The 57,671-nt window shown below is 32.5% G+C and carries 43 protein-coding genes and 1 tRNA gene (2 of these 44 cut by a window edge); 40 read left to right on the forward strand and 4 right to left on the reverse strand.

All coding sequences use genetic code 11. The features are described 5' to 3' along the window. Positions 1-381, reverse strand: the start of a protein-coding gene (locus tag QYS47_RS05795) for an aldo/keto reductase (protein WP_322348016.1). The gene continues 570 nt to the left of window position 1, outside the view; the window shows 381 of its 951 coding nt (coding positions 1-381); it begins with the start codon at positions 379-381; the stop codon falls past the left edge of the window. Positions 382-942: 561 nt separating this feature from the next. Between QYS47_RS05795 and QYS47_RS05800 the strand changes: the two genes are divergently transcribed. The 18 genes from QYS47_RS05800 (at position 943) to QYS47_RS05885 (ending at position 24,686) form a co-directional block, all read left to right on the forward strand. Next, positions 943-2,214 (forward strand): c-type cytochrome, encoded by a 1,272-nt coding sequence (locus QYS47_RS05800; protein ID WP_302103859.1) that lies wholly within the window; start codon positions 943-945, stop codon positions 2,212-2,214. Between the two features lie 35 nt (positions 2,215-2,249). Further along, positions 2,250-5,354: a TAT-variant-translocated molybdopterin oxidoreductase gene (locus tag QYS47_RS05805; RefSeq protein WP_322348017.1), complete on the forward strand. Its 3,105-nt coding sequence runs from the start codon at positions 2,250-2,252 to the stop codon at positions 5,352-5,354. Between the two features lie 17 nt (positions 5,355-5,371). Beyond that, the gene (nrfD, locus tag QYS47_RS05810) at positions 5,372-6,745 is read left to right on the forward strand and encodes an NrfD/PsrC family molybdoenzyme membrane anchor subunit (RefSeq protein WP_308357385.1); all 1,374 of its coding nucleotides are present in this window, start codon (positions 5,372-5,374) and stop codon (positions 6,743-6,745) included. Between the two features lie 2 nt (positions 6,746-6,747). Then, positions 6,748-7,272, forward strand: coding sequence for a DUF3341 domain-containing protein (locus QYS47_RS05815; protein ID WP_302103860.1), 525 nt, complete (start codon positions 6,748-6,750; stop codon positions 7,270-7,272). 13 nt (positions 7,273-7,285) lie between these two features. After that, the gene (locus QYS47_RS05820; protein ID WP_302103861.1) at positions 7,286-7,930 is read left to right on the forward strand and encodes a c-type cytochrome; all 645 of its coding nucleotides are present in this window, start codon (positions 7,286-7,288) and stop codon (positions 7,928-7,930) included. 25 nt (positions 7,931-7,955) lie between these two features. After that, complete coding sequence (locus QYS47_RS05825) at positions 7,956-9,287, forward strand: quinol:cytochrome C oxidoreductase (protein WP_308357384.1); 1,332 nt, start codon at positions 7,956-7,958, stop codon at positions 9,285-9,287. A 24-nt stretch (positions 9,288-9,311) separates the two neighbouring features. Continuing rightward, complete coding sequence (locus QYS47_RS05830; protein WP_308357383.1) at positions 9,312-10,358, forward strand: cytochrome c oxidase subunit II; 1,047 nt, start codon at positions 9,312-9,314, stop codon at positions 10,356-10,358. Between the two features lie 19 nt (positions 10,359-10,377). After that, positions 10,378-12,246: a cytochrome c oxidase subunit I gene (locus QYS47_RS05835; RefSeq protein ID WP_308357382.1), complete on the forward strand. Its 1,869-nt coding sequence runs from the start codon at positions 10,378-10,380 to the stop codon at positions 12,244-12,246. Continuing rightward, positions 12,227-13,330 carry a COX15/CtaA family protein gene (locus QYS47_RS05840; RefSeq protein ID WP_322348018.1) on the forward strand — a complete coding sequence of 368 codons (1,104 nt, stop codon included), beginning with the start codon at positions 12,227-12,229 and terminating at the stop codon, positions 13,328-13,330. The genes QYS47_RS05835 and QYS47_RS05840 overlap by 20 nt, the downstream gene beginning before the upstream one ends. After that, a complete protein-coding gene (gene cyoE, locus QYS47_RS05845) occupies positions 13,317-14,219 on the forward strand; it encodes a heme o synthase (protein WP_322348019.1) in 903 nt (300 codons plus the stop codon). The genes QYS47_RS05840 and cyoE overlap by 14 nt, the downstream gene beginning before the upstream one ends. Before the next feature lie 2 nt (positions 14,220-14,221). Next, on the forward strand, positions 14,222-14,812 hold the full coding sequence (locus QYS47_RS05850) for a cytochrome c oxidase subunit 3 (protein ID WP_322348020.1): 591 nt from the start codon (positions 14,222-14,224) through the stop codon (positions 14,810-14,812). Between the two features lie 23 nt (positions 14,813-14,835). Further along, a complete protein-coding gene (locus tag QYS47_RS05855; protein ID WP_308357378.1) occupies positions 14,836-15,582 on the forward strand; it encodes a cytochrome c oxidase subunit 3 in 747 nt (248 codons plus the stop codon). Between the two features lie 13 nt (positions 15,583-15,595). After that, positions 15,596-15,922: a cytochrome C oxidase subunit IV family protein gene (locus QYS47_RS05860; protein WP_308357377.1), complete on the forward strand. Its 327-nt coding sequence runs from the start codon at positions 15,596-15,598 to the stop codon at positions 15,920-15,922. Between the two features lie 60 nt (positions 15,923-15,982). Further along, on the forward strand, positions 15,983-16,612 hold the full coding sequence (locus QYS47_RS05865) for a hypothetical protein (protein ID WP_322348021.1): 630 nt from the start codon (positions 15,983-15,985) through the stop codon (positions 16,610-16,612). Further along, the gene (locus tag QYS47_RS05870; protein ID WP_322348022.1) at positions 16,612-17,199 is read left to right on the forward strand and encodes a DUF420 domain-containing protein; all 588 of its coding nucleotides are present in this window, start codon (positions 16,612-16,614) and stop codon (positions 17,197-17,199) included. The genes QYS47_RS05865 and QYS47_RS05870 overlap by 1 nt, the downstream gene beginning before the upstream one ends. A 44-nt stretch (positions 17,200-17,243) precedes the next feature. After that, positions 17,244-17,513: a hypothetical protein gene (locus QYS47_RS05875; protein ID WP_302103868.1), complete on the forward strand. Its 270-nt coding sequence runs from the start codon at positions 17,244-17,246 to the stop codon at positions 17,511-17,513. 97 nt (positions 17,514-17,610) lie between these two features. Then, a complete protein-coding gene (locus QYS47_RS05880; RefSeq protein ID WP_322348023.1) occupies positions 17,611-21,255 on the forward strand; it encodes an ATP-binding protein in 3,645 nt (1,214 codons plus the stop codon). A gap of 2 nt (positions 21,256-21,257) precedes the next feature. Beyond that, complete coding sequence (locus QYS47_RS05885; protein ID WP_322348024.1) at positions 21,258-24,686, forward strand: hypothetical protein; 3,429 nt, start codon at positions 21,258-21,260, stop codon at positions 24,684-24,686. Here QYS47_RS05885 and QYS47_RS05890 read toward each other — a convergent pair. Both QYS47_RS05890 and QYS47_RS05895 read right to left on the reverse strand, forming a co-directional pair. Next, on the reverse strand, positions 24,683-25,435 hold the full coding sequence (locus QYS47_RS05890) for an ABC transporter ATP-binding protein (RefSeq protein WP_302103878.1): 753 nt from the start codon (positions 25,433-25,435) through the stop codon (positions 24,683-24,685). The genes QYS47_RS05885 and QYS47_RS05890 overlap by 4 nt on opposite strands. A 3-nt stretch (positions 25,436-25,438) precedes the next feature. After that, complete coding sequence (locus QYS47_RS05895) at positions 25,439-26,170, reverse strand: MlaE family ABC transporter permease (protein WP_302127318.1); 732 nt, start codon at positions 26,168-26,170, stop codon at positions 25,439-25,441. A 201-nt stretch (positions 26,171-26,371) separates the two neighbouring features. Here QYS47_RS05895 and QYS47_RS05900 point away from each other — a divergent pair, with 201 nt between their 5' ends. The 19 genes from QYS47_RS05900 to QYS47_RS05990 all read left to right on the forward strand — a co-directional run bounded on the left by QYS47_RS05900 (position 26,372) and on the right by QYS47_RS05990 (position 53,918). Then, a complete protein-coding gene (locus QYS47_RS05900) occupies positions 26,372-27,076 on the forward strand; it encodes an SDR family oxidoreductase (protein WP_302127317.1) in 705 nt (234 codons plus the stop codon). Between the two features lie 2 nt (positions 27,077-27,078). Beyond that, positions 27,079-28,200, forward strand: coding sequence for an aminotransferase class I/II-fold pyridoxal phosphate-dependent enzyme (locus QYS47_RS05905; protein ID WP_322348025.1), 1,122 nt, complete (start codon positions 27,079-27,081; stop codon positions 28,198-28,200). A 50-nt stretch (positions 28,201-28,250) separates the two neighbouring features. Then, positions 28,251-30,197, forward strand: coding sequence for a polysaccharide biosynthesis protein (locus tag QYS47_RS05910; protein WP_322348026.1), 1,947 nt, complete (start codon positions 28,251-28,253; stop codon positions 30,195-30,197). A gap of 278 nt (positions 30,198-30,475) precedes the next feature. Then, positions 30,476-32,914 carry a TonB-dependent receptor domain-containing protein gene (locus tag QYS47_RS05915; protein ID WP_322348027.1) on the forward strand — a complete coding sequence of 813 codons (2,439 nt, stop codon included), beginning with the start codon at positions 30,476-30,478 and terminating at the stop codon, positions 32,912-32,914. A gap of 24 nt (positions 32,915-32,938) precedes the next feature. Next, on the forward strand, positions 32,939-33,898 hold the full coding sequence (locus tag QYS47_RS05920; RefSeq protein ID WP_322348028.1) for a hypothetical protein: 960 nt from the start codon (positions 32,939-32,941) through the stop codon (positions 33,896-33,898). A gap of 115 nt (positions 33,899-34,013) precedes the next feature. Then, positions 34,014-35,234, forward strand: coding sequence for a lanthionine synthetase LanC family protein (locus tag QYS47_RS05925; RefSeq protein ID WP_322348029.1), 1,221 nt, complete (start codon positions 34,014-34,016; stop codon positions 35,232-35,234). A gap of 16 nt (positions 35,235-35,250) precedes the next feature. Further along, a complete protein-coding gene (locus QYS47_RS05930) occupies positions 35,251-36,405 on the forward strand; it encodes a lanthionine synthetase LanC family protein (RefSeq protein WP_322348030.1) in 1,155 nt (384 codons plus the stop codon). An 11-nt stretch (positions 36,406-36,416) separates the two neighbouring features. Further along, positions 36,417-37,325: an LLM class flavin-dependent oxidoreductase gene (locus QYS47_RS05935; protein WP_322348031.1), complete on the forward strand. Its 909-nt coding sequence runs from the start codon at positions 36,417-36,419 to the stop codon at positions 37,323-37,325. 256 nt (positions 37,326-37,581) lie between these two features. After that, entirely contained in the window at positions 37,582-38,751 is a 1,170-nt protein-coding gene (locus QYS47_RS05940) for a lanthionine synthetase LanC family protein (RefSeq protein WP_322348032.1), read from the forward strand. Between the two features lie 801 nt (positions 38,752-39,552). Beyond that, positions 39,553-39,777 carry a class I lanthipeptide gene (locus QYS47_RS05945; RefSeq protein WP_302127303.1) on the forward strand — a complete coding sequence of 75 codons (225 nt, stop codon included), beginning with the start codon at positions 39,553-39,555 and terminating at the stop codon, positions 39,775-39,777. Positions 39,778-39,849: 72 nt separating this feature from the next. After that, complete coding sequence (locus QYS47_RS05950) at positions 39,850-43,050, forward strand: lantibiotic dehydratase (protein ID WP_322348033.1); 3,201 nt, start codon at positions 39,850-39,852, stop codon at positions 43,048-43,050. After that, positions 43,047-45,494, forward strand: coding sequence for a S9 family peptidase (locus tag QYS47_RS05955; RefSeq protein WP_322348034.1), 2,448 nt, complete (start codon positions 43,047-43,049; stop codon positions 45,492-45,494). Before QYS47_RS05950 ends, QYS47_RS05955 begins: the two co-directional genes overlap by 4 nt. A 90-nt stretch (positions 45,495-45,584) precedes the next feature. Beyond that, positions 45,585-45,779 carry a hypothetical protein gene (locus QYS47_RS05960; protein WP_322348035.1) on the forward strand — a complete coding sequence of 65 codons (195 nt, stop codon included), beginning with the start codon at positions 45,585-45,587 and terminating at the stop codon, positions 45,777-45,779. Between the two features lie 11 nt (positions 45,780-45,790). After that, a complete protein-coding gene (locus QYS47_RS05965) occupies positions 45,791-45,964 on the forward strand; it encodes a hypothetical protein (RefSeq protein WP_322348036.1) in 174 nt (57 codons plus the stop codon). A gap of 8 nt (positions 45,965-45,972) precedes the next feature. Further along, a complete protein-coding gene (locus QYS47_RS05970) occupies positions 45,973-48,258 on the forward strand; it encodes a peptidase domain-containing ABC transporter (protein ID WP_322348037.1) in 2,286 nt (761 codons plus the stop codon). A 9-nt stretch (positions 48,259-48,267) separates the two neighbouring features. Continuing rightward, positions 48,268-48,999 (forward strand): HlyD family efflux transporter periplasmic adaptor subunit, encoded by a 732-nt coding sequence (locus QYS47_RS05975; protein ID WP_322348038.1) that lies wholly within the window; start codon positions 48,268-48,270, stop codon positions 48,997-48,999. Between the two features lie 70 nt (positions 49,000-49,069). Next, positions 49,070-52,111, forward strand: a complete 3,042-nt coding sequence (locus QYS47_RS05980; protein WP_322348039.1) for a lantibiotic dehydratase — start codon at positions 49,070-49,072, stop codon at positions 52,109-52,111. A 317-nt stretch (positions 52,112-52,428) separates the two neighbouring features. After that, positions 52,429-53,187 carry a sensor histidine kinase gene (locus QYS47_RS05985; protein ID WP_322348040.1) on the forward strand — a complete coding sequence of 253 codons (759 nt, stop codon included), beginning with the start codon at positions 52,429-52,431 and terminating at the stop codon, positions 53,185-53,187. After that, positions 53,184-53,918 (forward strand): LytR/AlgR family response regulator transcription factor, encoded by a 735-nt coding sequence (locus QYS47_RS05990; protein WP_322348041.1) that lies wholly within the window; start codon positions 53,184-53,186, stop codon positions 53,916-53,918. The genes QYS47_RS05985 and QYS47_RS05990 overlap by 4 nt, the downstream gene beginning before the upstream one ends. Positions 53,919-54,227: 309 nt before the next feature. Here the strand turns inward: QYS47_RS05990 and QYS47_RS05995 are convergent, their stop codons facing one another. Continuing rightward, positions 54,228-54,920, reverse strand: a complete 693-nt coding sequence (locus QYS47_RS05995; protein WP_322348042.1) for an NUDIX hydrolase — start codon at positions 54,918-54,920, stop codon at positions 54,228-54,230. 175 nt (positions 54,921-55,095) lie between these two features. Here QYS47_RS05995 and QYS47_RS06000 point away from each other — a divergent pair, with 175 nt between their 5' ends. From QYS47_RS06000 to QYS47_RS06010, 3 genes are all read left to right on the forward strand, one after another. After that, the gene (locus QYS47_RS06000; RefSeq protein WP_322348043.1) at positions 55,096-56,970 is read left to right on the forward strand and encodes an ABC-F family ATP-binding cassette domain-containing protein; all 1,875 of its coding nucleotides are present in this window, start codon (positions 55,096-55,098) and stop codon (positions 56,968-56,970) included. 131 nt (positions 56,971-57,101) lie between these two features. After that, positions 57,102-57,185 (forward strand) — tRNA-Leu (locus QYS47_RS06005). A gap of 458 nt (positions 57,186-57,643) precedes the next feature. Next, a protein-coding gene (locus QYS47_RS06010; RefSeq protein ID WP_322348044.1) for a substrate-binding domain-containing protein crosses the window boundary here: on the forward strand, positions 57,644-57,671 show its 5' portion. It continues 965 nt past the right edge of the window; only the first 28 of its 993 coding nucleotides appear in the window; it begins with the start codon at positions 57,644-57,646; the stop codon falls past the right edge of the window.

Genomic DNA, 57,671 nt, shown 5'->3' on the forward strand with positions numbered 1-57,671 from the left:
GTCATCACCACTTTTTGGAAATTGAGATTCAGGTTTTTGAGCAATAGGCCAGTGCATTAAATATAAATCCAGATAGTCTAATTGAAGGTCTTTTAAAGTTTGCTGTAATCCAGCCTCTACATCTTCAGGTAAATGCGCATTATTCCATAATTTTGAAGTGATAAAAATTTCATCTCTTGTGCATAAGCCCTGATCAAATGCTTCTTTCAAAGCGTCTCCTATTTCTTTTTCATTTCCATATATATATGCACAATCAATATGTCTATAGCCTGCTTTTATAGCTTCTAATACGGCATTGTAAACTTCACCTGGCTCAGACTTCCAAGTCCCAAGTCCTAAAGCAGGTAATATGTCTCCATTTCTAAAAGTTAATATTTTCATAAAAGTGATTCGTTTTGTTTACTACAATTTATATACTGATTCACAGCGTGAATGTTGAAAATAATCTCATTTAATAAGAGATTGATATTTTGTATTAAATCGTATTTATTACATGAATCTTAGTCTTGTTTAGGGAATTTTAAGAAAGCTTAAACGTATTTTCATTTGTTTTTAATGTATATACATGTATAGGGTAAGAATTTAGTATTCAGTATTTTAAATGAATTAATTGATATTGATTGGATTTTCGCATCTTCTACAGCATTATTATTTTACTCTAATTTTTTAGCTTTTAGTTACATGGAGCGTCTAATTTAATGAGCTTAATCGTGGGAAAAAGTTCAACAGTATCGTTATTTATAATTTTTCTAAATTAGCTGATAAAGCAACCTGCAAAAACTTTTAAAATACTGTTTATCAGTTATTTAACCCCTTATTTTTAATTCTGTATAATAAAAGGCTAAATTTGTGTAGTAAATGTATTTGAAATAATGGCTTTGGGCAGTAGATTTGTAGCCAATTAATAATTGGTGTTCCCAGATGCTAAATGAACAAATAAATATGTCCTTGAAAACGTATATTACTCGCTTATCTTTTATAGCATTCCTACTAGTGAGTTTCTTATCATTGCCAAATCATGCTTTTTCGCAGGCAGATGAATTACCTACAAGTGAAGAAGCTATTGCAAATGGTGAAGAATTATTCAATGGTAATTGTGCTGTTTGTCACCAGGTCCAAAATAAAATGGTTGGTCCTGCGCTTAAAAATGTTTACGAAAGAAGAGATATTCCTTGGTTAATTGGTTTTATCAAGAATTCTCAGAAAGTAATTCAGAGCGGTGATGAATACGCTGTTAACCTTTACAATGAATACGGTAAAACAGTAATGCCTAGTTTTTCTTACTTCGCAGATGAAGAAATTAAGAACATCTTAGGTTATATCAAATATCAAACTGATAATCCACCACAAGCAGCAACTGCTGATGCAGCTACTGCTGATGGTGAAGCTGCAACTGCAGGTGGGGGAGGCATTCCTTCAGAATACTTAACCATTATTATTGTTGGTTTTGTAATTGTTTTAGTACTGATTCTCATCGTCTTAGTACTTATTGTTACAGTACTAACTCGTTTCATCAATCAGAAGGAAGATATTGATGATAGAGATAAGGAGTATGTAAATCAAAAAGTTAATTTCAATCAATTAGTAAGAAGCAATGGTTTCTTGTTCTTTGTTATATTTATATTCACAGCAATTGTTGCCAAAACAGTAATTGATGGTTTATATACAGTTGGTGTACAACAAGGTTATCAACCAACACAACCAATTGCATTCTCTCACGAAATCCATGCTGGACAGTACGAAATCGAATGCCAATATTGCCATACCGGTGTTATGATTAGTAAGAGTGCCAATATTCCTTCAGCGAATATCTGTATGAACTGTCACTCAGCTATTAAAACTGAATCAAAAGAAATTGCTAAAATTTATAAAGCAATTGATTATAATCCTGAAACTGGAGAGTATGGTGATAATGTGAAGCCTATAGAGTGGGTAAGAGTTCACAATCTTCCAGATTTAGCTTATTTTAATCACTCTCAACACGTTAATGTGGGTGAAATTGAGTGTCAAACTTGTCATGGCCCTATTGAGGAAATGGCTGTTGTAAAGCAATGGAATACATTAACAATGGGATGGTGTATAAACTGTCACAGAGAAACTAAAGTAAATGCTAAGGGAAATGCATATTACGATGACTTAGTAAAAGCTCATGATGGTGGCGACTTAAAAGTTGTTGACATAGGTGGTTTAGAGTGTTCTAAGTGTCATTATTAATTAAAAGAATTTAATCGACTTCATTAATCATAGATATGAGTGATCAAAAAACATATTGGAAAGGAACTGAACAATTAACGAATGATCCGTCATTTGTTAAAAATGCGGAAAAGGAATTTCCTGAGTACTTACCAATCAATGATAAAAAAGAATCTAATGGAGGAAATACTTCCAGGAGAGATTTCTTAAAAATGATGGGGTTTGGTGTGGCAGCAGCTTCTTTAGCGGCTTGTGAAGCACCTGTAAGAAAAGCAATCCCTTATTTAAATAAACCGGTTGATGTAGATCCGGGTATTCCTAATTACTATGCCTCTACGTATTCAGTAGGTGGTGATTATGCTAGTGTTGTAGTTAAGACTAGAGAAGGAAGACCTATCAAAATTGAAGGAAACAAAAAATCTTCTATCACTCAAGGCGGTGTTAATGCTCAGGTAGAAGCTTCAGTTCTTTCATTATACGATCAAGAGAGATTAAGAGGGCCATTAAAAGAAGGTAAAAATACTGACTGGGCTACTTTAGATAAAGAAGTTACTAGTCAGCTTCAAGCGATTAGTGATGCAGGAGGACAAATCAGAATTGTATCTAATACAGTAAATTCTCCTTCTACTTTAAAAGCGATTGAAGAATTAGCAGCTAAATATGGAAATACAGAGCACATCATGTATGATTCTGTATCTCAAAATGGAATGTTAGCAGCTAATGAGGCTATGTTCGGACTAAGAGCTGTGCCTTCATATGATTTCAGTAAAGCAAAAACTATCGTAAGTTTTGGTGCTGATTTCTTAGGTACTTGGGTTTCTCCAATCGAACACACTAAGCAATATAGTAAAACTAGAAAGGTTAATGCTGAGAATAAAAACATGTCTCGTCATTACCAATTTGAAAGTAATCTTTCATTAACTGGTTCTAATGCAGATTATAGAACGCCAATCAAACCTTCTCAAGAAGGATTAGCAGTCGCTGCTTTATTCAATGAAGTAGCAAAGTTAACTGGTAATAGTGGTGTTTCTGCTACTAAAGTTGATGTAGCGAATATTGCAAAAGCAGCAAAAGATTTAGTAGCAGCAAAAGGAAATTCAATTGTAGTTTCTGGTTCAAATGATGCAGATGTTCAAATGTTAGTGAACGGTATCAATAACATGCTAAATAATTACGGTACTACCATTGACCTAGCGCATTACTCAAATGCAAGAAAAGGTAATGAGGCAGATTTCAATCAAATGATTAAGGATGCTAATTCTGGTAGTATAAAAGCAGTTATCTTCTATAACGCCAATCCTGTTTATGATTCAGGAATGGGAGAGGAGTTAACAAAAGCTTTATCTAAAGTTTCTTTAACAGTTTCTACTTCTGACAGAAAAGATGAAACCGCAGCTATAGTAAAATATGTAGCTCCAGATCATCACTTCTTAGAGTCATGGAATGATGCAGAACCAAAAATAGGAGAGTTAAGCTTAGCACAGCCTACTATTTCACCATTATTCAAAACTCGCCAAGCTCAGGACAGTTTCCTTACTTGGTCAGGTAACAAACAAGAATACTATAACTTCTTAAGAAAGAATTGGGAAGATGCTCACTATACTGGTCAAGAGCCAACATTTGACATCTTCTGGGATAAAGTATTATATGATGGTGTATTCACTTATGATTTAGAAAGTAATGAGTTAAGCACCCAAGATGTTAACTTTTCTGCAGTTGCATCGAGAATAAATAAAAATTATAAGCCAAATAACACAGGTTTAGAAGTAGCACTTTACCAAAAAGTATCTATTGGAGATGGTCGTCAGGCAAATAACCCGTGGTTACAAGAATTACCTGATCCAATTTCAAAAGCAACTTGGGATAACTATGCTACTATCTCTCAAAAAATGGCTAATGAGTTAGGTATTAAGATTTTTGAAGGTAAAACTTCGTTAATCAAACTTAACATTAATGGCCAATCAATGGAAGTTCCTGCATTAGTTCAGCCAGGTCAAGCAAATGGCACTATCGGTCTAGCTTTAGGTTACGGTAGAAAAATGGCAGGAAAAGTAGCCAATGGTGTTGGATTTGATGTGTATCCTTTAGTAGGAAGCTTAAATGGAGCTAATTATTATGCTGTAACTTCAGGTGTTAATGTTGAAGGAACGGCAGGTGATTACCAATTAGCTCAAACTCAGACTCACCAAACCTTCATGGGTCGTGAGACTGTAATTCAAGAGGCTTTATTAGAGGACTATAAGAAAAAGGATTGGACAAGAGATTTCCAACCTCATATTGAAACCAGTAAAGGAAAAGTAAAACCATCTAAGTTAACACTTTGGAATGGTCACAAATATAATAACCACCATTGGGGATTAGCAATTGACTTGAATTCATGTACAGGTTGCGCTGCATGTACAATTGCATGTCAATCAGAAAATAACATTCCGGTTGTTGGTAAAGAAGAGGTAGTAATGAGAAGAGATATGCAGTGGATGCGTGTTGACCGTTACTATAGCTCTGATGCGGCTCCGGATGATACTGCAGGATTAGAGAAAGCAGCTGAAAATCCAGAGGTTACTTTCCAACCAATGATGTGTCAGCATTGTAATAATGCACCTTGTGAAACGGTATGTCCAGTTGCGGCAACTACCCACAGTTCAGAAGGTCTTAATCAAATGACTTATAACAGATGTGTGGGTACAAGATATTGTGCTAACAACTGTCCTTATAAAGTAAGAAGATTCAACTGGTTCAAATACCATGATAATACTAAGTTCGATAAGAACATGGCCATGAATAATGACCTAGGTAAAATGGTATTAAACCCAGATGTAACGGTTCGTTCTCGTGGAGTTATGGAAAAATGCTCTATGTGTATTCAAAGAATCCAGGCTGGTAAGTTAAAAGCTAAGAAAGAGAAGAGACAAATCGAAGATAAAGATGTGAATACGGCTTGTGCTTCAGCTTGTCCTTCTGATGCTATCGTTTTCGGAGACTTGAATAATGAAAACTCTGCAATTTCTAAATACTTGAAATTGAAAGAGCGTAATGACGAACCAATTAAAGAGGTGAATGAAGAGCGTGCCTACCATGTGTTGGAAGAGTTACGTGTAGCACCTAACGTTTGGTACATGACCAAAATTAGAAATAAAGATAAAGTAAATACTAAGGCTTAATTTAATAAAGTAGCAATATGGAAGTCACTTCACCAGTAAGAGAAGTATTAGTAACAGGAAATAAGACATATCATGATGTATCTCATGATATCTGTAGGCACGTAGAGGCTAAGCCAAATCCGAAATGGATGACGGCAATGGTAGTTTCTTTGGGTGCATTATTTACAGGAGGTTACGCATTAGCGATTACCCTTTGGGATGGAATCGGAATGTGGGGTCTTAATAAAACTGTAGGATGGGCATGGGATATCACCAACTTCGTATGGTGGGTTGGTATCGGTCACGCAGGAACCTTGATTTCTGCCGTTCTACTTTTATTCCGTCAGAAATGGAGAACTTCAATTAACAGAGCAGCAGAGGCGATGACTATTTTCGCAGTAATCTGTGCCTTATTGTTCCCATTAATTCATACAGGAAGACCATGGTTAAGTTTTTATTGGTTCGTTCCAATTCCAAATACTTGGGGGTCATTATGGGTTAACTTCCATTCTCCATTACTATGGGATTTCTTCGCCATTTCAACTTATTTCTCAGTTTCTTTAGTATTCTGGTATATTGGTTTGATTCCTGACTTTGCTACTATAAGAGACAGAGCAACTAACAAAATTTCTAAAGCGATATACGGAGCATTAAGTTTTGGATGGGATGGAGCTGCTAAAACATGGCAGAGATATGAAACGGTTTCATTAGTATTAGCAGGTCTTGCTACACCTTTAGTACTTTCAGTTCACACCATTGTATCCTTTGACTTTGCTACTTCAGTAATTCCAGGGTGGCATACCACTATCTTCCCTCCATATTTCGTTGCAGGGGCGATTTTCTCAGGTTTTGCCATGGTACTAACCTTAATGTTGGTAACAAGAAAAGTTTATAATCTAGAAGACTACATTACGATCAATCATATTGAGTTAATGAACATCATTATCATGATTACAGGTTCTATTGTAGGGGTAGCCTACATTACAGAGCTTTTCATGGCTTGGTATTCAGGTGTTCAGTATGAGCAATATGCTTTCTTAAACAGAGCTACTGGTCCTTACTGGTGGGCATATTGGTCAATGATGACTTGTAATGTGATTTCACCTCAGTTATTCTGGTTTAAGAAAATTAGAACAAGCTTAGTAGCTACATTCATACTATCTATTGTAGTAAATATTGGTATGTGGTTCGAGCGTTTTGTAATTATTGTAACCTCTCTGCATAGAGATTACCTTCCATCATCATGGGCAATGTTTAGCCCAACTATTTATGATATGGGGATCTACCTATTCAGTTTTGGGTTATTCTTTACACTGTTCTTCTCTTTTGCTAAATTCTTCCCAGTGATTAATATGGCAGAGGTAAAATCAGTATTGAAATCTAGTTCAGGTGAAATTGAAAACAAGAAATAATTATGGAAAGCGGTAAAAACTTTATCGTAGGAATCTTTGATGATGAATCAGTATTATTAAATGCTGTTAAAAAGGTTCGTGGAAGCGATGTAAATATTCATGAGTGTTATACGCCATATCCTGTTCATGGTTTAGATGATGAATTAGGATATAAGCGTTCCAGAATTTCCATAGCTGCCTTCTTGTTTGGTATCACAGGTACCTGCTTGGCTTTCTTAATGATGATCTATATGATGGGAATTGACTGGCCAATGATTATCGGAGGTAAAGATTATATAGCAATACCTTCTTTCGTACCTGTAGGTTTTGAGGTAACAGTATTATTAGCTGCTTTTGGTATGGTAGGTACTTTCTTTGTAATCAGTAACCTTAAACCTTACGGAAAGCCAAGAATATATGATATTCGAAGCACTGATGATAAGCATGTTATGGCAATCGATTTAGCTAAGAATTCAAAATCAGCAGATGAATTAAATGCTATTTTGAAAGAATCAGGCGCTATAGAAATAAACGAAAAGAAATTTTAAGTTGAATTATCAAATGATGAATACAAATAAAATATTTCAAATCATTTTCTTAGGCTTCGTAACTGTGGTTCTAGTTAGCTGTAAAGCTGGTAAAGATGAACCTGGCTTAGAGTACGCACCAAATATGTACCATGCAGTTTCTTATGAGCCATTAACTCAAATAACGGATAAAGAACAAGGAGCATGGGTTTCATCAGATGATGATGAATATGGAGAGTATTTCAACTCAAATCCTAATAACCCATTTGGTATGACTATGAGAGAGCCTGTAAGTAATACAGTTCCAAGAAGTGAAAATGGAATGTTACCTTACAGATTACATAAGGATAGCCTTGATCTGGCTGCTAGAATCCTAGAAAATCCACTTCCGAATAATGAAGCAGTTGTTGCAGAGGGTAAAGTACTTTATACTAAGTATTGTACACACTGTCATGGTGAAAATGGAGGTGGTTCAATGGATGAAACTGCCAAAGTAGGACAAGTTTACCAAGGTGTGCCAGCATACAATACAGGTAGAGTAGCTACAGTTTCAGGCGGTCACATTTTCCATGTAATTACACATGGAAAAGGAAGAATGGGGGCTCACGGATCACAAGTGCTGCAAGAAGATAGATGGAAGATTGTACGCTATGTACAAACATTACAAAAACAAGATTAATAACACAGTTTTAAGATAATTTATCATGGCTGAAGAACAATTTCAATTTACTGCAAAGGCAAAAAAGACACTCTCTATTTTAGCTGTTGTAGGTGTGGTTTTACTGATATTAGGTATTTTTTCTGCAAGCTCAAATAGTCATGCTGACGAAGCAGGGCATTCTGAAGGTACTGAGCAGGTAGCTGAATCACATGGTGACGAAGCACATGCTTCCGAAGGTGCTCATGCTGAAGAAGGACATGCAGAAGAAGGTCACGGATATCACTGGTCTAAAAGAATTTTCGCTAATCTATGGATTAACAATATGTATTTCGTAGGCCTTGCTTTGTTAGGAGTATTTTTTGTCGCAATTCAATATGTTGCACAAGCAGGATGGTCTGCAGCACTAATTAGAATTCCAATGTCTTTTGGAAACTGGTTGCCGATCGGTTTTATCTTAACTTTAGGTATATTCCTAATCGGAGGTCATGATATTTTCCACTGGACACATGAATATCTTTATGATGTGAATGATCCTAGATACGATTCGATCATTGCTGGAAAAGAGGGATATTTAAATACTCCTTTCTTTTTAATAAGAATGGCAGTTTATTTTGTGGTTTGGTTCTTAATGTTCAGATGGATCAGAAAAAAATCTTTGGAAGAAGATTTAAATGGTGGTGAAAGCTACTATTATAAATTAAGAGGTATTTCAGCTGGATTTATTGTTTTCTTTGCTGTTACTTCATCTACTTCAGCATGGGATTGGATTTTATCAATTGATACACACTGGTTCTCCACAATGTTCGGCTGGTATGTATTTGCTTCTTGGTGGGTTACTGCTTTAGCGGCCATTACATTAATAACAGTAATATTGAAAGAACAAGGATACTTAAAAGTTGTAACTACTGGAGTATTACATGACTTAGGTAAGTTTGTATTTGCCTTCTCAATTTTTTGGACATACATCTGGTTCTCTCAGTTTATGTTAATCTATTATTCTAACATTCCGGAAGAAACAGTTTACTTCATCGAAAGACTTTCAAGTGATCATTACAGTATTGTATTTTTTGTGAATCTTATTTTGAACTTCTTCTTTCCATTTTTGGTTTTCATGCCAAGAGATTCAAAAAGACATACAGTTTTCTTGAAGATCGTTACAATAATTGTTTTAATCGGTCATTGGTTTGATTTTTACTTAATGGTAACACCAGCGGTATTAAAAGAAAATGGAGGTTTTGGATTACTTGAAATTGGAATGGCAATCATTTTTGGTGTAGCCTTCTTATTTGTAGCCTTAACTAGTTTATCTAAATATCCGCTTCTTGCTAAGAATCATCCAATGTTGAAAGAAGCAGAACATCATCACGTATTTTAATTTAATTAAGTAACAGTAAATTATATGTTCAATTTAGCTATAGGTTTAGGAGTAGTACTTTTATTAGCAATCTTGTTCTTAATTTTCAGGATTTCTTCTTTGATAAAAGTAGCAAAGGGAGACACCGGTAAAATTGCAACTGGATCTAATAAAATTAATGGAGCTTTATTTATGCTCTTCTTAATTGGTGGGGGATTTCTATTCTTCTGGTATTCATTTAAAGAATTCGATAACTACAATCTACCAGTTGCTTCAGAGCACGGTTCAGAATATGAATTCATGTTCTGGATTACCATGGCAGTAACAGGTGTTGTTTTCGTATTAACACAAATTTTACTTTTTTACTTCTCTTGGAAATACCAATATAAGGAAGATTCTAAGGCACTTTTTTATCCTGAAAACAATAAATTAGAAGTTATATGGACTTTTGTTCCTGCTGTAGTTTTAGCAATACTTGTTTTCACTGGATGGAGAGTATGGACTGATGTTACAGCTCCTGCGCCAGAAAATACAAACAATATTGAAATTATGGGTTACCAATTTGCTTGGGGTGTTCGTTATCCGGGTGCTGACGGTGAATTAGGTAATACAGATTATAGAGTAATCGAGGCCGTAAATAGCTTTGGTATTGATTTCAACGATAAAGCATCTTATGATGATTTTATACCTAGAGAAATGCATATACCAAAAGGAGAGCCTGTTACTTTTAATATTAGAGCAAGAGATGTGTTACATAGTGTTTTTGCACCTCATTTTAGGTTAAAGATGGATGCAGTTCCAGGGATGCCTACTTCATTTACTTTTACAGCTAGTAAAACTACTGAAGAAATGAGAGAGGAATTAAATGATCCTGAATTTAACTATGAAATAGCTTGTACTGAGATTTGTGGTAGAGGTCATTATTCAATGAGGTTAACTCTAATTGTTGATGAACCTGAAGATTACAAAAAATGGTATGCAGAACAGGAATCATTTTTAAAGCAGAATCCTGAGTATTTAACAAAAGTTCCTTCTGAGCTAAAAGAATTAGCACTTTTGAAAACAGGAATTGATAACAAAGAGTTAGACTAGAAATTTAAATTATAAAGTTATGTCAACAGCGGCAGAAGTAAATATTAGCCAAGATGTTCACCATGATGAGCATCATGAGCACGAACAAAGCTTTATCTCAAAATATATTTTCACTACCGATCATAAAATGATTGGTAAGCAATTCCTTATAACTGGTATCTTATGGGGGTTAATAGGGGTTGGAATGTCAGTAATATTTCGACTTCAATTAGGATTTCCAGAAATGGATTTAGGCTTTTTGAAACCAATATTAGGAGGGTGGATTTCTGAACAAGGAAAATTAGATCCTGAATTCTATTTAGCATTGGTTACTATGCATGGTACCATTATGGTATTCTTTGTATTAACTGCGGGATTGAGTGGTACCTTTAGTAATTATTTAATTCCACTTCAAATTGGTGCACGTGATATGGCATCAGGATTTATGAATATGTTATCATACTGGTTCTTTTTCTTGTCTAGTGTCGTAATGATGTCCTCAATTTTTATTGAAACTGGTCCTGCTGGTGGTGGATGGGTAGTTTACCCGCCATTAAGTGCTTTGCCACAAGCTATTCAAGGTTCAGGATTAGGGATGACAATGTGGTTAGTAGCCATGGTATTCTTTATTGTTTCAATGTTATTAGGTGGTATTAACTACATCACTACTGTTATTAACTTGAGAACAGAAGGAATGTCATTCTCAAGATTGCCTTTAACAATATGGGCGTTCTTCTTAACTGCTGTAATTGGTTTATTATCATTCCCAGTTTTATTTGCTGCTGCTTTATTATTGGTATTTGATAGAAGTTTCGGTACTTCTTTCTATTTATCTGATATTTATATAGGTGGTGAAGCATTACCAAATATGGGAGGTAGTCCTATTTTGTATCAGCATTTATTCTGGTTCTTAGGGCACCCTGAGGTATATATTGTATTATTACCAGCTTTAGGTATTACATCTGAAATTATAGCGACTAATTCTAGAAAACCAATTTTCGGTTACAGAGCGATGATTGGTTCTATGTTAGGTATTACAGTACTTTCATTCGTAGTATGGGCACACCATATGTTCGTTTCAGGATTGAATCCTTTCTTAGGGTCAGTTTTCATGTTCTTAACATTAATTATTGCCATTCCATCTGCTGTTAAAGTTTTTAATTACTTAACCACTCTTTGGAAAGGTAACATCATATTTACACCTGCTACGTTGTTCTCTATTGGTCTAGTATCATTCTTTATATCAGGAGGTTTAACAGGTATTTTCTTAGGAAACTCTGTAATTGATATTCAATTACACGATACTTATTTTGTAGTGGCTCACTTCCACCTTGTAATGGGTAGTTTATCAATCTTTGGGCTATTAGCTGGTGTTTACCATTGGTTCCCTAAAATGTTTGGTAGAATGATGGATGAGAGATTAGGTTATATACACTTCTGGTTGACTTTTGTTGGGGTATATATGATCTTCTTCCCGATGCACTACATTGGTATTGCTGGTTTCCCAAGAAGATATTATTCTTGGACAAACTTTGATGCTTTCAGTAGCTACACTGACTTAAATATGTTCGTTACAATTGCAGCGATTGTTACTGTAGCAGCTCAATTCATTTTCTTATTCAACTTCTTCTACTCAATGTATAGAGGTAGAAAGGCAGTTCAGAATCCTTGGAGATCAAATACCTTAGAGTGGACTACACCAGTTAATCCTGGTCATGGTAACTGGCCTGGTGAGATTCCAAAAGTTTACAGATGGCCATACGATTACAGTAAGCCAGGTGCTAAAGAGGATTTTATTCCTCAAACTGTACCTTTATCTGAAACTCCAGAGTCTAATTTAGATCATGAGGTTGAATTAGCAAAGAAGGAAGTTGTTGATAAAACAGCTGATGCAAAGGCAAACGCATAAAACTAATCATTTCATAAACAGCTATTACCGTAAGCTAGTAACAGTTACGGTAATAGCTGTTTATCTTTTAATCCTAGCCGGAGGTATTGTACGAAGTACAGGTTCGGGTATGGGATGTCCTGATTGGCCAAAATGTTTTGGCCAATGGGTTCCACCTACTTCGGAGGGACAATTACCTGAAGGTTACAGAGATTTTTATGCTGATTACAGGCATGAAAAGAATGTAAAATTTGCAAATTATCTAGAGGTATTTGGATATGCTGAAATCGGTAAGGCTATTTTGGCTGATGAGTCTATTAAGAATGAAGCTGAGTTTAATGCTTCTAAAACATGGACAGAATATGTAAATAGATTATTAGGAGCTGTAGTAGGTTTTCTTATACTATTGTGTGTTGTAGGTTCATTCAAATATTGGAAAAAGAAGAGATCAATTGTAGTTTTATCAGTTGCTTCATTAATCTTAGTTTTATTTCAAGGCTGGATCGGATCGGTTGTGGTATCTACTAATTTATTATCATGGCTCATCACTACCCATATGGTTATAGCTTTAGTAATATTGGCAGTACTAACGGCTCTTTATTTTGTTGTAAATGGTTATAAATCATCTGCTTCAAATAATAGAATTGAGCAAAAGAATAGAGTTACTTCTGTATTAGTCATTGCTATGATCATGATTCTAGTACAAGTAATATTGGGAACTCAGGTTAGGGAATCATTAGATATTGTTTCAAACCAATTAGGTGAGGCTTTAAGAGGAAGTTGGATAGAAGGTTTAGGTTTGGAGTTTTACGTACATAGATCTTTTTCTATTGCGATTGCAATTATTCATGGTTATTTATTGTATTTACTGTTTAAGCAAAGAAAATCTTTTACTTCTTTACTTAGAAATACTAAAATACTAATGACACTAATCATTTTGGAAATATTATCGGGAACTATTATGGCTTATTTTGCGATTCCATTTTGGGCGCAACCCATTCATTTAGTTCTTGGAAGTATGATTTTCGGAATGCAATTTTTTATATTTTTGCAGCTAGTTTTTAGTGAGCAAAAACAGAATAAATCAGAGTATGCAATATCATAGCTCACAAAATATATCTATAACTCATTTGATGCTTAGCTATCTAAAGAATCTATTTGTTTTATTAAAACCAAGGTTAAGCTTTTTAGTGGCTTTTTCATCTGCCTTTGGTTATGTGTTAGGCTTTAGTGGTAGTGGCATTAATTACGTTACTTTAAGCTTTTTATCATTAGGAGGATTTTTAGTTTCAGGATCTGCAGTAATTATAAATCAGATTATTGAAATCGAGTATGATAAAAAGATGGATAGGACTAAAAACAGACCCTTACCAACTGGTAAAATATCAAAACAAGAGGCTATTGTTTTTGCAATTTTAGTTGGTATCATAGGACTAGGTTTATTATTTATTTACACCAATGTTTTAACTACAATCTTATCCTTATCATCCTTAATATTATATAGTTTTGTATATACACCATTAAAAAGAGTTGGGCCTATTGCAGTATTTGTGGGAGCACTTCCAGGGGCTCTACCTCCTTTGTTAGGTTGGGTAGCAGCTACTAATGATTTTAGCATTGAAGGTTGGATTATCTTCGGAATTCAATTCATTTGGCAATTTCCTCACTTTTGGGCGATTGCATGGGTTGCTGACGATGATTATAAAAAAGCTGGCTTTAAACTTTTGCCTTCAGGAGGAAAAAAAGATTTGAATACAGCGATTCAGATTATGATATATACTTTGTTTTTAATTCCGTTAGGATTACTTCCAACATTATTTGGAGTTACGGGTATATATTCTGCACTAGTTGCAACTATATGTGGAGTACTGTTTTTAAGCCAAACATTTTATTTAATGAAAGAATGCAGTAAAGAAGCTGCTTTAAAAATAATGTTTGGATCATTTTTGTACTTACCTATAGTTCAACTGGCTTATTTACTAGATAAAATTTAATAATGGATACTACTATTAATAAAGAACAAGATTTAAGGCCAAGTATAAAGATACTTTCAATGCACCCATTGAAGTTTGCATTGTGGTTATTTATTGTTACTATAGTAATGATATTTGCGGCACTAACGAGTGCCTATATAGTGCGTCAGTCTGAAGGTAATTGGCTAATATTCGATTTACCAACTGAATTTTTGATTAACACTATTATATTAGTAGCTAGTAGCGTAACTATGCATTTAGCTTATATGGCTGCAAAAAAAGATAATTTTAAGCAATTAAAATTATTTATGATCGTCACAGCTGCTTTATCAATTGCCTTTTTTATTGGCCAATTTGAAGCCTGGGGCGCTTTAGTGGATAGAGACGTGTATTTTGTGGGCAATCCTTCCGGATCATTTTTATATGTAATTTCAGGATTGCACGCATTTCATTTAATTTCAGGGCTGATTTTTATATTAATTATGTTATTTTCGGCTTTTAAATTAAAGGTTCATTCTAAAAATATGGTGAAAATGGAAATGTGTACTACATATTGGCACTTTTTAGATGGACTTTGGGTATATTTATATATATTTTTGTTGTTAAATCATTAATCCTATTTTGAACAGTTAAATTTATGGCAACTTCTGCAACAATTGATACTACTACGAAAAGCACTTGGGGAGGTGGAGTAGCCCCAATGAAGGCAAGTTATGGAAAGTTGATGATGTGGTTCTTCCTATTATCTGATGCTTTTTCATTCTCAGCTTTATTAATTACTTATGGTTTAATTCGTTATGCTCACCCTGCATATCAAGGAACGGTATCTGATTTTACTTTCAGTACTGAATATTGGCCGATACCAGAAATGGTATTTGAGGCTGTACCATTTTTACATGGTGTTCATGCTCCTTTAGTATTCGTAGGGATAATGACATTCATTTTGATCTTAAGTTCCGTTACTATGGTTTTAGCTGTGGAAGCTGGACATAGAATGGATAGAAAGAATGTTATTAAATGGATGCTTTGGACTATTATTGGTGGTTTAACATTCCTTGCTTGTCAGGCTTGGGAATGGAGTCACTTTATTCACGGTACTGCAGAAGGAACTGTAAATGCTATGGGTGAAACTATTTTCGGTGCTAATCTTACTGAGAATCAGTATGGACCTCCATTATTTGCATCTCTATTCTTCTTTATTACAGGTTTCCACGGATTCCATGTATTTAGTGGAGTAGTTATCAACTTCATTATATTCTTCAACGCTGTTGTAGGTACTTATGATAAAAGAGGACACTACGAAATGGTTGAGAAAACTGGACTTTATTGGCACTTTGTTGATTTAGTTTGGGTATTCGTATTTACACTTTTTTACTTGATTTAACGATTATAAAGATATGTCACACGAAGAAACTAATAATATTCAGGTAATTCCTGAAGACAAGGAAAAGACCAAGAAAATATGGAAAGTTGCTGGTATTTTAGCAGTAGTAACTTTAATTGAATTTGTGTTTGCATTTACATTACCAAGAGGTATTGTATTAGTATCTATATTCTTAGGACTAACAATTGTAAAAGCATTCTATATTGTTGCAGAATTTATGCACTTAAAGCATGAACAAAAAGCTTTAATCTGGTCAATTCTTATCCCTACTATATTAATTCTATGGTTAGTAGTAGCTTTAATGGTAGAAGGAAGTGCAATATTTAATATCAGAAATTAATTATACACAAAACTAAAATGTTAGAATCAGGTTGAATATCTCAACCTGATTTTTTTGTTTATGAAGAAATCCAAAATATTTATTCTCTTATTTACGCTAAGTTTTCCAGTAATTCTTTATTTATTTTTAAGGTCTTATGGGCAAAATGAATTTGACCTTCCTGTATTTTTTGAAACAGAGGTAAAAGCATATTGTGATAACACCAATACCAATGAGGAAAGCGTAAAAATTTATACTCAAGAAGGAGATTCAATTCAATTATTAGAATCTTATTCTGCTGATTTTAAGGTGGTTCATATTCCCAATTCAGATAACAAAGAAATTCAGACATTAAAGAATGAACTGAATAGAGTGTTAAACACCTTTGAGGATCTTTCAATAGATATAATCTCACTTCAACCAAAATCAGCTAATGATTCATTAATAGCAGAAGAATCTTTTTTAAATAGAGATAAAGCACACAGCTTCTGGTTTGATAATAATAAGCAAAATCAAATTGTAAATTGTGTTTATGCCTTTCCTACTGAACAATGGAAAGGAAGCCACCCTTCTGAAGAGGAATATCTTATTTATAATACCTTAGTTCTTTTAGATAAAAAGAATAGAATAAGGGGCTATTATGATGGCTATGAAACAAAGGAGGTTGACAGATTGATATTAGAAATTAGAGTATTATTAAGTAAAGACTAATGAGCCAAATAGATAATAATAGAAAATCATTTGTAAAATTAATATGGGTATTATCTATTGCAATACCTGTAGTAGTAGCCGTATTATTATTTGCTCCTGAAAAAATTGAGGGGGCTGGAGATTGGGTATATATTTTACCTCACTTAAATGCTACCTTTAATTCAATAACCGCTATAGTATTACTTTTAGGCCTTTATTTTATCAAGCGGAAGAATATTGTTGCACATAAAAGCATGATGTCTATTGCATTTACTTTAGGATCACTATTTTTAGTGAGTTACGTAATTTATCACTCTACAGCTGATTCAACTATTTATGGGGATATAAATGGTAATAGTATTTTAGATGAAGCTGAAAAAACGGAAGATATCATGTTTATGAGAGGGCTGTATGTTAGTATATTATTGCCCCATATTGTACTAGCGGCAGTAGTAGTTCCTTTTGTATTATTTGCCTTTTATTATGCTTTAACTGATAAGATTGAAAAGCATAAGAAAGTGGTGAAATGGACATTTCCAATCTGGTTATTTGTTTCAATAACTGGTGTCATCGTTTATTTTATGATAAGCCCATATTATTTAAATTAAGTGAACTCATTTTAGTATTTTTAAGTTTTAAAATAAAAATTTAGATGAAGAGGGTCATTCTACTACTTATCGTATTTCTTTTCATAAATTCGGCTGATATACTAGCACAATGCGCTATGTGCCGTGCAACTGTAGAAAATAATGTTAATAATGGAGAAATAGGTATTGCTAGCTCTCTTAACTTTGGTATTCTTTATTTATTTGCAGCACCTTATTTAGTAGTTATGGTAATTGGTTTTTTCTGGTACAGAAATTCTAAAAATCAAAAAAAGAAAATTGATATTAAAGAATTACTAAATAGAGCTAAGCCATAATTTTTTACCTGTTTATCATCATTCATCTTTATTTCAATATTTTCATTTAAACTCCAGTATGATTATTGCTATATTGATGCTTAAAATCATCAATTAAGTGAAGAAATATATACTTTTCCTTCTTAGTTTTTTAATTCTAATCGTTTTTGGCTTACGGCATTATTATCATACTTTAGAGCTTGATCGTAATCAATTCATATCTAAAACTCAGGTTAAACTCAATAAAGAGCTTCAGAAAGTAGAGAATGAAAAGAAAGATTGGATTACCTACTTTTCTAAGAATAAAGCCTTAGACTTTGAGTCACTTAATAAAATAGAAAATTCCTATTCCTTTTTCATATTTAATAATACCTCATTGGTTTATTGGTCAGACGAACATTATGCTCCTGAATCCAAAAAATATAGAAATGATGGGTGGTATTTTATCAGTAATCAGTCGGGTCAATATTTAGAATATTCAATAAAGTCAAAATCTGGTAGTATTGACTTGGTATCTGTGATTCCACTTTATGAACATTATGATGTAAATAATGAATATATCCAATCTCGATTTAATACTGATATTCTTCCTGAAGATGATATTTCACTTTATCAAACTGAAGTTGACAATAGTTACCCATTAACTGATTTATCGGGTAATCCATTGTTTTATATTAAATTAAGTGAAGACTTTGAAAGCTATAATGGTGTTTTACATGCTATTATAATACTGATTGAATTCATTATAGTTATATTATTGATTTGGCAATTATGGTTTTTTGTTAAAAAACAGAAGAGCTTAGCTATTCAAATTTCATTATTTACTTTTGGCATCGTCTTATTATGGGTTTTGTTGGAATTATTAGATTTCCCATTTCACTCAAAAGAATTAGAACTATTTGATCCAAAATATTTTGCATCATCTGATTTTAATCCCTCACTAGGATATTTAATAATCAACTGCATTTTTTTATTTTTAATTGGATATTTCTCTTTATTGCAAATAAAAGATTATTTACAGCGATCTGTTATCAGAAGTTTAAAGATTCGATTTGCTGTAAATATTTTATCCTATTTGGCCACAATAGGTGTTTTCTATTTTATAAATCTAATATATCTTCACTCCAATTGGGGGTTAGACAGTACTCAATCAATTGAATTTAATATATTTCAGATTCTATCCTTCCTAATTGTATTGTTATTTGGATATTTATTATTTGAGGCCTTTAAGGTTGCTCACCATTATAATTCTAAACTAGACATCAGCTTTGGAAGCTTTATATCTGCTCAACTTTTATCCTTAGCTATTTTCTCATTATTTAGCTTTTTTTTCGGTATTTCTATTATCTGGATAGGATTAGTAGTTTTCGTACTAAACTCTATAGTATATATCACTAATCTGGGATTAGCACTAAAAGACATTAATTTTTTGAGTTTCATTTATTTATTTCTATTGATTATTGCTGTATCTATAATAAATGCTATTTCAGTGCAAACGTTAGAAATCAGAAATGAGGCAAAACAAAGAAATATTCTAGCGGATAAAATTATAAATGGAAATGATGTTTTAGCTGAATATATGTTGGTCCAGCTTGATGAAAGTCTTAAAAAGGATGAGTATATCAAACGTCAGTTTTTACTGCCTTTAACACCCTATAAAACTATAGTTGATAAAATTGAAAAGTATTATCTAAATGATTATTTCGATAAGTATGAAACATCAATAAAAATTTTTGATGCCAAAGGCAATGTGATTTATCCTAATAATACTTTACCTATGAATTCATCTTATCCTATCCATCAGATGAATCAGAGAAATAAAAGAGGGGATATAAATTTATATTTAGTAGGAAATTCTGAGGGTAATCAATTACAAAGAAAATATATTTATTTGCATGAGATTAAACATAATGATTATGCTTTTGCAAAAATTGTATTAGAGTTGCAGCCAAAGAAAATAAGACCAGAGAATGTATTTCCTGAGCTTCTAGTTAAAAACCGAAATCTTCCTGCCTTACTTGATATTCCTTATGATTATGCTCTCTACAAAAACGACACCTTATCTTATAGTGTAGGGGATTTAAATTTTCCGAATACGGTTAATAGCGTAATAACAGAGGATGCACAGCTAAAGAAGATTCAACAGGAAAATCATTATAATTTTAATGTGGTTTCAGACCAGGATGAGAAAATAGTTTTTGGTAAAAGGAATAATTACTGGTATCGCTTCTTCTCTAATATCTCATTTTTCTTCATTCTATGCTTTGTACTGGTTTTTACCATATCAGCTTATCAATTTATCAAAGGGTATTTAAAAACGAAAACTCTTGGGTTAAGCGCAAAAATCCAGCTTTATTTTTCATTGGCTTTTCTGATTCCATTACTATCAGTAAGTATTTCAACTATTGGGTTTGTAAATGCTACATTTTTGGAAGATATCGTTTCCAAATATGAAGAGAATACCAACCGTGTTGCTAGTCAATTAGTGCCAATGCTTATGCGATACGAAAATGATTTGGTGGATAAGGCTACTTTAAGTAATGAAATATCTACTATTACAAAGATCATTAATGCGGATATAAACCTTTATGATCTTAATGGTCAACTTTTTTTAACGAGTCAGCCACAGGTATTTGAGAAAAATCTCTTGTCCTATAAAATTAATCCTAAGGCATATGCCTCAATTTTCCAAAATGGACAAAAGCTTATCACCTTAGAAGAGCAAATTGGTGATTTAAATTATCAGTCAGCCTATGTAGGCATTAGATCTTATAATTCAGGTAATTTATTAGCTATTTTGGGGAGTCCATTTTTTAAATCGAATAAAGAATATGATGTATTGCTGACTGATTTATTGAATAATGTTTTTAATATTTTTGTTAGCTCTTTTATAGTTTTCATTTTCTTAGCATATACAGCAACTAAAATTTTAACTTCTCCTTTAAATTTACTTAAGCAAAAACTTTCCCAAGTAAATCTATCGGCCAAGAATCAACCCATAAGCTGGCAAGTGGATGATGAAATTGGATTGCTTATTAATGAATATAATCAGATGCTTTTAAAGCTTGAGAAAAGTAGGCAAGCTTTAAGTAAGACAGAAAAAGAATCCGCTTGGCGAGAAATGGCACAACAAGTGGCTCATGAAATAAAAAATCCACTTACGCCAATGAAGTTATCATTGCAGCATTTACAAATGAAAATACAAAGGTCGGATAACCCAATGCCTGAGGCTACGGCTAAGATAGAAAGTATATTATCTCAGATTGAGAATTTGAGTGATATTGCAACCTCTTTTTCTTCTTTTGCTAAAATGCCAATTCCTGAAAATGAAAAAGTATGTGTGAGTGATATTTTGAGGAATGTAGTAGGGTTATTTAAAGCCGATCATGTTCATATTAATCTGGAGTTGCCTTCTGATAAAATACATGCATTTGCTGATCCTAAAATTATGGAACGTACTTTTAATAATATGATTCTTAATGCATTACAAAGTGGCGATGGTACTAATCCAGTAAGTGTTAATATTAAAATTGAGGTGGAGGGCGAAAGGATAAAAATATCAATATCAGACAACGGAACTGGTATTCCTGAAGAAAATTATAATAAAGTTTTTTTACCGAACTTTACTACAAAATCTAGTGGTTCAGGTATAGGTTTAGCAGTTGCTAAAAGAGGTATTGAACATGCGGGGGGTGATATTTGGTTCGAATCTGAATTAAATAAAGGGACTACCTTTTTTATTGAATTAAAAAGAATGGGTTAATTTTGAATTGGAGATTTGCTAAAATATTACTTTTCCTGATAGGGAGCTTTTTTTCTCCAATGCTTTCGAATGCTCAAAATCATTGTTTTAAAACTCAATACTCCTCATTTAGTATTCCTGATTCGATTATAATTGTTCCTGCAACGATTAAGGTAAAAAATTCAAAAAATGAGGATTTCCCCTACGAACTTCATCATGATTATTTAAAAATACAAAGAGGAAATTATACTGGTGAGCTGGAAGTATGTTATAACTATGTATCAGTTAAGAAATCTATTGTTGAAACTGCAGTTCCAGAAAAATTATTTGATAGTAGTGCCATTTTCACGGATTATAAAGTTCCTATATCAATAGGAAATAAATCAAATCAAGAGCTTTTAGGACTAGGAGCTCTCAATATTTCAGGTGCTTTTATGAGATCTGTTTCAGCTGGAAGACAACAATCAACTATGATGCACTCTGTTATGGACTTAACTATTTCTGGAGCTATTTCAGATGAACTTGATGTAAAAGCGAGATTAACAGACCAGCAATTACCCTTTGAGCCTGAAGGAAATACGCAAAGATTACAAGATTTTGATCGTGTTAACATTCAATTAATTCATAATGATTGGGCTGTGGAAGCAGGAGATTTAAATTTAAGACCTACTAAAACTTTTAATTTTTTAAAGTATAATAGACAAGTACAAGGAATTGGGCTTTCAACTTCCAAATTATCTATTGATTCAACTAATTCAAATACCGAATTGGTAGTCTCTTTTGCAAGAAGTAAGGCGGGTGTGCAAAATATTGAACCCATAGAAGGTGTTTTAGGTCCTTATAGAATTGAAGGCCCTCAAAATGAACCTTTCATTTTTATTTTGGCGGGTTCTGAAACCGTTTATTTAGATGGTGAAAAATTAGAAAGAGGATTAGAAAACGATTATATTATAGATTATAATGCAGCAGAAATCACATTTAATTCTCATTTGTATTTATCAAAATATAGTGTGATTCAAATTGAGTTTGAATATTCTGATCGGCAATATGACAGAACGGTAACAAATTTCCAGCACAATCAAAAAATAGGCAACTTAGATATAAATGTAGGTTACTTTCAACAAAAGGATAAACCAGGCAATCAAATTAATACTTTTAGTGAGTATGATTTTCAACAGCTCTCCAATATAAGTGGTATCAATTCTTATGGTGAAATTCAAGCTATTGATAGCATTGGCTTTCAAGAAGGACAAATAAATTATGCTAAGATTGATACAACTTTAAGTGGTAAAAAGTATTCGATTTATAGATATTCAAAAGACCCTCGATCTGCTCATTACAATTTAATATTTACACAGGTAGGTCAAAATAATGGTAACTATATAATATCGAATACTTCAATTAATGGAGTAGTTTATGAATGGGTAGCACCAATAGATGATATCCCTCAGGGTAATTATGAGCCCGTAAAACGAGTAGCTCTTCCTCAAAATCAAAGAATAATAGATGTTGGTTTAACATATAATCTAAATAATGGTTCAACAGTAGGACTTGAATATGCAGGATCGGAATTCGTATCAAATCAATTTAATTCCGAGGCTAGCCAACAGAAAGGAAACGCTCTAAAGTTAAGCTACACTTCAGACAATAAAGAGTTAAACTTTTTAAAAGAGGTATACATTAATAATTATATAAGTTATGAATATTTAGATTCTACTTTTTCTCCAATTCAACCATTTCGAGAAATGGATTTTAATCGAAATTGGGGGCTGCAGGAATCTGCGGTGTATTTGGCAGGAGAGGAGCACTTGATCAATTTAGGTACTGAAATTTCTACTGAAAGGCAGCTTGCTAATTATAGCATTACATTTAGAGATAAAGAAAATGCAGGTCAAGGTATTCAACAAAAAATTAGATATCATAGGAAAGGTGATCTTCAGATTACTGCTAATGTTTTTGTAATGGATAATCATGTTGAAGCAAAAAACATTAGCTGGAGAAAGGCTCTTTTTGATATTAATTTCACACAATATGAATTAATTCCAGGCTATACTTTTAATACTCAGCAACATCAGATTTGGCAAAATGAAATCATAGAGCAGAGTTTTCAATATTTTAATAGTCACCAATTCTATCTAAAAAAAATAGATTCATCAGCTTGGTCGTTTTTACTATCTCATGAATTAAGACAAGATGATATCCCTTTTGAAGAGAAAATGATTAGAAATGAAGATGCTCAGAATACTAAACTCGAAACCTCCTTTCAATTCAATGAGGGGAATAGGCTTTCATTGAATGCTATTAACAGAAATATTGTACAGAAAAATGATTCCAATAACCAACAACACTACCTGCAAGGAGGAATAAACTGGCTCTCTTCTTTATTAGATGGACATATCAATCAAAATATAAATTTTCAAACAGGGACTGGCAGAGTATTAGAAAGAAACTATTTCTTTATGGAAGTTGCAAGAAATTTGGGAACACATTCTTGGTCTGATTTAAATAATAATGGTGAAAAAGAGCTAAATGAGTTCTTTGAAGATGAAACCGAATATGGAAATAGGAATTATGTAAAAGTTCTAACTATGGGAAGTGACTATAAAACGGCTTACATTAATCGCTTGCTATATCAATTGCAATGGAAAATGCCTGAAAGTTGGAGGGATTCAGATGGTCTGCTTTACTATTTTGGAAAACTATCGGGTAACTTTAACGCTAATTTTGATTCGAAAAATACTTTTGAAAATTGGCTGGATAGAATTTCTCCATTGAGTAATACAGAAAATGAAAAGGTTTTATCCTCTAGAAATATTTGGAAAAGTTCCTTTTATTATAATAGAGGTGGCGATTTGAATTTTGAATCTACTTGGTCTTCATCTAATAGAAAGCAATTATTATTAGATGGTTTTGAAGGGATGTCAAGAAAAAACTATTTGTTTAGTACTAGCTTAAATACTTTTCAAGATTGGAATGTTAACCTTAGCTATCTTAATTCAATTAGTACTTCATTTTCTGATAGAGTAGACGAACGAGATTACGCTTTCACAAGTCAATCTATTATCCCTAAGATTATGTGGCAAAACGGTAAAAAATTAAGATTAGTGTTAGCCTATAAAAATAATAATAAATGGAGTGAACACGAGGCTTTTGGTGGTAGTGTAAATGTTAATTCAATAGAATTAAGTAATAAGTTTATACAATCACAAAATGACATTTTTGAATCAAAAGTTAGTTATGTAAGTGTAGATTCAAAATTAAAAGATAATCAGAGCCCTTTAGCTTTTGAAATGTTTGAAGGATTACAAGCAGGAGATAATTATGTATGGAATATTTCTATGAAAAGAAAATTGATAGGTGATCTAAACTTAATCCTTCAATATATTGGAAGAAAAAGCAAAGATTACCCGGTTATCCATAATGGGAGTGTGCAATTAACAGCTCTTTTTTAAAGCGTTTTTCTAAGCTTTTTCATAAACTTACTAGCGAAAATAAATTCTTCTAAGTCTTCTTGATTAGAAGTTAAAACTGTATCTGAATTACCTTCCCATAGCTTTTTACCTTTTTCTAAATAAATAATATGCTCACCAATTCCCATAACGGAATTCATATCATGTGTAACCACTATAGTGGTTACATTTAATTCATGCGTAATTTCTTGTATTAGTTCATCTATTAATAGGGAAGTTCTTGGATCTAAGCCTGAATTTGGTTCATCACAGAATAAGTAATTAATATCATTCACAATAGCTCTTGCAATTCCAACTCTCTTCTTCTGGCCACCACTAATTTCGGATGGCATTTTTTTATTAATGTTTTCCAATCCAACTCTACTTAATACATTATTGACACGATCAAGCTTTTCATCTTTTTTCATATCAGTAAGTAGATCTAAAGGAAACATAACATTTTCCTCAATATTTTTCGAATCGAATAAAGCACCTCCTTGAAAAAGCATTCCAATTTCTCTTCTCATTTGTGCTTTTTCTTCCTTATCTGCTTTTAAAAATGATCTGCCGTCATACAGTACTTCTCCAGTCTCTGGTATTATTAAACCGACAATACATTTTAATAATACACTTTTTCCAGTTCCGCTGGCTCCAATTATCAGGTTCGTAATACCTCTGTCAAATGTGCCTGATATATTTTCAAGAACAGAAGTGCCATTAAATGATTTAGATATGTTTGTTATTTCAATCATTGCTTAATTCAATAATAATTCTGCTAAAATGTAATCTGCTAATAATATTGCAATACAGCTTTTGGTTACCGCACTTGTACTTGATCGACCAACTTCAAGTGCACCACCTGTTGTGTAGAATCCTTGAAAAGCAGAAATTGAGGCAATTAAAAACGCGAAAACTACAGACTTTATTAAGGCAAATTGCACGGTATACGAATTAAAATCGATTCTAATACCATATACATATTCTGTTTCAGTTAAAATGCCTGTCATTGTACCCGCTATATAACCACCATATAATGACAAAAAGCCTGCAATAATTACTAATAAAGGGTACATAATCATAGCAGCCACTATTTTAGGCAATACTAAATAGGATGCTGAGTTGATTCCCATAACCTCTAAGGCATCAATTTGCTCAGTAATTCTCATAGTACCCAATCCACTGGCTATACTTGACCCAACTTTTCCGGCAATTACAATAGCCGTAATGGTGGGTGCTAATTCCAAAACAACCATTTCCCGAGTAACCTGAGCTACAACATAATTTTGAATTAAAGGACTCACTAAATTATAGGCCGTCTGCACTGTAGTTACAGCACCCATAAAGGTTGAGGTAATTGCAACAATTAAGATAGAATTCCAACCAATAGAAATACATTCATTAATGGTTAGTTTTAGATAAGAAGAAAAGGTTTCTCTTCTTACGAACATACTCCCTAAAAAAATAAAATAAGCACCGATTGCTTTCATAAGGTTGTTGTTTCTTGAATCTTCAAATTTAAAGTTAGCATGAAAATTTTCTTTGCAATAAAATAAAACGCTAAAGTGAAAGAAAATTTTAGCTTGTGCATTAAATAATCTTTAAACATTACGCTGGTTGTGAAATGTTGTTTGTAGAACTATGATAAATATCGTTAGTTTCGTATTCTTAAAACTAGTTGCATTATAATTATGGATAAATATATAGTAATCACAGGAGGTACAAAAGGCATTGGTAGAGCCATTATTATGAAATTTGCTCAAAATGGATTCAATATTATAACGTGTTCCAGAAAGAGTGATGAATTAAATGAGCTTAAGGAAGAAATAGAAAGGTCGAATGACATTAGGGTTTTTGTGAAAGCTGCTGATTTATCCAAGAAAGAAGAAGTAATTCAATTTGCCGAATTTGTAAAGGGCACTACCTCTAAAATTGATGTTCTTATTAATAATACGGGTGTGTTTTTACCCGGAAGTATAAAAGATGAGCCCGAAGGGAATTTAGAGATGATGATGAATACAAATTTGTTTTCTGCATATCATTTAACTAGAGCTTTATTACCTTCTATGTTACCCCATAAAAAGGGACACATCTTTTCAATGAGTAGTATTGCGGGTATTACAGCTTATTCAAGTGGAGGCTCATACAGTATCACAAAATATGCTATGCAAGGCTTTACAAAATGCTTGAGAGAAGAATTGAAGGGTGAAGGAGTAAAAGTAACTTCTATTATTCCTGGTGCAACCTATACAGCAAGTTGGGAAGGTGTTGATTTACCATTAGAAAGATTCATGAAAGCAGAAGATGTTGCTGAATCAGTTTGGTCAGCTTATGCTTTATCAGACAGAACTGTAGTGGAAGAAATTGTTCTTAGACCTCAATTAGGAGATATATAATCATGAATGAGAGAATATTTTTATCAGCTCCCCATATGGGAGGACAGGAAATTAAGTTTATAAATCAAGCATTTGATGAAAACTGGATTGCCCCTTTAGGCCCCAATGTAAATGGATTTGAAAAAGACCTTCAGGATTATAATAAGGTATCGAATGCATCAGTTTTAAGTTCTGGTACAGCCGCTATCCATTTAGCTCTAATTTTATTGGGTATAAGGCGAGATGATGTTGTACTAGCTTCTAGCTTTACTTTTTCAGCAACAGTCAACCCCATTGTCTATCAGCAGGCAAATCCAGTTCTTATTGACAGTGAAGATGAAACATGGAATATGGATCCTAATTTGCTTGAAAAAGCTATTAAAGAATATATTCAGAAAGGCAAAAAGCCGAAAGCCATCATATTTGTTCATTTGTATGGTATGCCGGGCAAAATTGAGGAGGTAAGAGCTCTGGCTGATCAATATGAAATTCCAATAATTGAAGACGCTGCAGAAGCTTTAGGGGCAAGCTTGAACGGAAAAGCATTAGGCACCTTTGGTGATTTTGGTGTTTTTTCTTTTAACGGAAATAAAATTATAACTACTTCAGGAGGAGGAGCTCTCGTTTCAGAAAATAAAGAATGGATTGATAAATCACGCTTTTTAGCTACACAAGCACGTGATGCGGCTCCTCATTATCAACATTCAGAAATTGGCTATAATTACCGAATGAGTAACATAGCCGCAGGTATTGGTAGAGGGCAAATGTTAGTGCTAGATCAATGGGTTGAAAAAAGAAGGGCCAATCATGAATTCTATAGAAATGAATTAGGGAATTTAGGCTTAAGCTTTTTAAATGAGCCTGAAAATTCTTTCAGTAATAGATGGTTAACCTGCGTTCTTTTTGATGAATCAATTAAAAGGACAACTGAAGAATTAAGGCAATATTTAGAGGGATTCAATATTGAAACAAGGCCATTATGGAAACCAATGCACTTACAACCAGTATTCAAAAAATATGACGCCTATACCTCTGGTGTTTCAGAAAAATTATTTAAAACTGGCTTATGTCTTCCATCTAGTTCATCATTATCTATGGACCAAAAGCAACTAATAGTCGAAAAGATTAAGCAATTTCTTAAATAAAAGCTTAAATAATTATAATAAAATATTATTTAGATTATATTTACCTATTAATGATTAAGAAAATCAACGATATCAGCTTTTTACCTAGGTGGATTATTTTATTAATCGACCTTTTGTTGTTGATGTCAGCAATCGTAATTGCTTATTTACTTCGTTTCAACTTTAATTTGGCAGATGTTTTGGCTTTTAAGTTTACTGAAGGCCTTGTTTTATTTCTGATTTGTCATTTAATCTCTATTTTCTTAACGCAAAGTTATGCCGGAATCATTAGGTATACCTCCATTGAAGATGGTTTAAGAATCTCATATACTACTTTTATTGGGACAATTCTTATTGCTATCATCAGTTATTTAAATTACTGGTACAGAGGAAGTGTAATTATTCCAGCCTCAGTTTTAATTATAAGCTTTATTTTATCTGTAAGTATATTATTTTCTTACAGGGTATTAGTTAAAAACCTTTTTAGTTACTATCGAGATGCTGTTAGAAATAGAAAAAATATTATAATATTTGGAGCCGGCCAATATGGAATAATCACCAAGCAAGTAATTGATGCTGATCCAAATGCAAGATCAAGAGTGGTTGGATTTATTGATGATGACATCAAAAAATCAGGTAAAATTTTAAATGGTACTCCTATTTTTGATGCCAATTATAATCTTGATGAAATTCTTAAGAAATATGCTGTTCGAGAAATCATCATTGCGATTGCCAATCTTTCTGTGGAAAGGAAAAATGAGTTGGTAGATTATTGCTTAAAAGCCCATGTGAAAGTAAGGTCGGTTCCGCCACCAGAAAAATGGGTAAATGGTGAACTAAGCATAAATCAAATTAAAGAAGTACGCATTGAAGATTTATTAGGCAGAGAATCAATTCAATTACAAAATCCGAAAGTTTCAGAAAGCATAGCTGGCAAAATTGTACTAATAACTGGAGCAGCAGGTTCAATTGGTTCTGAAATAGCGAAGCAAGTTCTAAAAGTAAAGCCTAAAAAATTATTAATTCTTGATCAGGCAGAATCATTTTTATATGCAGTTGATTTAGACTTAGTTAATCAGAATAAGGATAAAAAAGTAGAAATTACTCCTTTGATTGTTGATGTTACCAATAAAAGAAGATTAGAAGGGATTTTCGAAAAATATAATCCGGATATTGTTTACCATGCTGCTGCATATAAACACGTTCCATTAATGGAAAAACATCCAGTTGAAGCCATAGCTACTAATGTATTTGGTACAAAAAATCTGGCCGACCTAGCAGTTCAATACAATGTTGAAAAGTTTGTAATGGTATCAACAGATAAGGCTGTGAATCCTACAAATGTGATGGGAGCCACAAAAAGATTAGCTGAACTTTATGTCCAATCTTTAAATGATGTAAAAGCTGATGGTAAAAAGAATACCACTAAATTCGTTACTACCAGATTTGGTAATGTGCTAGGTTCAAATGGATCAGTAATTCCATTATTTAAAAATCAAATTGAAAAAGGAGGGCCAGTTACCGTTACTCATCCTGATGTAACTCGATATTTCATGACGATCCCAGAAGCTTGTCAGTTAGTAATAGAAGCTGGTGTTATGGGGTTTGGCGGTGAGATTTTTGTATTTGATATGGGTAAATCAGTTAAAATAATTGATTTAGCTAAAAAAATGATTCAGCTTTCTGGTTTTGAAGTAGGGGTAGATATCAATATAGAATATACAGGATTAAGAGAAGGGGAGAAATTATATGAAGAGTTGTTAAGCAATAAAGAAACAACACTTCCTACTTACCATGAAAAGATTCTAATTGCAAAAACAGATAGAATGCGTCATAACGAAATCTCATCTGAGCTTTCTAAACTTTATGATTTACTGTTGGATGAGAATGAGATGGGGATGATCATGCAAATCAAAAAGATTATTCCTGAATTTATCAGTCATGCTTCTCGTTTTGAAGTTTTAGATGATAAGGATTCGGATAATGGTAAATGGAAAATATCGAGGAAGATCAGTTAAATCTGTGACACATCTATTTTGTGGAAAGTATATTTTAATAACATCTCTTGCCTCCAAACATATTAATTTTGGAAGTTTTTACTTTAATTTTCTTTAAGTAAAAATTTATACTTCAGAAATATTTACAGCCTGACTCTGATAAAGTTTGTCTAAACCTTATGTGTGTTTGTCTAAATATATTGTTGATCAGTTTAATTTAGTCTTGATTTGAGTAATAGTTAAGAGGAAAATGTAGGATCCTCTTACTTATCTTCAGTAAAACTCAAATATTGACAAATATGAAATTTTCAATTCAGTTTCAGCAATTCATTTACAGATCCTTTCTTTTTTTAATTCTGCTCTTAATGGGGTTCACGGGTAAGGCACAAAATATAATTACTGGAAAAGTTTTAGAAGCTGCAGAAATAGGAATACCCTTTGCCAGTGTAGCTTTATTAAATGCAAATGATAGTTCTATAGTAAAAGGGGCCATAACGGGAGAAGATGGTATTTACAAGATAAGATCAATACCTACAGGTAATTATTTTCTTTCTGTCACTTTTATTGGATATGAAAAATTTATAGGTTCAGTTTTTCTATTTTCAGGAGGGACATTTGAATTAGAGCCAATTACATTGGTGCAATCAGTACAAGCCTTAAATGAGGTTACAGTCTCTGGAAAACGTCAGGTTCTTGAAAGAAAAACGGATAGATATGTAATGGACGTAACAGCCAGTACATTCCAGTCAGATAATATCATGGATATTTTTTACGCACTTCCTTTTGTGCAAGTTAAGAGCGATGGTATTTCTGTTAATGGTAAAGGTGGTATACTAATCTTACTGGATAAGGTACAGATGCCTCAAGCATCACTAAATTCTATTTTAACTTCTATGACTGGAGATGAGATTGAGAATATTGAATTCATCACAAATCCTTCATCTAGGTATCCGTCTGATATTAGCACAGTTATTAAAATAACTACAAAGCGATCAAAATATTATGGACTAACGGGTTCTGCTAGAACTGCATTATCACAAGGGATTTACGGGAAAGCTTCTTTAGGAACGTCTTTAACTTACAGAAAGAAAAAATGGGTCACAAACATTAATTTAAATCAAAGGTCTGGGTCTTCCTTTACAGAAACCAATAATGAAAGGATTTTAAATATTGACGGTAATCAAATATTACTTGATGGAGATTACAAGACTAAGAATGTGTACAATAAGCCATCATTGAGAGCTGCTATTGATTATACTATAAATAAATCAAATTCTATAGGTTTGCAGTCAAATGTAAATTACACGAAGACATCCAGAGACTCTTTTTTTAAAAATAGCACTGATTTTATTTCAGAGTCTGGAACGGTCGATTCTGTTCTCAGAATGGAAAGTTTTGATTTTGGAAGTGAGATGATTCAGAATTATAGCATGTATTACAATCATAAACTGGATACTCTTGGTAAATCCGTTGATTTTATTTTCACATATACACCGGTCAATATCAATGACGGAACTGAGATGCTGTACCAGAGGCTTCTAACCCCAACTGAGGAAGTACTTTCAGAACTTCCGATTGCAAGAAATACAAATAGAAATCAAGCAAATATTTTCGTGGGCCAGATGGATTGGGAGCTACCGTTTCAGAATGGGTTAAGGCTAATAACAGGTGGTAAGGTAACTAAATCTGTGAATGACACAAAACCTGCTCAGGACATAAAGGTTGGCAATCAGTTCATTGGGGTAGAGGATTTTACCTTTCAAAACAAGTTTCAAGAAAGTATTCTAGCCTACTATACAGACATAAATAAGGCTTTTGGAGAAAGAATAAATATTAGTGCGGGTTTACGAATGGAATATTCCAGAATGATCGTAGATAATCTAACTGCTAATCAAAGGGAATTGGACAGAGAGTTTACTGACTTTTTCCCAAATGTGAGAGTTGATTATTTTGCATCGCAGATGCTGCAGCTGTCAGCAAATTATCGTAGGACTATCCAACGCCCGGGTTTTTCTACTCTAACTCCCTTCAGAAATTATGTGGATGATTATACAATTATAGAAGGAAACCCAGGTCTTTTACCTGCTTATGAAAATACGCTTTCAGTAAATATGATTTTAGGGGGTATGCTTTATGTTGAAGCAGCATATAGTGATCAGAAAGATTCATATACACAGCTTCCACGTGCAGATGGTGATGTAACTATCTGGAGAGATACAAATTTTGATCTTACCTCCTATAGTCTTCTCGGAAATATGGGATTTCAGATTACAAACTGGTGGACAGGTAGTGTTTTTGCATATGGTGCCTTAATGGAATCCGCCATAGGTCAAGAGGGTTTTAATATTATTGATATTCCTCTGGGTATTTATCATACTTTCGGTCTTGAAAATAGCTTTAATTTACCTGCTGGTCTCAAACTGGAAACAACAATAAATTATACGGGGCCTGTACAATTAGGCTTGGTAGAAGCTATTTCTAATAATTATACGCGGCTTGCACTTAAGGGTAGTCTTTTCAATGATAAACTAAATTACACCCTTTCAGCTATGGATTTTTTTAGAGGTGATATGTCAGGTGCAAATATCAATTCTTATAATATGGAAACGCGTGTAAAAACCTATTCTGATGCAAGACGAATTCAGCTAGGTTTAGTTTACAGATTCGGTAAAAATACAGTGAGAGAAGCTAGAAATAAAGAGCTGGGTAATGAGGATGTTGTGAATCGAGTAGATTAAGTAAAGTTGATTTAAAGAAAACCCATGAATGAAATTTATAGACTAAATCGCTCGATTTCTTCAAGCGATAGAAAATATGATTACAACAAGGTAAAGGATTTTTTACTAAAACAGCAATTGGATCAATTAGAATTAGGAGATGAACCATCAGGTATATATTCTAAGTTTAGTACTGAGATTCTATGCATCAATAAATCAATGTTTAATAAAGATGCAAACTACACAATTCTAATTTCAAATCTCAATGCTATTCAATCAGAGGTTAAACATAATTTGATAATAGATAAGGGTTTAAAAATATATATTACCGTTGAATTGCTACCAAAACTTTCTTATTGTCTTTATAAGTTAGGTAAATATGAGCAGGCAGAACAAGTGATAAGGGAGCACTTAGTATTAAGTGAATACCTAATAAATCGTAAAGCTACATTTGTGTTTTTCAACTTATTAGAGCAAATCTTAAACCTGAATAAGGTTTTAATTGCGCAAAATAAAGTTAGAGAAGCTCTATCAAACTGGCAAGAGCTTTTCAAATTTATGATTATGGGACAGGAAAGTAAAATTGTATATTTAAATACAGGCTCTGGAATTGTCAACACAGGTTTACCGAAAATTTTAAAGGAGTACTCTATTCTGAACTTTCTTAAAGTTTATATAGCAGGTCAACTTGAATTTGGAGTCTATCCTACTGTTAACGTCATTTTTCGGGATTGGTTTAATAATATGGATGTAAGTACCAGTGAGCGTTTAGCAATCTATAGATATATATCAATACTTGAAGCAAACGAAAACGGAACTTTAAATCATGTAATGAAAGACATTATAGAATTCTCTCATGTGTTTGAAGGAAGAAATTATCTCATCTTGAGACATTCATTAAATAATGTACTTATTGAAAAGATAGAAAAAGAGTATTCAAATCATCACAAAAAGGCAGAGATGATTGATTTTATAAAAGATAGCTTAAAAGTAGTAGGTACATGAGATCGATCTTCATTTTGGTTTGATGATCTATTTGTAAAAGCAACATATATGTAAGACTAAAAGAAGACTTCATCAAGAAACTGATTAGTTTCCAATCATATAAAGATATAAGTAAATGAGAATTACAAATTGCCATTCATTGGAGTTAAACGATTGTCAAAATTTTGATGAATTAAGTTCTTTAATTGATCGTATTGAAAAAGCAGTGGATGCTAATATTTTTCATTTGAATAATGGTACAATAAGTCATGGATGGCTGGGAGCATCAATGTTTTATTTTTATTATGCTCAGTTTAAACGTGAAGCTCATTTTTCTGAAAAGGCAGAAATTTACTTAAGTAAAGCACTCAAGCATTCATCATATAAATATTATGAAAATAAATATCCCACTGACTCTTATGATGCAAATCTTGCCTGTTTAGGGATTTTCTTAAATAAGGCATCTGAAAATAATTTATTGAATTTCGATCCTCAAGAATATTTAGAAAGTATAGAAGCAATGCTTCATCAACTATGTAGAAATAAAATCAAATTTTCTGATTTTAGCATTTTTTCTGGCGCATTAGCAACTGGTAATTTTTTACTTAATACGTCACCTTCAGAAAATAACAATATTCTTTTAACACAGATTGTAAATGCGATCGAAGCAAATGCTATTTCAGATGATTCTGATGGAATCTATTGGAGTAGCCCTCGCTTATATGATAGGATTTATTTAGGCCTATCTCATGGCTCTTGCATGATCATTTCTTTTCTTTCGGATGTGTATGCACGTGGTTTAGCTCAGGAAAAATGTAAGAAATTAATAAATGGAGCAATTAATTTTGTACTGAAGCATAAATCAAATAATCTAGGTGAGATTTTTCCTCATTTTATACATGAAAAGAAACTACAAGCTCAGTTTACCCTTTGCTACGGGGACTTGGGAGTTGGTTACAGTTTATTGAAGGCAGCAAAAATTTTAGCTGATAGATCTGTTTTGAAAGAAGCTAATGAAATACTAAGAGCTTGTAATAGTATTAAGTTTGAAAGTATGCTGACATTTGATGCTAGCATTACCTACGGAGCTTCTGGAATTGCTCTATTGTATGAGAGATTAGCTCGCTTGGAGCCTAAAAACCTAGAGTATTGGAGAGCCTACCAATACTGGATGGAGGTAATTCCACGCTATTCCTTGTCTGAAAATAGTTATTGCGGATTCCAATCTCATTTTGCTACTGAATCAGATATCTTTAATCTATCCTATGATTGGGGAATCATGGGAATCGGTATTACTTTAATGAGGTATTTAGATGGTAGTTTACCAGACATGGAGGGGATTTCGCGTGGGATTTAATATTAATTACTCAAGCATGGAAATTGATGACTTTGCAGCCAGCATGTATAAGTTATGCGATTATAAAATTGATGAACCTGATTATCTATTAACTGGTAATCTAGGTAAAGTATTATCTCTATTAAATTTAGCAGAGTACCATAAAGATGAATATTATTATGATACTGCGATTAGTCATTTGAACCAGGTAATAAAAAGAATAGGAGATGACCAAGGAGTTAAATTTACGAATGCAATTAGCAACGGTCTGGGCGGACTAGGATTCTGTTTATTGTTTTTACAGAGGAGTAGTTTTTCAGACCCTTCTAACAAGGGTTCTGAGTTGCTTTCATGGATAGCAGATCAGGTTTACAAGCAGTCAAAATCTCAGATCGCAGAGTCAGATTTTGATACTAATTATTCAGCAATAGGAGGGATTAACTTCTTAACTAAATATCATAGTAATATATATCAAGATTATGACCGATTAGATAATTTAGCAGATCTTTTATATTCACAAATAAATGATTTTAATTTTGGTCGAGTATTAGCTAACAAGCGGTATCAAGAGGGTGGTAAATATCATATTCAACTAGGAATAGCGCACGGTGTTAGTGGAATAGTCTTAAGCTTACTAGCGCTTCAAAAAGTTGTAAATAACAAAAAGATTGATGAAATGATCCGTCTATCACTGGAGTTTTTAGCGTCTTTCTATAAACCATACCATCAGAATGAACAATGTTTTTTATTTCCTAGGTCAGTAACCTTGGAAGGAAAACCTCACCTTCAAGAAAAAACAACTGCTAATATTGGTTGGTGCAGTAGTGATTTATCTGTTGCATATACTTTTTTACTAGCTGGTAAACAGCTTGGTCAGGAACGAATATTCCAATTTGGAAATGAGGTCTTATCAGATTTTTTAAAATTTGATCCTGATCTTTTACCAATTGTTGATATAAACTTATGTCATGGATTTGCCGGTTTCTCTTTAATATTCAAAAGCTGTGCAGATTTAACAAATAGAGATGATGCACGCATGGCTGCTTATTCTTACAGAATAAAAACTATAGAAAATTTGGGAAGGAGGTCCCATGATAACTTCTGGTTTGGAAAGTTAGGTGCCTACAATGTTATTATAAATGAAATAGTAGGAGATAAGTTAGGGTGGAATGAATTATTATTTCAAAATTAATTACTACTAAGATGAAAATAAGCTTATTAGAGTTTGGTGAAGGTCTGACCGAAGAAAATGGTTTAGTCCGGTTGAAAAATGTATTTGATTATGCAATCAAAGCAGACGAATTAGAGTTCAGTCGGTTTTGGTTAGCTGAGCATAATCTATTTAATCGAAAATCCGCTTGGGGCTGTCCTATTTCTTTAGTACCTGTACTTGCTAGTATAACAAATCGGATCAGGATTGGTACTGGTGGGATTTTATTAAAACTTCATAATAGTTTTGATACTGTTGCTCAGTTTAAATTATGGAATGCCATTTATTCTAACAGATTAGATCTAGGATTAGCCAATGGAGGAGTAACAAAACAGCAATTGGAAATTGCAAATCAAAATAATGAATCCTTTGATCAGAAATTTGAAGAGGTTTATTCTTTTTTACACGAAGAGGATGAATGGTTTAAGAAAGAAATTATTGTACCACCTTATAAAGGGGTGCCACCAGAGCTTTGGGCTTTAAGCGGATCTGCCTTTGGTTTTCATCGTGCACTTAAATATGGGACAAACTATGTTCGTTCTATTTTCCACGAGAACTCAGACTTAAAATATGAGAAAGAAGCTTTCGATAATTTTAAAGACGAATTCTTTAACCGACACGGAAGAAAAGTTAAAACAATGTTAGCTATTTCAGGATCTTGTTTAAAAGATGAAAAAAGGCTTAGAGAACTGCGAAAGCTAAGTGATAATGATGAAAAAAATCATCTGATAGGTAATCTTGAGTACTTTCGAGAAAAAATACCAGCGTTATTGGAAGAATATGGAGCAGATGAAATATTGTGGAGAGATATGAATCGAGATATCAAAGAAAAAATGGAGGCGCTAGAACTGCTTTCTGAATTTATACCTGAAGGGACTACGCATTTAAATACTATTAGTTAAAATATATTTCTTCGATAAAGAGTAACTTAAGACTTTTGATTTCTATAGCGGGAAATAATCATCTTAATTTATAAGGTTCATTGATTTTGATGAAGAAGGATAACTCTTGAATAGCATTCAAAATATCGGGGTATTTTTGACGCATAGAATACTCTTCATTATTTAACGACCTCATTTTTACTTAGGAAGTGTTTGTGATACTTATTTTACAATTAGATTATTAAGATTTTAAGACGGAATCTATAAATTATTTACAATGAATAATTTCATCATAAATAGAGAGCTGGAATTTATCAGCGACTATCTGCAAGAAAATATTCAGCAAGTGAAATGTGTTGAAGGACTGTTCACTGGTTACCTCGGTACCTTGATTTTCTTTGTAGAATACAATAAACGCAAAAATTTATTTGATGAGCTGATAAATGATTTAACGGCAAACCTTATAAATGACATCAGATCATCCAAAGTTGATAATTTAGATCTGGCAAGCGGTTTATCAGGATATCTTTTTACTTTATTCTTTTTGGAAAAGAATGATTATTTGGAAAGTGGAGCTACAAGAAAACTATTTGAAAGTCTAAAGCCTACATTTGTAAAAGTAATAAAAGCAAAAATTGCAAATGGAGATTTTGATTTCCTGTATGGATATATCGGAATTTTACATGTATGTAATAAAATTGATAAGCAGTTTGTTGAAGAATATGAGTTTATAGAATTAATCCTGGAGGATCCGAAAGCTAAATTGCCTTGGAGATACAATAAAGAAGATAACAATCAGAAACTGCAAAATAAGAGAATTGACTATGGCTTCGCTCACGGAGTTCCTAGCATCATAAGTTTTTTGCTCAAATGCTATGAATCAAACGGTGGTCAGCAATTGAAAGAGGAGTTATGCTTAGCTGCAGAGTACCTAGGTTCAATTATCAGTTTGGATGGGCTCAGTTATTTTACTTATTCGAGTTTTAGTAATGATTCTACACGATTAGCTTGGTGTTATGGGGATTTACCTAATGCTATATTATTAGCTCGATTATGCCACTCTTTAGAGCTTAAGTCTTCAGGTAAAATGTCAGAAAAGATTTTAAATACTATAATTACTGAAAGGTGTTCAGTTGAAAAAAATGGTGTTTTAGATAATTGCTTATGTCATGGCTCCCTAGGCATATCTTTTCAATTTAACTATTATCAAAAGCTTTTTAATATTAATACCTTTCAAAATGGAGCTAAACATTGGTTGGATATTGCAATCAATTATCAATTTAATACAGGGAATAAGTATTTTCCTCATTCCGATGTAACATCAGGCCCCCTATATGATACGGAGAAACATAGTATGCTGGAAGGAATTACTGGCTGTGGTTTGGCTTATTTGAGTTTATGTAATAATAAAAGACTTTTATGGGAAGATCTATTGATGATAAACTAAGCCACTCAGTTTGAATACCAGCTCTATATTTTTGTAAATAAAGATTATTTTCTAGTTTACAGTGTATCTGTTTCAAATATACTTGCAAAACTTTCACTTACCGCTGATCTCGAAATTTCGCAGATATCTCAAAAAATTCTTATCTACTTGTTAATTAAGTAGTGCCTACCATTAAGTCTATCATTCCTTTGGTAACCTGTTAATAACAACTTTTCAATTTTAAAAAATAGTCATTCAATAATATAAATTTATCAGGGAGTAGATTGGAGCAAGAAATGTGTTTTATGGTTTGCCATAGAAAAAAGGAATAAAAGAAGACGGGACTTAATAGTAATTTCACACAAGTTTTAGTTTGCTAGCGCAAAATTGAATTCCATTGATGAATGCATTCACTCCTTCTCATTTCTTACTGTAGTAAAATGAAAGTCCTATTTGATTATCCTAGGTGGAGATTTCTGTGTTACTACAAAATCTTGTTTGTAATATGGGCTCTTCTGAAAGCCTTTTTTATTTTCTAGTATTTTCTTCCTCAGACAGATTTTTTTGTCGATTAAATCTTCCGAATATTGTTAAGAATTCACAAAATAGTGGTGCAAATTATTTCTATTTCTGAATAGAAAACTCAGCTCAACAAAACTGCTTATTACTTCGACCAATTTTAAATAAGTGATTTTCACTAATACGTCTAACGCTATTACCACTATGTCTAAATATTTATGTGTAGGTCAAAAGAAGTGAGATATTTCGAATGTTATTTGATCAATAGCACAAAAAAAATTTAAACCATTAAATTATTTAAAAATGAAAAAGAAGAAAAATTTAAACCCGCTTGAATTAGACAAAGAAACAATTGCAAAATTAGACGAAAAGCAATTAGAATCACTAGCTGGTGGTAAAAATGACCCTGATGAGCAAGATGAGGCTACATGTTTCCTAACTAATATCAGAATTAGTTTACGTAAATGTGGTGACGAATCACTTGATAGAGAAGGAGGATGTTGTAATACAACTGTTATAGCAGAATAAGCATTTTCTTTTAGTCACAAAATAAGGCTGCCAAATTTGGTAGTCTTGTTTTCTATTTTTAAACCTATTGGGATGCAAATATCAAAGAATTTAAGATATTACTTATTGAGAACACCGGTGCTTCCAATAGAAGAGGCATTTGAGTTTATAGAAGCAGATTTTAATCAGAATAAGGATCTTATTGCAGATAAAATTTCTAAACCATTTATTGAAGATTCATTCTTTTTAGCTTCACCGGATTTTATGACTGCACTTAAAAAGTATATGAGTGAAGTAAAATACTTTTCTGTAGATGATAAAGTAGTAAAATCATTTTATAAATATTTTGTCCGAATGTCCAGCCGCTGCACTCCTTTCGGCTTGTTTGCAGGCTGTGCTGTGGGGACTTTTTCTGATCAAAGTAAGATAAAATTTGATTCCAATAAGTATAAGTCCGTTTCTAGGCTAGATATGTATTATGTTTCAGCAATTACTGATTACTTTAATAAGATTCCTCTCCTGCGAAATCAGCTTCGGTTTTTCCCTAATGAAACCATTTATCCCAATGGAAATAATTACAGATATATTGAATACATAAATACTAGATCAAGCAGAAGTTATAAAATATCTGGTTTTTCAGGCAACTCTTTAATATGTGAACTGCTTCAAGTAGCTCAAAAGGGTATGTATTTCTCTGAATTGAAGCGGTTCTTGATAAATAAAAAATTTAAAGAAGAAGAAGTAGATAACTACCTTCAACAATTAATTGAATCACAAATTCTAGTAAGTGATTTACTTCCCTCTATTACTGGAGAAGAATATTTCACGGTTTTAATTGAAAGACTTAAAAAACTGAATTCTACTGAAGATATAGTTCGGGACTTGGAGGATGTTAATTCAGTGGTAAAGAAGGGTCGATGGTCGGAAGAAAAGAAAGTTACCATCGAGAAGATATTAAGTAAGTATATTCCGATCGATACCAAAAATATAGTTCAAACTGATTTGTTTTTTAATACGGTAACAAATACGGTGAATAAAAGTGTTATTTCAGAAATAAGCAAGCTAGTTACTGAATACACCAGCTCAGAAGAATTTCAGAGTCCTTACAGCATGGGCGATTTTGCTATCAAGTTCCAAAAGAAATATGGAGATCGTGAAATTCCTTTATTAAGAGCATTGGATAATGAGACCGGTATTGGTTACAAGGTTTCAGATTCTAGTAGTACAGCATATATGCCGTTACTGGAGAATATGAAATTTTCAAAATCTGGGTACCACAGTCGAAATAGTTGGGATAGTAGCAAAGGGAAAAAAGTTAAAATCTTATTAGACGCTTTAAAGAAAGGGTTACAGAGCGTAGATTTGAAGAGTTATTCACCGAAACCAAACCAGACTGCAAGGGACAAAATGAAGGTACCCAAAAGTATGTTTATGTTTGGAAGTCTTCTTTCTAAATCAACTGAAACATTAGATTCTGGAGAATTCAACTTTTTATTATCAGCAATCGGAGGTCCATCGGGAGCTAACCTCCTAGGTAGATTCTGTAGTGGTGATCAACAACTTCAACAGTTTGTCCAAGAGTCATTACAAGAGGAGGAAGCTACAAATGAGGAAATTATTTTTGCTGAAATAGTTCATCTTCCGGATGGAAGAACCGGTAATGTAGTAATGAGACCCACTCTTCGAGATTACGAAATTCCTATACTTACGAATAGCTCTGTTGATGAAGAACATACCATTAAACTGTCTGATCTGCTGGTTTCTGTAATCGGTGATAAAGTTGTTGTAAGATCAAAAAAATTGAATAAAAGGGTTATACCACGGCTAACTAATGCTCATAATTATCACAATGGTTTGCCTGTATATAAGTTTTTGAGTGATCTCCAGTTTCAGGGTTTTTGTCGACCTCATTTATGGGAGTGGTCTATTTTAGCTGACCAACCATTTCTTCCAAGAATTCAATATGGGAAATTAATATTAGAAAGAGCAACCTGGAATTTGAGCAAAGCATCATTTCTGAAAAGACCTTCAGATGAAAGTCCTTCTGAATATTTCAAACAGTTGAAAGAGAAGCTTAATATGCCTGATAAAGTCGTTTTAGTTGAAGGAGATAATGAATTATTGCTGAGCTTAACTTCCCTGATCAGTGTAAATATTTTGACAGATAAATTAAAGAAGAGGGATATAAAACTGAAAGAGTATTTATTCAGTTCTGAAAACACTTTTATTAAAGATGAAAAGGGAAGTTATGCCAATGAATTAATAGTTCCTTTTTCGACAGTTCATGAGGAACCAATCTATTCCAATAGTGGCCGATTGCAAAGGCAAATAGCAACACCAGAAAAGAGAGCTATCCTTAAGAGAAATTTTAAGGTAGGAGATAGTTGGATATACTTTAAGGTATTTACTGGTAGCAAAACTGCAGATAAAATTCTAATAGACATCATAAAGCCATTATCAGAAGAATTATTAGTAGAAGGGGTTATAGAAAAGTGGTTTTTTATTAGGTATGTAGAACATGGTAATCATATTCGTGTCCGATTTTACAATTCTCAAAAAGCTGACTTTTGGGTCGAAGTGATTAAGAGAATGAAAGATGCTTTCAGTTCACTTCAAGAAAATGGATTAGTGAGTCAAATGCAAATTGATAGCTACGACAGAGAAATTGAGAGATACGGGAATGCTACAATGGAATTAAGTGAGCAGATGTTTTTTTATGACAGTATTGCTATCACAGAATTTCTAGATTTGATTGATGGTGATACTGGTGAAGAATACCGCTGGTTACTAGCACTTCTTAATATCGATTCCTTACTCAACGACTTTCAACTTACACTTCACGAAAAATTCCAGCTATTAAGCCAATTGAAGGAATATTTTTATGAAGAAACCAATAACGGTAGTAAGAATAAAAGTTTATGGGTTAGTCTAAATAACAAGTACCGACAATATTCAAAAGTGATTTTTGATTTATTAGATCAGAATACATTTGAAAAGGAAGATATATCCGAGGCTATACAGTGCTTTAAAAGAAGATCTGAAAGAAATAAAATTTTAGTAGGAGAGGTATTGTCTAAATTTAATTCTGATAAAAAAGTAAGTGACGTTTCTCTTTTTAGTTTCTTAAGTAGCCATATCCACATGACGCTCAATAGAACTTTTATTGCAAAGCAGAGAATACATGAAACGGTTATCTATCATTTATTAGCTAAATATTATGATTCTAAACTTTCACGAATAGAAAGTTTGAGAAAGAAAAACATTAGTTCTCAACTTCAATTAGAAAACTCATGATGAATTCAAAGTCTACTTTACTAATAATAATATTTCTTTTAGTCATTTGCATCGGTATAATGGCTCAAAATTCTATAGATTACCAACAACCGGTAGAAGGTATTCAACGAATTTTAGAAAGCGAACCAAATCCGGAAATAAACTTAAGTCCTGATGGTAAGTACGTTGCAATTTGTACATATGACAGGTTTAACAAGGGACCTAAAAGAGGTACTATTCTTAATTTGGCTGGAGTTTCCTTTAATACTCTAACGAATATGCCAGGCTCAGGCTCTTATTATAGAGATATTAAAATTAAAGAGGCAACTTCAGACTCTACCGAATTAAGCTTTTCAGGCTTACCCAACAATATTGAAATTGTCAATTACAAATGGTCGCCAGATAGTAAATATATAGCTGCTGCAATAAAAGAAAATGACAGAATATCCCTTTGGCTTTTAACAGTTGATTCAAGAACAGCTAAGATGCTGTATAATGGTGCATTGAATTTTTCACTGATACGAGAGAATATTTTTGAATGGCTACCGACAGAAAATGCTATTGTGTTCACAGCTGTATCGGAGAGAAATCCTGATTTATTGTCTTTACCTGATGCTAAGCCGAAGGTTTTTGAGAATAAGAACTCATCGGAACCTAGCAGAACTTACCAAGGCCTATTGGAAAGTGAGCATGATGAAAAACTATTTGAATATTATGGAATCAGTCAATTGAAAAAAGTAAATGTGGTTTCCGGAAGAATAACAAAACTTAACAGTCCTGGTGGGATTTTGAATTTTCAACCATCTCCAGATGGACGCTACATTATGGTGCATTTGGTCAAAAAGCCTTTTTCATATGAGTATACGGTGCACCGTTTTCCTTCAGAGTTGATCCTCTTAAATAATTCTGGAAAACTAATAGAACGTATAGAAGTACCGCGAGTGGTAAGGCCATTAGGGAGAGATGCAGCATATAACGTAAAGAGAAATTTTTCTTGGCGAAATGATAAAAATGCAACATTAACTTGGGTGCAATCTTTAGATAATGGGGACCCCAATGAAAAAGTGGAAAAAAGAGATGCTCTATATAGTTGGCATGCTCCCTTCAATGAAACTCCTTCTATAGTTTTTTCAACAGCTTTGCGATTTAATGAGGCAATCTGGGTTAATGATACACTAGCTATAATTAAAGAAAAATGGTGGAAAACTAGAACTGTTAACTGGTTACTGATTAATCCTCAAACTTCACAATTAATTGACACCGTAGGCCATTATAATAGCCAAAGTATTCTAGAAAGCTTGGGTGATCCAATAGAAATCCAGCAAAATGGAATCAATACTTTATTATTTAGGGATAGCAGTTTGTTGCTTAGTAGAGTGTACTTAAATGAAGAAAAGGAGGTAGTACCATTTTTGGAGACGAGAAATTTGTTCACGGGCAAAACTGAAATACTTTGGGAATCCAAAGCACCTAATTATGAATTTCCTGTTACCATGATTAATGATGAAAATTTAAATATTCTTTTTATTGCAAGACAATCAGCTAATGTTCCAATAAACTTGGTTCGATATGAAATAGAAACAAAAAACAATGAACAAATAACTTTTAATGAGAATAATTTAGAGATTTTCAACTCAGAGTTAGCCCAAAAGAATTTATTTTATTATCGAAAGGATAGTGTCAAACTTGAAGCCGAGATGCTCTATAATAAAGACAGTTTGAAAAATGGTGGGATCAAGGGGGCTATTGTATTTGCTTATCCTATTGATTATATCAATTCCAGCAGTGCAAATGAACATGACTATTACCCATACAAATTCCGAGCAAATTTATCACTTCAAAAATTGTTAGCTCTTTCAGGATATCTAGTATTTGATAATACTTCTTTTCCAATAATTGCAACAGAAGGGAAACCAGCTAATGATTCGTATTTGCAACAAATTGATATGAATTCAAAAGCAGTTATTGATGCTTTGAAGGAAACAAAGATCGTAGATACAAACCAAGTAGCAATTATGGGTCATTCTTACGGTGCATTTATGGTTGCTAATGTACTTACTCATAGTAATTATTTTAGAACTGGTATTGCAATAAGTGGAGCTTACAATAGAACACTGACCCCATTTGGATTTCAAAGAGAATACAGGACCTATTGGGAAGATCCAAAAATGTATAATAAGATTTCACCGTTTCAAAATGCCGACCAGTTGAAGAATTCAATTTTGCTTTTTCATGGTGAAAATGACCAAAATCCAGGGACACATTATCAGCAGTCAGAGAGATATTTTGAAGCCTTGAAAGGCTTAGGCAAGGAGGTAAGGTTTGTGTCATTACCTAATGAAGAGCATCAGTTTATACTATCATCAACTTATTCTCATATCATTTGGGAAATAGACCGATGGCTGATAAATCAATTTAATTCCGTTTCTGTTGACGGATATGCGCCTAAAGTTATGTCGGAGTAAATAAGTAAGAACGTCTAAGCTTTTAAGGCATTTGTCTAATTAAATATGATTAAAAACAATTGTTTCAGAAATTTAAATAAAGCTTAAAAAATGAAAATATTTAAGAAAACAAACAGGAAGAAGAATATTTCGGAGTTTAATGGAGTTTTGCTTGATTCTGATCAAGCTGCGAAAATGAGCGGAGGTTTTAAGGAGTACAAACCTGAGATTTATCAAAGTTATAAATTTAAAAGGCGTAAGGCAATGTTGTCTGATTTGTTCGGAGCTGGAGATGAAAACATTTAAAAGAGAAAAAAATGAAAAAAAGTAAGACGAGTAGAAAGAATATTAAAGAATTGAAAAAACTAGGTCTTTTTGGAGATTCTGAAAAAGATTTAAATGAAAAGGACATGGACAGCTTAGGAGGTGGAAAAGGTGACACTACAGTGGATACACAATGGCCAACGGTTAGTGGTCAAAAAAATGACTAATATTTATCATGCACTCAAAATTCAAATTTTATAAGCAACTTGATTATATGGATTGTGGTCCCACTTGTTTGAGGATGGTGAGTGCTTTCTATGGAAATGAATATACTTTAGATTATTTGAGGTCAATTTCTCATATAACTAAAAATGGAGTTAGTTTTCTTGGTTTGAGTGAAGCTGCTGAGAAAATAGGTTTTAGAACATTAGTAGGGAAAATATCCTATGAGCAATTGAAGGAAGAGGTCCCTTTACCATGTATTCTTCACTGGAATCAGGATCATTTTGTGGTTCTTTATGATGTTAAAGAAAAAAATGCTTTTAGAAAAAAGGATAAACTTGTTATCGGTGATCCAGGTCATGACCTAGTAGAGGTGGATGCAGAAACCTTTAAGAAATGCTGGATTAGTACTGAAGATGGAAAAGGAGTTGCATTATTAATGGAAACAACCCCTGAATTTTATTCCTATAATCAGGACAACAGTGGAGCTTCTAAAAGTAAGGATGTAAGTAGTATTGGATTTTTGTTGCAGTACCTTAGGCCTTATAAATCCTATTTTTTTCAAATATTTCTTGGCATGATTCTGTCGAGTTTTATAAGCATGTGCTTTCCATTTTTAACACAAAGTTTGGTGGATTTTGGAATAAATAAACAAAATGTAGATTTCGTTTACCTTGTTCTTATTTCTCAACTAAGTCTCTTTTTGGGAGGTGTATTTGTTAATTTGATTCGAAACTGGATCCTTCTTCATGTCAGTACCCGAATTAGTATCACTATAATCTCAAATTTTCTTATCAAATTGATGAAATTACCTATCAATTTCTTCGAATCGAAAAATATTGGAGACATCACACAACGAATAAGTGATCATCACCGGATAGAAAGCTTTCTCACAGGGTCCACATTAAGTACACTGTTCTCAATTATCAATTTGATTATATTTTCGATAGTACTAGGTATTTATGATCTCAGATTCCTTTTAATATTCTTTATTGGAAGTGCAATTTCAGTAGGCTGGATTTTCTTATTCCTCAAGAAAAGAAGAGATATAGATTATAATAGATTTCAGAGAGGTAGAGAAAATCAAAATAGCATTTACGAGATCATTACGGGAATGCAAGAAATTAAACTATACAATAGCCAAAAATCAAGGAGATGGGAATGGGAAAGAATTCAATCAAAGCTTTTTAAAATAAATATCAAGAGCCTGGCATTAGAACAATACCAGGAAATAGGGTCAACATTTTTCACTCAGCTAAAAAATATTTCTATTTCTTTCATGGCAGCAATACTGGTAATAAATGGTCAAATCACCTTAGGAGTAATGCTTAGTATATCCTATATCATTGGGCAGATGAATGGACCTTTGAACCAACTTATTCAATTTGTTAGAACAATTCAAGATGCAAAAATTAGTCTTGAGAGATTGGGAGAGATTCACAACAAACAAAATGAAGAGAAAAGTGATGATACTCAGTCAGCAGATTTGAATGAAGAAAGCTTTGGTCACTCTTTAAATCAGGTGTTTTTTGCCAAAGGCCTTAATAGTCAGTTTAAATCTGGGATCAGCTTGGATAACGTTAGCTTCCGATATGGGTCTGAGAAATCATCTATGGTTTTGAAAAACTTGAATTTGCATATTCCTAAAGGTAAAGTAACAGCAATTGTAGGGGAAAGCGGTAGCGGAAAAACAACCCTTTTGAAACTGCTACTGAAATTCTATACTCCAACGGAAGGAAATATATCTGTAGATGGTAGTAATTTGAACGATATTTCAGCAAAACTGTGGAGGAATCAATGTGGAACTGTAATGCAAGATGGGTATATATTTTCAGATTCTATAGCGCGCAATATCGCTCTAGATGGTAAAAACATAGATGAGGTGAAATTAATGAATGCCGTACACGTAGCAAATGCGCATGAGTACATATCTCAGCTGCCATTAGGCTTCACTACCCGCATAGGTAACACAGGTTCAGGTTTAAGCGGTGGCCAAAAACAGCGGATTTTTATAGCCAGAGCAGTTTATAAAGAGCCTAATTATATGTTTTTTGACGAAGCTACTAGTGCATTAGACTCCAATAATGAAAGTATTATAATGGAAAATTTGGATGAGTTTTATAAAGGAAGAACAGTCTTGGTCATTGCCCACAGGCTAAGTACCGTTAAAAAAGCTGATCAAATTATTGTAATGAAGCAGGGAGAAATAGTGGAGCAAGGCACACATATCAGCTTGGTTAATCAAGGTGGTTATTATTATGAGCTTGTAAAAAATCAATTAGAACTCGGAGCAGCTTAATCAAAGAATATGCCAATTGATAACTCACTAAATTCAGAGCAACAAAGCCATGAAATGGAAGAGATTGTAGGTAAAGTCCCAAACTGGATTACCAGGTGGGGAATTACAGTCTTATTTTTTGTAGCTTTAATTGGTGCTTTTATAAGTGCCTTCATACAGTTTCCTGATACTATATCTGCAGATGTCATTATACAGGCTTTGGAGCAACCAGGAAAGGTCTCTTTAACGAGAGATGATGCAAGTCAAGAATTTATATTCATGGTTAAAGATGAAGATTTTGTTAAACCTGGTGACACTCTATTTATTCATAAGAATGATAAGCTCAAAATCAATAAACCGATCATTACTCCAATGTCTGGACAAGTTTTTATCACAAAAGGAATTGATGCCGATAATACTCAAGATTATCTTGTTTGGGTGGTTCCTAAAACCACAGATTTCGAAGTCAAATTAAAGTATCCCTTAAAAGGATCTGGAAAAATTGAAAATGGTCAAGAAGTTGTTATTAATATTCAGAATTATCCACCCTCAGATTTTGGATATTTGACAGGTAAAATAAGCAAAATATTACCAGTGCCCCTAGAGGGACAAATGCAGGCATATGTAAAATTAGATAGTATGAAATTGAAAACAAACACTGGTAAAATATTGCCACTAGATTATTTAATGGAGGGAAAAGCTGAAATAATTTTAGAGAATAGGACTATTGCAAAAAGAATATTTGGTAATATTTTACCTTAATATTTAATCAGTTTAGGTTTTATAGCATTTAATTCTTTAATTGGGATTAATTTCTTTAGAACCAAAACCTATGCAATGCTTACGATATTTCAGCCAAACTTTAGAAAGAAGGCCTCTTTTTCCATATAATTTACACTTAAATAAACCGTACAAAGTAACCGTTTTTCATAATAAGTGGTTTGAGGAGCTCATTTACTGGTCATCTCCTCATTTATTCAAAGAATTACTAAAACTTAAAGCTGGTAGTCTAAAATCCGAAAAAGAAGGTAAAGTACTTAGGAGTCTGTATAGCTATTTAGTTAGATCTTATTCAAGACCAACTCCTTTTGGTATTTCAGCAGGCTTTTCTTTAGCAAATCTAAAGTATTATAATAAGAAAATCCTAAATTCTGGTAAAATAGGAAGTGCTAACCCATCTTACTATAAGAGATTAGTTTCTCCTGATATTAGATTTTTCTCCGCCTTACTGAATTACATATTAGACAAAACTGAGATTTTCGAAAAAATACGATATTTTCCAAATCCTTCAATTTATAAATTGGGAAATACTTTTAGGTTTCATGAACAATTATCCAATGGGGAGTATAGAATTTCCACAATAGAGGTTGATTCAGTTATCGAGAAATTACTTCACGAAATAGACATGAAGGGTGCTACATTTCATAATATTCTAGATTTACTTGGTAGCGACTTTGATTTCAAGGAGAGAAAAATTTTTGTAAAAGAACTTATTGCTGAAAATGTATTAATCAATGAATTTCAATATTATAAATTAGATCAAAACGCGTTAAATAACCTGATTGACTTGCTTAAATCAGAAACCACAGAAGTTTCTTTATATCTACTTAATTTATTGATTTTATATCAAGGACTAATTAACAAACTTGAGAATTCTGAATTAGGTGATTATTTCTATGAAGAAATCGAAAAACTGAAAGAAGACTTTATACCAATAGTCGGTTCGGCTAACGTAGAAAATATGTTTCATATTGATTTAATGTTGCCTACATCCAACAGCGCTGTTAATGAGAAGGATCTTAAATTGATATCCGATGCAGTTGAAAACTTAAGTAAAATTTTAAAGCCTCGGAACTTCATAAACGAAACTGTTGAGGAGTTTAAAAAAGCATTTTTTTCGAGGTATAACAATGAAATTATCCCCTTACTAGCGACACTTGACAATGATACAGGCTTGGGATTTCCTGTTAATACCAATTTTGGAATGAATAATAATTCAGCGATCTTTGGGGATATTACGCTTTCAAATCAGAAAAAAACCAATGCATATCCAAAAATAGTTCCTTCTATTTTTAATAAAATCGAGAGTTTACAAGTACATGATAATGAAATCGATTTAATTAACTTGGATTTAAGTGGGCATAAGAGCCAAATAAAACTATTACCTACTACTTTTTCTATTGTTGGTTCTAAACTACCAGACGGTCAAATTTTATTAACAGCTATTTCAGGAACTTCTTCTCTTAATCTGCTTGGCAGGTTTTCGTATAAAAATGTTGATCTTGAGAACCTGTGTAAAGAAATACTAGACAAAGAAAGTAACAACAACAATTTAATATTTGCCGAAATAGTATTCATTCCTGAAGGTAAGGCTGGAAATATTGTAAAAAAGAAGATCGCATCAAAATATTATATTCCTATTAATGCTGGTATTAAAATCCCAAACAAACAACCTATACCTCTGGATGATCTTTTTGTAACTATTGAAGATCACGAAATAGTCTTGTTATCAAAAAAGCTGAACAAGCGAGTGATTCCACGCTTGTCTTCTGCTCATAATTTTGAAAACTCTTCATCGGTTATTTATAAATTTCTCTGCAGTATACAATGCAAAAACTCTTCTAGTATCTTGACTGAGAGCTTATTTAAATTAGAAGGATTCAAAAGAGGCCCAAGGATAAAATTTAAAAACCTTATACTTCAACCAGCTTGGTGGAAATTAAGTACCGCAGAACATAGACATTTATTTAAGGAGAAATTCGATCTTCAATCATTTAAGAACTTTATTTGTGATCTGAATCTTCCCGAAACCATTGCTGTAAAGAAAGGAGATAATGAGTTGCCATTAAGATTATCTGATGAAATAAGTTTAAGAATACTTTGGGATCACTTGAGAAAAGATAAGAATATTGAAGTAATTGAGTGGTTACATTTTGATAATACTAATACAAACGAACAGAAATTCACTAACCAGTTTATTCTTTCCTTGTATCAAGAAGATAAGAAAGAATCTATAGAAAGAAATTGGTTTTCAAATAATAGTTCAAGAAGATACTTTCTACCAGGCACTGAAGTTATTTCACTTAAAATATATTGCGGTTCTTTTATATCCGACCACTTGTTAGAACTTATTTTGAATAGATTAGGAGAGGAGGTTGCAGATAACCAAACAGTAAATAAATTCTATTTTGTAAGATATACAGATCCACACTATCATTTACGCATAAGGTTTTTTCTAAAAGATTATTCTCATAAAACCTATTTGCAAGTATTTAGCAGTTTAATGGAACAAATTCATGTATATAAAGAAGAAGGTTTGATTTGGAAGATTGAGTTAGATACCTATGAGAGAGAACTAAAAAGGTATTCTCCTCTAGACATTGAATTAGTAGAAAGTATTTTTTATCACGATTCGAAATGCTTTTTGTATTGTCTTGAAGAAATCTCAAACAACGATAGTGACTTAATTAGAATTGTTCTAGGAGTACATAACCTTCAAAGTTGGCTTGATTTAATAGATTTTGATGTTGATGAAAAAATTGGTTTTCTCGATGAACGCATAGCAGTTTTCAGAAATGAGTTTGAAGATGAAATTGACATAAATCAAGTTAATGATCTGAATAGTAAATATCTGGAAGAATATCAGGTTTTTGAAGAAAGTAAAATATTGGATTTATTAAGATCTCGAAACGCCCGTATAAAGGAAGTTTTATTACAATGCAATACCAATAAAGAGGAGCTAACTTTAGTTTTAAAAGATTTGATTCATATGAGCCAAAATCGTTTCTTTTCAACGGCACAAAACTTGAACGAATATATTGTATATGAATTAGCGAAAAAGGTTAATAATAAAATGAAATTTTTACAGAACTAATTATGGAATTAGTCGATAAATATTATGCTAGCATAAGGGTTGGATTTATAGTATTCATATATCTAGTTATATCGGTTTTTAATGCCTTACTCTTTCGTCTTGACTCCCTGCAGCTACAGTATTTTGTATACTGTCTGATTAATTTTGGACTGGTAATTTCTAGTTATTTGTTGATCTTTAGGGTTTTCAGGTTATCAATTTCTTTTACAATCAGGTTTGTTTTATTTATAATTCTACTTTATTGCCTCTACTATATAGTATTTGTACTCAGTATTTTTTCTTTAAATATCTTAGAATTGGGTTACCCAAAGAACGTTATGTTCCCTAAGCTGGATAAACTATATTCCTTTTCTTCTGTTGAAGAACTTTTTAATAGAGAGAAGTTCTCTTGGATGTCAGGGTATTTTTATTTTCATCTTCTAATTTTAATTACTGGAGGATTAGCTGATACGTATAGGTCATCACTAAAGAAAAATATGGAGTTACAAAAGCTTAACAGTAATCTGGAACTCGATATGCTTAAATCACAAATAGAACCTCATTTTCTCTTCAACACTTTAAATAATATATATAGACTTGTTATTGATAATGAGAAGGCTGCAAACACCGTACTAAAGTTGTCGGACTTATTAAGATTTACACTTTATGAGAGTAATAATAAAGTGATTCCGATCAGTGATGAAATCCAATTTCTTGAAGATTATATTGAGCTAGAAAAAATTCGGCATCACGATAATGTTAGTATTTCATACGACTTCTCTGAAGTACAAAATGATAATTATAAAATCGCACCTCTACTGTTTGTGAATTTTATTGAAAATGCATTTAAACATGGTGTACATCATACCATTGAAAATACATTTGTACTTATAATATTGAAACAGTGTAACGAAAACCTAGTTTTTACCATTAGTAATAAAATACCTTCCACCAAGAGAAAAACATCTAAAGCAGGAGGAATAGGCCTAGAAAATGTTTGCAGAAGATTAGAATTATTATATCCACATAAACATGAATTAATAGTAGAGAAAGAAAAAGATATTTTTACTGTCAACCTTAAAATACAGATGATATGAACTCGAATTTGAAATGCATTATTATAGACGATGAACCCTTTGCTCAAGATGTAATCGAAAAGCACTGTGAGAAAATACCCTTTGTCGAAGTTCTTAAAAAGTCAAATAATGCTATTGAGGGTTTGAAGGATATTGAAACTTTAAAACCAGATTTAGTTTTTATGGATATACAGATGCCTACAATGAATGGTATTGAATTGATAAAAATACTAAACAATTTTAAGCCAAAAATTATCATTACAACAGCTTCAAAAGATCATGCTCTAGAGGGATATGAACTTGATGTTAGTGACTATTTGTTGAAACCTATATCATTTGAACGTTTTTTTAGAGCAGTTAATAAAGTATATAATTTATTAAAAGTTAATATTAATTCTGTAGTTAAGGAAAGTAATGAGCAGGCTACATCAAACTCTTACTTCTGGGCCAAAGTGAATGGCAAACTATTACATATTAATTTTGAAGATGTTCTCTTAGTAAAAGGGATGAAAGATTATGTTCAAATCTTTTTGCGAGATAGAAAGATAATAACATATCTTACTATGAAACGAATATTAGAAATTTTACCTGAAAATGAATTCATGAGGGTAAGTAGGTCTTACATCGTTAAAATATCCTCAATTAGAGGAATAAATGGTAATATATTAGAGACTGTAACAGAGGAAGAGATAATAATAGGGTCTACTTATAGAGACATTATAAAACATGAGGCAAATAAGTGGTTAAAATAATATGTCTACATTAAATTAACCTTCGTCTATAGTAGAAATACCTTGATCTAAATTCCTTGGATAATAATATTGATCTGGCTTATTTGAACTATCAATCAAAAAAAAAGAGCTATGAAAAAGAAACTACCAAGCATCAAGAAAAGAATTGTAAATAGAACTAACATCAACTCAAAAAAGAATTCTATTATCACTATTATCCCAACTGGATTTGGTGTATAAAATTTTTGGGAAGATAAATTTTAAACTAGAGTAGAAATGCTCTAGTTTTTTTGTTTTAAAGAATTAAAGTAAGTGAAGAATCAGCTAATCTTATTTCTTTACCTCAATTAGCCCTTCCTGATATTCATGAAATTTTTTCATTACATATCGAATTGAACGATATGTATTCAGTAAAACAGTTCTTAATTCAACTTTATTTACCCAGATTACTTTTTCAATACCTTCTTCTTTTTGAGGCTTCATTTTATCATCTGCCTTTAAAGTCATATGATACCAACTAGTCTTTTTCAAATGGTTTTTACCATTTCTTGTATAGGTATGCCATGTTTTACAAACCTTTGGGCCTAATTCTACTTTAACATTGCACTCTTCCTCTACTTCTCTTACAGCAGCTACATTTACTTTTTCTTTCTTTTCTAATTTACCTTTTGGTAAATCCCACTTTTTTAATCTATAAATAAAAAGATATTTATTCTTTTTAGTAACAATTCCTCCAGCTGCCTCTACAATTTTAAATTCCTTTTTAAAATCTTTTACTACTTTCGTATAGTCAAAAACTTTAACGGTAAGCGAATCTAAATTTTTATTCTGATCCGAAGATAAGAATTGATAGAAGTCCATAATATTCTTAAGGCTTCCCTTCCTTATTAATACATCATCAATCAGATTATCATATCTAATTTTTTCTTTTTCAGCATCAATAATTAAATCATAATGTTCTCTGTCAATTTCCCTATCCATAGGAACTAAATATAGAGGTACATCATTTATAAATACTTTCATAGGAATTGTTTTGTGCCATGCAATTAAAAGAATAATTCAGAATGTGCCAATTAATAAATATGGAATTTGAAATATATTAATTATACGCATAGCTACATTATAAATTTAAATAATAGGCCTACTTTTGTTATGAATATCAAATAGTTGAATTACTACTGAATTAAAATATTATTCAATGAATTATCTGTCAGTTGAAAATGTCACCAAAAGGTTTGGGGAAAGGGCTCTTTTTGAAAATATATCGTTTGGACTTGCTCAAGGAGAAAAGATCGCATTAGTGGGGATAAATGGATCAGGGAAATCAACTCTTTTAAAGATTTTAATGGAAGAGGAAACCGCAGATTCAGGTGATTTTAGTTTTCGAAATGATATTAAAATAGGGTTTTTATCTCAGAATCCTCAATTCGAAAAAGGTTTAACAGCAACTGAAGCAATATTTAATACTGATCATGAGTCTTTGAATATTATTAGAGATTACGAAAAATTGGCTAACAAGTCAGAAATGAATGAAAAGGAACAAGGGCAGTTTCAAAATTTAATGGAGAAGATGGAGGCACTCCAATTATGGGATTATGAAAGCCAAGTTCAGCAAATTTTAGGTCAATTAGGCATTCACGATATTCAACAAGTAGTTGAAAATATGTCAGGTGGCCAAAAGAAGAGAGTTGCTTTAGCTGCTCAATTAATTGTAAAGCCCGATTTTTTAATTCTTGATGAGCCCACTAACCATTTAGATATAAATGTAATTGAATGGTTAGAAAACTATTTGCTTACGCAAAATATAACACTCTTAATGGTAACCCATGATCGCTATTTTTTAGACAGAATATGCAATGGTATCATAGAAATTGACCAACAACAGATTTATAAATACAAGGGTAACTACGAGGAATTCCTTGTAAAGAAAAAGGAAAGAGAGGAGGCTGAGCAGATTGAGGTTGATAAAGCCCGAAATCTCATGAAGAAAGAGCAAGAATGGATGAGAAGAATGCCCAAAGCTAGGGGGACAAAAGCAAAATATAGAGTTGATGCATTTCATGATTTGAAAGAAAAGGCATCTAAAAATTTGAAGAAAGATACTGTAGAGTTAGAAGTATCTCAAAAAAGGCTAGGAGGGAAAATCTTAGAACTTAAAAATATTTCAAAAAGCTTTGGAGACAAACAGCTTTTTGAAAACTTTAATTATGTATTCAAGAAAGGTGATAGAATTGGTATAGTTGGGAAAAATGGAGTCGGTAAAAGTACATTTTTAAATATCCTAACTCAAAAAATAGAGTCAGATACTGGAGAGATTGATCTAGGAGTTAACACTTCTTTTGGATATTATAAGCAACAAGAGATACAATTTGATGACAATAAGAAATTAATTGAGGTTGTATTAGAAATTGCAGAACATTTTAAATTGCCCGATGGTAGCGAGATATCCGCATCTCAATTTCTTAATAAATTTCTCTTTCCACCTAAACAACAACATGATTTTATCCATAAATTGAGTGGAGGCGAAAAAAGGAGATTACAACTATTAATGGTATTGATTAAAAATCCAAACTTTTTGATTTTGGATGAGCCTACTAATGATTTAGATCTTCAAACATTAGACATATTAGAAGATTTCCTTAATCGTTTTAATGGTTGCTTAATTATAGTTTCCCATGATCGTTATTTTATGGATAATTTAACCGATCAACTTTTCTTATTTGAAGGAGATAATCAGATAAAAATATTCAATGGTAATTATTCTGAGTATAGAACTCAACAAGGACAGCTGGAAAAGCAAATAGAAGAAAAGAAAAAAGAGGTATCTGTAAAAGAAAAACAAAAAGATACTCAAAAACAGAAGTTATCATATAAAGATAAAAGAGAGTTGGAATCCATTGATCATGAAATTCCTAAACTTACTCAACTAAAGGAAGAGTTAGAAAATATGCTTGCGAAGGGAGAAGGTGATGCGGATGATTTTGCTAAATGGGGTAAGGAATTAAATGAGATAAATGAAAAATTAGAAGAGTTGGAAATGAGGTGGTTAGAATTAAGTGAATTAGAAAGTTGAAACCATATTTATCTGGTTTAGAATAATTAAAAATCTAGATTTTAAAATCTCATAATGTTTTTTGAATAAAATATTGAAAGCATCTTTTCAATTTAAAATCATTAACTATATTTGCATCCCGTTTCAAGAATGCCTTGGTGGCGGAATTGGTAGACGCGTTGGTCTCAAACACCAATGGGGTAACACCCGTGCCGGTTCGACTCCGGCCCAAGGTACTATTAAACAATAAAAACCCTCTTAAATTAATTTTTAAGAGGGTTTTTGCGTTTACAGATTATTATAATCTCTAGAAATATTATTTATCTTGATCCATTCGACAAAAAGTCACATTATATATTCCATATTTTTTAGTCTGTTTTTTTAGAGAGTATAGTTGAAAGTGTACAATTTAAAAATTCTACAGCTATATGCCAATCACATAATTCAAACAATCCTAATTATATAGATTAGCATTTGATATCAATAAAATAAGCACAGCTATTCGGAATAAAACACATGTTTTAGGTTATCAAAACTTAATAAAAATTAGGAGTACACTGCTAAGTTTTTCGAAAACGGGAAAGTTCGTGGAGTTTAAAGCCTTAATTTTCAGTTGTTTGACGTGGAAATTATAAAAATAATCATTATATTATTTCATATAATCGATGTTTCGCCTCGCTAAAACATAGAAATTATGAAAAAGTTAGTTATAATCGTTTTAA

Origin of the sequence: Marivirga arenosa (assembly GCF_030503875.2) — a bacterium.
Classification (GTDB): Bacteria; Bacteroidota; Bacteroidia; order Cytophagales; family Cyclobacteriaceae; genus Marivirga; species Marivirga arenosa.

Excerpts from the sequence above, each read along its gene's own strand:
- QYS47_RS05915 (WP_322348027.1), top strand. The coding sequence starts at position 30,476 with ATGAAATTTTCAATTCAGTTTCAGCAATTCATTTACAGATCCTTTCTT.
- QYS47_RS05815 (WP_302103860.1), top strand. The coding sequence starts at position 6,748 with ATGGAAAGCGGTAAAAACTTTATCGTAGGAATCTTTGATGATGAATCA.
- QYS47_RS05805 (WP_322348017.1), top strand. The coding sequence starts at position 2,250 with ATGAGTGATCAAAAAACATATTGGAAAGGAACTGAACAATTAACGAAT.
- QYS47_RS05900 (WP_302127317.1), top strand. The coding sequence starts at position 26,372 with ATGGATAAATATATAGTAATCACAGGAGGTACAAAAGGCATTGGTAGA.
- QYS47_RS05975 (WP_322348038.1), top strand. The coding sequence starts at position 48,268 with ATGCCAATTGATAACTCACTAAATTCAGAGCAACAAAGCCATGAAATG.
- QYS47_RS06000 (WP_322348043.1), top strand. The coding sequence starts at position 55,096 with ATGAATTATCTGTCAGTTGAAAATGTCACCAAAAGGTTTGGGGAAAGG.
- QYS47_RS05950 (WP_322348033.1), top strand. The coding sequence starts at position 39,850 with ATGCAAATATCAAAGAATTTAAGATATTACTTATTGAGAACACCGGTG.
- QYS47_RS05850 (WP_322348020.1), top strand. The coding sequence starts at position 14,222 with ATGGATACTACTATTAATAAAGAACAAGATTTAAGGCCAAGTATAAAG.
- QYS47_RS05965 (WP_322348036.1), top strand. The coding sequence starts at position 45,791 with ATGAAAAAAAGTAAGACGAGTAGAAAGAATATTAAAGAATTGAAAAAA.
- QYS47_RS05890 (WP_302103878.1), bottom strand. The coding sequence starts at position 25,435 with ATGATTGAAATAACAAACATATCTAAATCATTTAATGGCACTTCTGTT.
- QYS47_RS05895 (WP_302127318.1), bottom strand. The coding sequence starts at position 26,170 with ATGAAAGCAATCGGTGCTTATTTTATTTTTTTAGGGAGTATGTTCGTA.
- QYS47_RS05830 (WP_308357383.1), top strand. The coding sequence starts at position 9,312 with ATGTTCAATTTAGCTATAGGTTTAGGAGTAGTACTTTTATTAGCAATC.
- QYS47_RS05865 (WP_322348021.1), top strand. The coding sequence starts at position 15,983 with ATGAAGAAATCCAAAATATTTATTCTCTTATTTACGCTAAGTTTTCCA.
- QYS47_RS05995 (WP_322348042.1), bottom strand. The coding sequence starts at position 54,920 with ATGAAAGTATTTATAAATGATGTACCTCTATATTTAGTTCCTATGGAT.
- QYS47_RS05920 (WP_322348028.1), top strand. The coding sequence starts at position 32,939 with ATGAATGAAATTTATAGACTAAATCGCTCGATTTCTTCAAGCGATAGA.
- QYS47_RS05870 (WP_322348022.1), top strand. The coding sequence starts at position 16,612 with ATGAGCCAAATAGATAATAATAGAAAATCATTTGTAAAATTAATATGG.
- QYS47_RS05910 (WP_322348026.1), top strand. The coding sequence starts at position 28,251 with ATGATTAAGAAAATCAACGATATCAGCTTTTTACCTAGGTGGATTATT.
- QYS47_RS05855 (WP_308357378.1), top strand. The coding sequence starts at position 14,836 with ATGGCAACTTCTGCAACAATTGATACTACTACGAAAAGCACTTGGGGA.
- cyoE (WP_322348019.1), top strand. The coding sequence starts at position 13,317 with ATGCAATATCATAGCTCACAAAATATATCTATAACTCATTTGATGCTT.
- QYS47_RS05925 (WP_322348029.1), top strand. The coding sequence starts at position 34,014 with ATGAGAATTACAAATTGCCATTCATTGGAGTTAAACGATTGTCAAAAT.
- QYS47_RS05825 (WP_308357384.1), top strand. The coding sequence starts at position 7,956 with ATGGCTGAAGAACAATTTCAATTTACTGCAAAGGCAAAAAAGACACTC.
- QYS47_RS05980 (WP_322348039.1), top strand. The coding sequence starts at position 49,070 with ATGCAATGCTTACGATATTTCAGCCAAACTTTAGAAAGAAGGCCTCTT.
- QYS47_RS05970 (WP_322348037.1), top strand. The coding sequence starts at position 45,973 with ATGCACTCAAAATTCAAATTTTATAAGCAACTTGATTATATGGATTGT.
- QYS47_RS05800 (WP_302103859.1), top strand. The coding sequence starts at position 943 with ATGTCCTTGAAAACGTATATTACTCGCTTATCTTTTATAGCATTCCTA.
- QYS47_RS05990 (WP_322348041.1), top strand. The coding sequence starts at position 53,184 with ATGAACTCGAATTTGAAATGCATTATTATAGACGATGAACCCTTTGCT.
- nrfD (WP_308357385.1), top strand. The coding sequence starts at position 5,372 with ATGGAAGTCACTTCACCAGTAAGAGAAGTATTAGTAACAGGAAATAAG.
- QYS47_RS05955 (WP_322348034.1), top strand. The coding sequence starts at position 43,047 with ATGATGAATTCAAAGTCTACTTTACTAATAATAATATTTCTTTTAGTC.
- QYS47_RS05930 (WP_322348030.1), top strand. The coding sequence starts at position 35,251 with ATGGAAATTGATGACTTTGCAGCCAGCATGTATAAGTTATGCGATTAT.
- QYS47_RS05945 (WP_302127303.1), top strand. The coding sequence starts at position 39,553 with ATGAAAAAGAAGAAAAATTTAAACCCGCTTGAATTAGACAAAGAAACA.
- QYS47_RS05985 (WP_322348040.1), top strand. The coding sequence starts at position 52,429 with ATGTTCCCTAAGCTGGATAAACTATATTCCTTTTCTTCTGTTGAAGAA.
- QYS47_RS05840 (WP_322348018.1), top strand. The coding sequence starts at position 12,227 with ATGCAAAGGCAAACGCATAAAACTAATCATTTCATAAACAGCTATTAC.
- QYS47_RS05960 (WP_322348035.1), top strand. The coding sequence starts at position 45,585 with ATGAAAATATTTAAGAAAACAAACAGGAAGAAGAATATTTCGGAGTTT.
- QYS47_RS05875 (WP_302103868.1), top strand. The coding sequence starts at position 17,244 with ATGAAGAGGGTCATTCTACTACTTATCGTATTTCTTTTCATAAATTCG.
- QYS47_RS05935 (WP_322348031.1), top strand. The coding sequence starts at position 36,417 with ATGAAAATAAGCTTATTAGAGTTTGGTGAAGGTCTGACCGAAGAAAAT.
- QYS47_RS05940 (WP_322348032.1), top strand. The coding sequence starts at position 37,582 with ATGAATAATTTCATCATAAATAGAGAGCTGGAATTTATCAGCGACTAT.
- QYS47_RS05905 (WP_322348025.1), top strand. The coding sequence starts at position 27,079 with ATGAATGAGAGAATATTTTTATCAGCTCCCCATATGGGAGGACAGGAA.
- QYS47_RS05860 (WP_308357377.1), top strand. The coding sequence starts at position 15,596 with ATGTCACACGAAGAAACTAATAATATTCAGGTAATTCCTGAAGACAAG.
- QYS47_RS05820 (WP_302103861.1), top strand. The coding sequence starts at position 7,286 with ATGATGAATACAAATAAAATATTTCAAATCATTTTCTTAGGCTTCGTA.
- QYS47_RS05835 (WP_308357382.1), top strand. The coding sequence starts at position 10,378 with ATGTCAACAGCGGCAGAAGTAAATATTAGCCAAGATGTTCACCATGAT.